Source organism: Cytobacillus stercorigallinarum (assembly GCF_014836495.1).
In the GTDB taxonomy this organism is placed as follows: Bacteria; Bacillota; Bacilli; order Bacillales; family Cytobacillaceae; genus Cytobacillus; species Cytobacillus stercorigallinarum.
Window position 1 is genome coordinate 1 of record NZ_JACSQT010000014.1, and the last position, 54,480, is coordinate 54,480.

At 38.6% G+C, this 54,480-nt stretch carries 54 protein-coding genes and 1 riboswitch; of the genes, 16 read left to right on the forward strand and 38 right to left on the reverse strand.

All coding sequences use genetic code 11. The features are described 5' to 3' along the window. Positions 1-110 precede the first annotated feature (110 nt). Both H9655_RS19585 and H9655_RS19590 read right to left on the reverse strand, forming a co-directional pair. Positions 111-1,100 carry an ornithine cyclodeaminase family protein gene (locus H9655_RS19585; protein ID WP_191816923.1) on the reverse strand — a complete coding sequence of 330 codons (990 nt, stop codon included), beginning with the start codon at positions 1,098-1,100 and terminating at the stop codon, positions 111-113. An 85-nt stretch (positions 1,101-1,185) separates the two neighbouring features. Then, complete coding sequence (locus H9655_RS19590; RefSeq protein WP_191816924.1) at positions 1,186-2,475, reverse strand: MFS transporter; 1,290 nt, start codon at positions 2,473-2,475, stop codon at positions 1,186-1,188. 339 nt (positions 2,476-2,814) lie between these two features. On the opposite strand from H9655_RS19590, the gene H9655_RS19595 reads away from it, so the two are divergent. Further along, positions 2,815-3,984, forward strand: coding sequence for an MFS transporter (locus H9655_RS19595; RefSeq protein WP_191816987.1), 1,170 nt, complete (start codon positions 2,815-2,817; stop codon positions 3,982-3,984). Between the two features lie 27 nt (positions 3,985-4,011). Here H9655_RS19595 and H9655_RS19600 read toward each other — a convergent pair whose 3' ends face one another. From H9655_RS19600 to H9655_RS19660, 13 genes are all read right to left on the reverse strand, one after another. Further along, positions 4,012-4,851 carry an ABC transporter permease subunit gene (locus H9655_RS19600; protein WP_191816925.1) on the reverse strand — a complete coding sequence of 280 codons (840 nt, stop codon included), beginning with the start codon at positions 4,849-4,851 and terminating at the stop codon, positions 4,012-4,014. Next, positions 4,851-5,654 (reverse strand): phosphonate ABC transporter, permease protein PhnE, encoded by an 804-nt coding sequence (gene phnE / locus H9655_RS19605; protein WP_225230769.1) that lies wholly within the window; start codon positions 5,652-5,654, stop codon positions 4,851-4,853. The genes H9655_RS19600 and phnE overlap by 1 nt, the downstream gene beginning before the upstream one ends. Continuing rightward, a complete protein-coding gene (phnC, locus tag H9655_RS19610) occupies positions 5,651-6,412 on the reverse strand; it encodes a phosphonate ABC transporter ATP-binding protein (protein WP_191816926.1) in 762 nt (253 codons plus the stop codon). Before phnC ends, phnE begins: the two co-directional genes overlap by 4 nt. A gap of 21 nt (positions 6,413-6,433) precedes the next feature. Next, complete coding sequence (locus tag H9655_RS19615) at positions 6,434-7,459, reverse strand: PhnD/SsuA/transferrin family substrate-binding protein (RefSeq protein WP_191816927.1); 1,026 nt, start codon at positions 7,457-7,459, stop codon at positions 6,434-6,436. Between the two features lie 118 nt (positions 7,460-7,577). Next, positions 7,578-8,411 carry a PHP domain-containing protein gene (locus H9655_RS19620; RefSeq protein WP_191816928.1) on the reverse strand — a complete coding sequence of 278 codons (834 nt, stop codon included), beginning with the start codon at positions 8,409-8,411 and terminating at the stop codon, positions 7,578-7,580. Further along, a complete protein-coding gene (locus H9655_RS19625; RefSeq protein ID WP_191816929.1) occupies positions 8,408-9,118 on the reverse strand; it encodes a phosphonate C-P lyase system protein PhnL in 711 nt (236 codons plus the stop codon). The genes H9655_RS19620 and H9655_RS19625 overlap by 4 nt, the downstream gene beginning before the upstream one ends. Then, positions 9,115-10,320 carry a phosphonate metabolism protein PhnM gene (gene phnM / locus H9655_RS19630; RefSeq protein ID WP_191816930.1) on the reverse strand — a complete coding sequence of 402 codons (1,206 nt, stop codon included), beginning with the start codon at positions 10,318-10,320 and terminating at the stop codon, positions 9,115-9,117. Before phnM ends, H9655_RS19625 begins: the two co-directional genes overlap by 4 nt. Before the next feature lie 15 nt (positions 10,321-10,335). Next, complete coding sequence (locus H9655_RS19635; protein WP_191816931.1) at positions 10,336-11,175, reverse strand: ATP-binding cassette domain-containing protein; 840 nt, start codon at positions 11,173-11,175, stop codon at positions 10,336-10,338. After that, positions 11,168-12,034, reverse strand: coding sequence for an alpha-D-ribose 1-methylphosphonate 5-phosphate C-P-lyase PhnJ (locus tag H9655_RS19640; RefSeq protein ID WP_191816932.1), 867 nt, complete (start codon positions 12,032-12,034; stop codon positions 11,168-11,170). The genes H9655_RS19635 and H9655_RS19640 overlap by 8 nt, the downstream gene beginning before the upstream one ends. 2 nt (positions 12,035-12,036) lie before the next feature. Continuing rightward, a complete protein-coding gene (locus H9655_RS19645) occupies positions 12,037-13,131 on the reverse strand; it encodes a carbon-phosphorus lyase complex subunit PhnI (protein ID WP_191816933.1) in 1,095 nt (364 codons plus the stop codon). Further along, entirely contained in the window at positions 13,131-13,721 is a 591-nt protein-coding gene (phnH, locus tag H9655_RS19650; protein ID WP_191816934.1) for a phosphonate C-P lyase system protein PhnH, read from the reverse strand. Before phnH ends, H9655_RS19645 begins: the two co-directional genes overlap by 1 nt. A gap of 13 nt (positions 13,722-13,734) precedes the next feature. After that, on the reverse strand, positions 13,735-14,157 hold the full coding sequence (gene phnG / locus H9655_RS19655) for a phosphonate C-P lyase system protein PhnG (protein ID WP_191816935.1): 423 nt from the start codon (positions 14,155-14,157) through the stop codon (positions 13,735-13,737). 376 nt (positions 14,158-14,533) lie between these two features. Continuing rightward, positions 14,534-15,208: a GntR family transcriptional regulator gene (locus H9655_RS19660; protein ID WP_191816936.1), complete on the reverse strand. Its 675-nt coding sequence runs from the start codon at positions 15,206-15,208 to the stop codon at positions 14,534-14,536. A gap of 105 nt (positions 15,209-15,313) precedes the next feature. Here H9655_RS19660 and H9655_RS19665 point away from each other — a divergent pair, with 105 nt between their 5' ends. The 5 genes from H9655_RS19665 to H9655_RS19685 all read left to right on the forward strand — a co-directional run bounded on the left by H9655_RS19665 (position 15,314) and on the right by H9655_RS19685 (position 20,261). Then, complete coding sequence (locus tag H9655_RS19665) at positions 15,314-15,649, forward strand: heme oxygenase (RefSeq protein ID WP_191816937.1); 336 nt, start codon at positions 15,314-15,316, stop codon at positions 15,647-15,649. A gap of 102 nt (positions 15,650-15,751) precedes the next feature. Beyond that, positions 15,752-16,438, forward strand: coding sequence for a response regulator transcription factor (locus H9655_RS19670; protein ID WP_191816938.1), 687 nt, complete (start codon positions 15,752-15,754; stop codon positions 16,436-16,438). Position 16,439: 1 nt separating this feature from the next. Next, positions 16,440-17,450: a sensor histidine kinase gene (locus H9655_RS19675; RefSeq protein ID WP_191816939.1), complete on the forward strand. Its 1,011-nt coding sequence runs from the start codon at positions 16,440-16,442 to the stop codon at positions 17,448-17,450. Positions 17,451-17,551: 101 nt separating this feature from the next. After that, complete coding sequence (locus H9655_RS19680; RefSeq protein WP_191816940.1) at positions 17,552-18,313, forward strand: ABC transporter ATP-binding protein; 762 nt, start codon at positions 17,552-17,554, stop codon at positions 18,311-18,313. Continuing rightward, complete coding sequence (locus H9655_RS19685; protein ID WP_191816941.1) at positions 18,303-20,261, forward strand: ABC transporter permease; 1,959 nt, start codon at positions 18,303-18,305, stop codon at positions 20,259-20,261. The genes H9655_RS19680 and H9655_RS19685 overlap by 11 nt, the downstream gene beginning before the upstream one ends. Before the next feature lie 67 nt (positions 20,262-20,328). On the opposite strand, the gene H9655_RS19690 is transcribed toward H9655_RS19685, so the two are convergent. The 4 genes from H9655_RS19690 to H9655_RS19705 form a co-directional block, all read right to left on the reverse strand. Beyond that, positions 20,329-20,649, reverse strand: coding sequence for a thioredoxin family protein (locus H9655_RS19690; protein WP_191816942.1), 321 nt, complete (start codon positions 20,647-20,649; stop codon positions 20,329-20,331). Positions 20,650-20,676: 27 nt separating this feature from the next. Further along, complete coding sequence (locus tag H9655_RS19695) at positions 20,677-21,900, reverse strand: hemolysin family protein (protein WP_191816943.1); 1,224 nt, start codon at positions 21,898-21,900, stop codon at positions 20,677-20,679. Positions 21,901-22,084: 184 nt separating this feature from the next. Continuing rightward, positions 22,085-22,645 carry a nitroreductase family protein gene (locus H9655_RS19700; protein WP_191816944.1) on the reverse strand — a complete coding sequence of 187 codons (561 nt, stop codon included), beginning with the start codon at positions 22,643-22,645 and terminating at the stop codon, positions 22,085-22,087. Positions 22,646-22,689: 44 nt separating this feature from the next. Next, complete coding sequence (locus H9655_RS19705) at positions 22,690-23,166, reverse strand: methylated-DNA--[protein]-cysteine S-methyltransferase (protein WP_191816945.1); 477 nt, start codon at positions 23,164-23,166, stop codon at positions 22,690-22,692. Positions 23,167-23,300: 134 nt separating this feature from the next. On the opposite strand from H9655_RS19705, the gene H9655_RS19710 reads away from it, so the two are divergent. Next, a complete protein-coding gene (locus H9655_RS19710; protein ID WP_191816946.1) occupies positions 23,301-24,509 on the forward strand; it encodes an iron-containing alcohol dehydrogenase family protein in 1,209 nt (402 codons plus the stop codon). A 133-nt stretch (positions 24,510-24,642) separates the two neighbouring features. Here H9655_RS19710 and H9655_RS19715 read toward each other — a convergent pair whose 3' ends face one another. The 4 genes from H9655_RS19715 to H9655_RS19730 all read right to left on the reverse strand — a co-directional run bounded on the left by H9655_RS19715 (position 24,643) and on the right by H9655_RS19730 (position 29,158). Beyond that, positions 24,643-25,377 carry an amino acid ABC transporter ATP-binding protein gene (locus H9655_RS19715; protein WP_191816947.1) on the reverse strand — a complete coding sequence of 245 codons (735 nt, stop codon included), beginning with the start codon at positions 25,375-25,377 and terminating at the stop codon, positions 24,643-24,645. A 24-nt stretch (positions 25,378-25,401) separates the two neighbouring features. Beyond that, a complete protein-coding gene (locus tag H9655_RS19720) occupies positions 25,402-26,160 on the reverse strand; it encodes an amino acid ABC transporter permease (RefSeq protein ID WP_191816948.1) in 759 nt (252 codons plus the stop codon). 221 nt (positions 26,161-26,381) lie between these two features. Further along, positions 26,382-27,227: a transporter substrate-binding domain-containing protein gene (locus H9655_RS19725; protein ID WP_191816949.1), complete on the reverse strand. Its 846-nt coding sequence runs from the start codon at positions 27,225-27,227 to the stop codon at positions 26,382-26,384. A gap of 128 nt (positions 27,228-27,355) precedes the next feature. Beyond that, a riboswitch (Lysine riboswitch) is annotated at positions 27,356-27,540 on the reverse strand. A gap of 130 nt (positions 27,541-27,670) precedes the next feature. Then, the gene (locus tag H9655_RS19730; protein WP_225230770.1) at positions 27,671-29,158 is read right to left on the reverse strand and encodes a methyl-accepting chemotaxis protein; all 1,488 of its coding nucleotides are present in this window, start codon (positions 29,156-29,158) and stop codon (positions 27,671-27,673) included. Between the two features lie 139 nt (positions 29,159-29,297). Between H9655_RS19730 and H9655_RS19735 the strand changes: the two genes are divergently transcribed. Further along, positions 29,298-30,344: a ketopantoate reductase family protein gene (locus tag H9655_RS19735; RefSeq protein WP_191816950.1), complete on the forward strand. Its 1,047-nt coding sequence runs from the start codon at positions 29,298-29,300 to the stop codon at positions 30,342-30,344. A gap of 78 nt (positions 30,345-30,422) precedes the next feature. On the opposite strand, the gene H9655_RS19740 is transcribed toward H9655_RS19735, so the two are convergent. From H9655_RS19740 to H9655_RS19750, 3 genes are all read right to left on the reverse strand, one after another. Beyond that, entirely contained in the window at positions 30,423-31,139 is a 717-nt protein-coding gene (locus tag H9655_RS19740; protein WP_225230771.1) for a sulfite exporter TauE/SafE family protein, read from the reverse strand. A gap of 193 nt (positions 31,140-31,332) precedes the next feature. Then, the gene (locus H9655_RS19745; RefSeq protein ID WP_191816951.1) at positions 31,333-31,890 is read right to left on the reverse strand and encodes a class I SAM-dependent methyltransferase; all 558 of its coding nucleotides are present in this window, start codon (positions 31,888-31,890) and stop codon (positions 31,333-31,335) included. Positions 31,891-32,014: 124 nt separating this feature from the next. Beyond that, positions 32,015-32,644, reverse strand: coding sequence for a LysE family translocator (locus H9655_RS19750; protein ID WP_191816952.1), 630 nt, complete (start codon positions 32,642-32,644; stop codon positions 32,015-32,017). Between the two features lie 406 nt (positions 32,645-33,050). Between H9655_RS19750 and H9655_RS19755 the strand changes: the two genes are divergently transcribed. The 3 genes from H9655_RS19755 to H9655_RS19765 all read left to right on the forward strand — a co-directional run bounded on the left by H9655_RS19755 (position 33,051) and on the right by H9655_RS19765 (position 35,821). Then, on the forward strand, positions 33,051-33,740 hold the full coding sequence (locus tag H9655_RS19755) for a response regulator transcription factor (protein ID WP_191816953.1): 690 nt from the start codon (positions 33,051-33,053) through the stop codon (positions 33,738-33,740). Beyond that, positions 33,733-34,842: a HAMP domain-containing sensor histidine kinase gene (locus H9655_RS19760; protein ID WP_191816954.1), complete on the forward strand. Its 1,110-nt coding sequence runs from the start codon at positions 33,733-33,735 to the stop codon at positions 34,840-34,842. The genes H9655_RS19755 and H9655_RS19760 overlap by 8 nt, the downstream gene beginning before the upstream one ends. Before the next feature lie 94 nt (positions 34,843-34,936). Continuing rightward, a complete protein-coding gene (locus H9655_RS19765) occupies positions 34,937-35,821 on the forward strand; it encodes a M15 family metallopeptidase (protein WP_191816955.1) in 885 nt (294 codons plus the stop codon). 119 nt (positions 35,822-35,940) lie between these two features. Here the strand turns inward: H9655_RS19765 and H9655_RS19770 are convergent, their stop codons facing one another. The 7 genes from H9655_RS19770 to H9655_RS19800 all read right to left on the reverse strand — a co-directional run bounded on the left by H9655_RS19770 (position 35,941) and on the right by H9655_RS19800 (position 41,847). Beyond that, entirely contained in the window at positions 35,941-36,621 is a 681-nt protein-coding gene (locus tag H9655_RS19770; protein WP_191816956.1) for a DUF3885 domain-containing protein, read from the reverse strand. Positions 36,622-36,633: 12 nt separating this feature from the next. Then, complete coding sequence (locus tag H9655_RS19775; protein ID WP_095371426.1) at positions 36,634-37,422, reverse strand: putative hydro-lyase; 789 nt, start codon at positions 37,420-37,422, stop codon at positions 36,634-36,636. Between the two features lie 23 nt (positions 37,423-37,445). Continuing rightward, positions 37,446-38,636: an NRAMP family divalent metal transporter gene (locus tag H9655_RS19780; RefSeq protein WP_191816958.1), complete on the reverse strand. Its 1,191-nt coding sequence runs from the start codon at positions 38,634-38,636 to the stop codon at positions 37,446-37,448. Beyond that, positions 38,633-39,400, reverse strand: a complete 768-nt coding sequence (locus H9655_RS19785) for a LamB/YcsF family protein (RefSeq protein WP_191816959.1) — start codon at positions 39,398-39,400, stop codon at positions 38,633-38,635. Before H9655_RS19785 ends, H9655_RS19780 begins: the two co-directional genes overlap by 4 nt. 11 nt (positions 39,401-39,411) lie before the next feature. Continuing rightward, on the reverse strand, positions 39,412-40,401 hold the full coding sequence (locus tag H9655_RS19790) for a 5-oxoprolinase subunit C family protein (RefSeq protein WP_191816960.1): 990 nt from the start codon (positions 40,399-40,401) through the stop codon (positions 39,412-39,414). Continuing rightward, positions 40,398-41,111, reverse strand: coding sequence for a 5-oxoprolinase subunit PxpB (gene pxpB / locus H9655_RS19795; RefSeq protein ID WP_191816961.1), 714 nt, complete (start codon positions 41,109-41,111; stop codon positions 40,398-40,400). Before pxpB ends, H9655_RS19790 begins: the two co-directional genes overlap by 4 nt. 190 nt (positions 41,112-41,301) lie before the next feature. After that, entirely contained in the window at positions 41,302-41,847 is a 546-nt protein-coding gene (locus H9655_RS19800; RefSeq protein ID WP_191816962.1) for a TetR/AcrR family transcriptional regulator, read from the reverse strand. Positions 41,848-42,073: 226 nt separating this feature from the next. Between H9655_RS19800 and H9655_RS19805 the strand changes: the two genes are divergently transcribed. After that, positions 42,074-42,970: a LysR family transcriptional regulator gene (locus tag H9655_RS19805; protein WP_191816963.1), complete on the forward strand. Its 897-nt coding sequence runs from the start codon at positions 42,074-42,076 to the stop codon at positions 42,968-42,970. Between the two features lie 331 nt (positions 42,971-43,301). Here H9655_RS19805 and H9655_RS19810 read toward each other — a convergent pair whose 3' ends face one another. Then, positions 43,302-44,648 (reverse strand): GntP family permease, encoded by a 1,347-nt coding sequence (locus H9655_RS19810; protein ID WP_191816964.1) that lies wholly within the window; start codon positions 44,646-44,648, stop codon positions 43,302-43,304. A 25-nt stretch (positions 44,649-44,673) separates the two neighbouring features. Next, on the reverse strand, positions 44,674-45,810 hold the full coding sequence (locus tag H9655_RS19815; protein WP_191816965.1) for a glycerate kinase: 1,137 nt from the start codon (positions 45,808-45,810) through the stop codon (positions 44,674-44,676). Between the two features lie 186 nt (positions 45,811-45,996). Here H9655_RS19815 and H9655_RS19820 point away from each other — a divergent pair, with 186 nt between their 5' ends. Continuing rightward, positions 45,997-47,085 carry a CdaR family transcriptional regulator gene (locus H9655_RS19820; protein WP_191816966.1) on the forward strand — a complete coding sequence of 363 codons (1,089 nt, stop codon included), beginning with the start codon at positions 45,997-45,999 and terminating at the stop codon, positions 47,083-47,085. A 184-nt stretch (positions 47,086-47,269) separates the two neighbouring features. Here H9655_RS19820 and H9655_RS19825 read toward each other — a convergent pair whose 3' ends face one another. Then, positions 47,270-48,637, reverse strand: coding sequence for an alanine/glycine:cation symporter family protein (locus H9655_RS19825; RefSeq protein ID WP_191816967.1), 1,368 nt, complete (start codon positions 48,635-48,637; stop codon positions 47,270-47,272). Positions 48,638-49,276: 639 nt separating this feature from the next. Beyond that, complete coding sequence (locus tag H9655_RS19830) at positions 49,277-49,549, reverse strand: GNAT family N-acetyltransferase (RefSeq protein WP_191816968.1); 273 nt, start codon at positions 49,547-49,549, stop codon at positions 49,277-49,279. 560 nt (positions 49,550-50,109) lie between these two features. Between H9655_RS19830 and H9655_RS19835 the strand changes: the two genes are divergently transcribed. The 3 genes from H9655_RS19835 to H9655_RS19845 are packed head-to-tail and all read left to right on the forward strand — an operon-like array spanning position 50,110 to position 53,741. Further along, positions 50,110-50,835: a GntR family transcriptional regulator gene (locus H9655_RS19835; protein WP_191816969.1), complete on the forward strand. Its 726-nt coding sequence runs from the start codon at positions 50,110-50,112 to the stop codon at positions 50,833-50,835. Beyond that, complete coding sequence (gntK, locus tag H9655_RS19840; protein ID WP_191816970.1) at positions 50,832-52,379, forward strand: gluconokinase; 1,548 nt, start codon at positions 50,832-50,834, stop codon at positions 52,377-52,379. Before H9655_RS19835 ends, gntK begins: the two co-directional genes overlap by 4 nt. A gap of 15 nt (positions 52,380-52,394) precedes the next feature. After that, entirely contained in the window at positions 52,395-53,741 is a 1,347-nt protein-coding gene (locus H9655_RS19845; RefSeq protein ID WP_191816971.1) for a GntP family permease, read from the forward strand. Positions 53,742-53,901: 160 nt separating this feature from the next. On the opposite strand, the gene H9655_RS19850 is transcribed toward H9655_RS19845, so the two are convergent. Further along, positions 53,902-54,450 (reverse strand): hypothetical protein, encoded by a 549-nt coding sequence (locus tag H9655_RS19850; RefSeq protein WP_225230772.1) that lies wholly within the window; start codon positions 54,448-54,450, stop codon positions 53,902-53,904. Positions 54,451-54,480 lie beyond the last annotated feature (30 nt).

The following is a 54,480-nucleotide window of genomic DNA, read 5'->3' on the forward strand; positions in this document are numbered from 1 at the left end:
ATAAAATTGATTCCATTCAATTATACAAAAAAACTTGTAGACTTGGTCTAATTCTTAGACTTTGTCTACAAGCTGAGATGAACCTATACGACGGTTCATCTTTTTTTCGTTTAAACCTCTACTTCTGTACCTATTCCTTGTTTTTTCGCTTTATCATATACAGCTGCTGCCGCTGCTAGGTCAAAATAAGCAGCTCCTACGGATTTGAAGAAAGTAATTTCTTCGTCTGATTCTCTTCCCTTAATGGTATGTGCTGCTAACTCTGTAAGCTCTCCATGTAGCTCATCAAAATGCCAATCACCTTTTTCATTAGGAATAATAAAGTCTCCCGCTTCTTCTTTTACACCTTCTATCGTATCAGCAACCACTTTACTCGCTCGTTTTAATGTTTCTACATCCACTTCACGCATATTAGGTAAATAAGATCCAATGCCATTGATATGTGCTCCTTGTTGCAAACTAGACCCTTTGAAGATTGGCTCTACTGCACGTGTACTACAATTGACAATATCAGACTGTTTCACAGCATCATCAGGATCTGCTACAACTTCCACTTTCCCTTTATAATTTGGCAGGATCTCTCTCATTCGTTTAGCAAAGCGCTCGGCTCTTTCCCTCGTACGGTTATTTAAATAGATATGATCAATATTTCTAACTTCGCATACAGCTTGTAGTTGCTCTTCTGCCATTGCACCACAACCAAGCACAGCCACAGACCTTGCCTCTTTTTTTGCTAAGTATTTTGTTGCGACGCCACTAAGCGCTCCCGTTCTTAATCTGGTTAAATAAGATGCATTCAGACAAGCCACGTGTGTACCGTTTTCTGTATCTGATAACAAGATCACACCTTGAGTTGTTTTTAACCCTTCTTTAGGATTCTCAGGAAAGATTGTGACTATTTTTACTGCAGCTTTCTTCATTGTCTCCATCGCACTAGGCATATATAATGCCGATGCTTTTTTTTCAGGGATATCTAAAACAGTCCTTTGAGGACTCGTTATTTTCCCTTGATGATAAGCAACAAGTGCTGTTTCCATATCTTCAATCGCATCTTTCATGACATATAATGTTTTTATTTCTTTCTCTGATAAAACAAGCATAAACACATCTCCCTTACAACTATTGACCACATCTCATAAAGCTCGATACGGATAACGTACCGAGCTTTTTAAAATAAACAATCTCCTACATGGCGACATCTTGATCTAATTCTTGTTTACTCTTTTCACGTACAGCGATCATTGCAATGAGAGAAATCGCAGCACATAATATAATATACAAAGCCACTGGTACATAAGAACCATCAAAGTAGGCCAGTAGTGCAGTAGCGATTAATGGCGCTGTTCCACCTGCTACTGCAGCACCAATTTGATAACCTAAGGTAATACCTGTATAACGGACATTTGATTTAAAGATTTCTGAGAACATTGTTCCTAACACGGCTGTAATCGGTGCCCAGACAATCCCTAATCCTAATACAGTTGCAATGACAAGCCACGTTACCGTTCCTTGCTGTAACATCCAAAAATAAGGGAAAGCAAAAACAGCCATTGCTAGTGTACCACCAATATAAAGTTTCTTCCTACCAATCTTATCAGAAAGACTCCCCATGATAGGAATAAGAATCGTTGTAACAATTGTTCCAACTGTCACGGCATTTAGGGTCGCTGTCCTTGAAAACCCTAATTCGCTAGTAGCGTATGAAACGATAAACGTACCGAAAATATAAAATGGTGCGGTTTCTACTACTTTTGCGCCTACAGAAATAAGTACTTCTCTCCAAGATGTTTTAAATGTTTCAACGATTGGTATTTTAGCAATTTCTCCACTTTCTTGTGCCTTTTTAAACGATGGTGTTTCATCGATTCCTTTACGAATCCAAAGACCAAAGAAGACAAGTAATGCACTCATGATAAAAGGAACACGCCAACCCCATGATAGAAAGTGCTCTTCAGGTAATAATGTCATAATAGACAGCGCGATAGTTCCAAGGAGCATACCAATCGTTACTCCCATTTGTGGGACACTACCGAATAATCCACGTTTTTCCTTTGGCGCATATTCTACAGCTAATAACACCGCTCCACCCCACTCTCCTCCAAGTCCAATTCCTTGGATAAGGCGAAGAATAATCAAGAGGATAGGTGCCATGACACCAATAGTTTCATACGTTGGCAAGAAGCCCATTAAGACAGTAGATCCACCCATAATGGTTAATGTTAATACTAATGTTTTCTTTCTACCTACCCTATCACCAATATGGCTGAAGATTACACCACCTAGTGGACGAATAAAAAATGCTAACGCAAATGAAGCGTATGCTAACAATAAGCCGACGGTTGGGTTATCACTATGGAAGAAATATTCATTAAATACAAGAGCAGCAACCGTACCATAGAGAAAATAATCAAACCATTCAATCGAGCTTCCCACAAGGCTAGCAATTAATACTTTTCTATTTTGCGCTTTACTCATTCTAGCACCTCCTAATTATAAGAAATATCTAAATATTGCATTTTCAATATAATAGTATATTTATGCAAAAAAAGCTATAGTTTTCTAAAAAAAGTTTTCCTGTCTTTATAAACAGTTCATTGAAGATGATTGTTCTAAAAGTTATGCTAGTAAAAGATTTCCCTGCCAAATCACTTTATAAGAATAATAAACAAAAGATACTTCTTATAATCTGCACTAAATCCTTCATAACTGGACATAATAGGGTATAGGACTTTGTTTTCTACAGCCCTTTCTTTTTCTCTGCCCTTATGATATTTATGTTATAGAGTTGTTATCAGTATTGGAGTGACTTTTGTGATCGAAAAGAAAAAAGCTTTACCTATCCTGTTTGCTGTAATGTTTCTCGTTATGTCCGGATTTGGTGTCATTATTCCGGTTATACCATTCTATGCAGAAGAAATTGGGGCAACCCCTTCGCAATTAGGTTTATTAATGGCCGTTTATTCACTTATGCAATTTATTTTCGCACCCTTATGGGGACGTGTATCTGACCGTTATGGCCGGAAACCAGTGATGCTCATCGGCATATTAGGTCTCTCACTTTCGTTCTTCCTAATGGCTTTATCTAGTGAATTATGGATGTTATTTGTCGCCCGTATCATTGGAGGAACGCTGTCTGCAGCGAATATGCCAACAGCAATGGCTTATGTTGCAGATATCACGACAGAGGAAGATCGTGCGAAAGGAATGGGGATGATTGGCGCTGCAACAGGTTTAGGCTTTATATTTGGCCCAGCAATAGGGGGGATATTTTCTCAAGCAAGTTTAAGTACTCCCTTTTATGTAGCAGGTTCTCTCTCACTCATTACAAGTCTTTTCGTCCTTTTTGTTTTAAAAGAATCGTTACCTGCCACAGGTCCAGGCGAAAGCAGAGAGCGTCCTCCTTTTTGGGAAGCGTTTAAAGGCACGACCTCCATTTTATTTATCTTGAATCTGTTTGTATCCCTATCTCTTGCAGGATTAGAGGCTACCTTTGCTTATTTTGCTTCACAAAAAGCAGGGCTACAACCAACAGAATTAGGTATCATTTTTATGATTATGGGCTTCGGCTCTGCTCTTGTTCAAGGCGGATTAGTCGGGAAGCTTTCTAAGAAATATGGAGGAGGAGCAGTTATTCAAGGGGGCATAATCGTCAGTGTGATTGGTATGGGGCTTATTTTAACATTAGATAATTTCTTAACCGCAGCAATCTTCCTTACGATTTTCGGAATGGGCAATGGCGCAATAAGGCCTGCAGTGTCAAGTCTATTAACAAAATCAGCAAAAGGAGCGCATGGCAATGTAACAGGGCTTTTATCCTCTTTTGATTCTTTAGGACGTATACTCGGACCTCCTCTCGGCGGGTTATTATTTACTGTTTCGATTGGATTCCCTTATATTTCAGGAATCATTCTTTCCATTTGTGCATTATTATTATTTCAAGTTTACCGTATGAAAGCACCAGGTAAAAAAAGCTTTGAAGCGTAAGAAAGGCTGTCTATGTAAGGCAGCCTTTTACTGTTGACTTGGGAAATAGCGTTTTTTGAGTTGTGTCGAAGCAACCTCTAAAATAATTGCAACAAGGAGAATACAATAAGTAATAAAACCAACTTCTCTTAAATCAAAGTAGAACCCCGATGCCATAAAGAGTTCAAAACCAATGCCGCCTGCCCCTGCGGCCGCCCCCATTGCAACAGCGACTGAAAAATTGATTTCAAAACGTAGAAATGTCCATGATAAAAGATAAGTCATTGTAGATGGTAAAACAGCATGAACAACAGTTTGCCACCAGCCGGCGCCTGTCGACCGTAACGCTTCGAGCACCCCTTTATCCACTTCCTCAAATGATTCAGAGAAAGCTTTTACCAAATAGGCTACGGAGTGGAACAACATCCCTAAAACAGCTGCCGTACTTCCTAAACCGGCTGCAATAGCAAAAATCAAAACCCATAAAACCGTTGGAACCGCACGTATGAAAGCGACATATGTTTTGATAACTTTAGCTACAGCTTGATTGGATAAGTTTTCCGCTGATAATAAAGCAAGGAAAAAGGCAATTACTGCTCCAATGACTGTCGAGAGAACGGCTAATGCTAAAGTAACACCCACTTGATAAAACGCTTCACTCCAAGAAAAGTGAGTCAAAGCCGGCGTAAGGAACATCGTCTGTAAATTAGCCACTGTTTCCTTTAATGCGGACGTTAAATGAAAGCCGGTATAGTCAAAAACAAGGAAAGCGGCAACAGTTACAATGCCGAGAAACCATATAATCGCTTTTAATGTATAGTCAACCTTATTGCCAATTTTTATATTAATTCGACCCGTTTTACTGCGTTTTATATAGGCTACTCCCATCATAAGATCACCTTTCTGATACGGTTAGATGTGAGTTCTATGACGATGACTGTAAGGATAATTAATAATGTCACCAGCGCAACCGCTTCATAATTTAATGTCTTATAATACAGATCAAATGTATAGCCAATACCTGTACCTGTCAGTATACCAACTAAAGTTGCGCTTCTTATATTCGTTTCGATCATAAACAACACCCAACTCAACATTTGTGGTAATGCTTGTGGAATAACAGCTTTAAAGATCACTTGAAAATATGTGGCTCCCGTCGCCGTTAATGCTTCAAAAGACTTCAAGCCAACTTCATCAATCGATTCCATAAACGCTCTCGTCAAGAAGCCAACAGTACCGACAAATAGAGCAAGAAATCCGGTTAATGAGTTTTGTCCAAATGAGAGTAGGAGAATTAACGCCCATGCAACGACAGGTATATTTCTCGCAACAGAAGCTATTCCTCTGGATAAACCCGCCATTAAACCATTACGCCTCGTCGTTGTTGACCCCGCTATTCCGAGGAAAAAAGAAATGAATGCCGCTATCGTTGTCGCAGCTACTGACATGAGAATGGTTTCAACCAACTTCAACATAATGTCAGGAAACTCACGCCAAGTTTCCGCTGTAATCCATAAATTTTCAATCATCCATAAACCTGCTGTTGGAATAGATAACAAGCTTTGATAAAAGTCAAATTGCACCATCTCAATCGCTATCCAAGTGAAGCAACAAACGATGATTAGCAAGAAGATATGTTGCCATTTTCTACTTAATCGTGTTTGATCTGCTAACATATTCGCCTTCTTCATACCGTTATAAGCTCTCTTGTATCCATACCATAGACTTCTCCAATGTAATGGGAGTCCAATTGTCTATTTGGCCCATTAAAAACTAAATGTCCTTTATTTAAACCAATAATTCTATTCGAATAGGATTGTGCTACCTCAACTTGATGAAGGTTAACGATACAAGTGATACCCAATTCTTCTGTAATAGACTTCAAATAATCCATTATTACCTTGGAAGAATGAGGATCTAATGACGCAATAGGTTCGTCACATAAAATGAGCTTCGGATCTTGGATGAGTGCGCGGCATATCCCGACTCTTTGCTGTTGTCCCCCACTTAGTTGGTCACAGCGTTTATACGCATGTTCAACGATTCCCAGCTTCTCTAGGAGGTAGAAAGCTCTTTCTTTTTCTTCTTCACTAAAAACACCGAGCATCCCTTGTAAAGTCGACTTATATCCGAAGCGCCCATGAAGTACATTTTCGATAACTGTTAAACGTGGGACAAGATTATAATGTTGAAAGACCATCCCGATATTGGCTCTTTCTTTTCTCAATGACTTTCTGCCAAGTTTAAGAATGTTTTCCCCATTAAAAATGATTTCGCCACTATCCGCTTCCACCAAGCGATTGATGCAGCGCAGTAACGTTGATTTTCCGGCTCCTGATGGACCAATAACCGATAAAAATTCGCCTGTTTCAACAGTAAAATCGATATTTGTTAGTACATGCTGGCTTTGATAGGATTTATTTAGTGCCTTAATTTCTAATAATGCCAAAGGACTCCGCCTCCTCTTAGATTACTTAGATAGCTCTCTTATCGGGTTAAACCATTCATCATCCACTGGCGCCAATCTTTCTTTCCCAGACTTAAAGAATAAAGCAGATTGATCTGAATCCTCTGGAACAAAGATTTTCTCATTGTTTGCTACTTCGTCACTTGATAAGTAGTCTTGTAGCTTTTTGAAGACCTCTTCACCTAAAAGCTCGATATTGCCAACAAATGGTGCGTTTAAGACCGGTGTTACACTGATTAGCACGAATTCCTTACCTTTTACAAGACTAAATGGCTCAGCGGCATTATCTTTTACGCGGTAAATCGACCCCGGACGATTCGCTTCACCTTCTACAAGTTCAACATAATTTTCTACACATGTATCACAAAAAGCTGCTACATCCGCACTTCCCTTTAACAAATTAACCGCTGAGCCTTGATGTGAATTCCCGAATAATACTTGTGAAAATAATGGACCACCTTCCATTAAATCTTCTTCTGTTAAACTTTTATCGTTAAAATGGGCAATCAAATCAGAGGCAGGTACTTTAAATCCCGATGTGGAACTATTTGATACAAACGACATTTTTTTATCGGCAATTGTATCTAAAGAAAACTCTCCATTTTCTTTATAGTCTTCTACATCATCAACGTTGACAGCTAACCAGCTATGGTAAACAGCATCGTCCAACGTACCTGATTCTCCTGTCGAAACGACTAATGGTTGAATAGCTTCATTACGCTCTTTTGCTTCTATATAACCTTGTGCACCCATAAATGCGAGCTCCGCATTGTTATTTACCATTGTCTCAATAGAGATCGCATAATCCGTTGTTAAATGGTGCTTCACTTCACGACCTGTTGCCTCAGCAATCAACTCACCAATGTCATCTCTTGATGATTTCATATCTGAGCCTGATTCACTTGGATACCAAACAATATCGACAACATCATCACTTGCAGAAGCCTCGCTATTTCCTTCTTCTGAGCAAGCACCAAGTAACAGAGCCAATAATACAAGCAGCAACCAACCATATGATTTTTTACCCATTCTCATTCACTCCCCTTAAAATACGATTTAGCTTATTTCACTTTTATTTAAGCACAATCCCTTACACAAAAGACTGAATTTACTGTCTTTTTACACGAAATATACTGGCTTTCACTTATCATTTACAAACCAAATAATCAGTTAACAATCGGTTCATAGGCGAATCAAAGTCTCCCATACGCACAGATGAACCAAATGCACCGTGATAATCGGAGCCACCTGTCATGAAAAGGTCGTATCTTTCCATAAGGGTGTCAATTCTTTGGTGATCCACTTCACTATGATCAGGATGAATACGCTCCACACCATCCAATCCGACCTGACTATCTACAAGCTCTGTAATCAGATCATAGGAATCAAGTTGACCGGGATGAGCAATCACAGCAAACCCACCATCTGCTTTAATCGCTCGAATGGCATCATATACGTCCGCATAGGCAATATCGAAAGCAGCTACTCCCCCTCCTTTAAACAGTGAACGATATAACTTTCTATATGCTTCTGATTCGTAAGGTTCTGACGTAATGGCCGCCATAATATGTTGCTTATAAATCGTCTCGCTTGGTGAGGCGATATGGGATATTTCTTTTACAGACAAAGGGATGCCTTGCTTTTTTATTTGCCCAATTTGCCAAATGGAATGGGCTTGTCTGCGCTTCAGTACTTTATTACACAATGCCACAATATGCCCTTTATTCGAATTAAAATGGTAGCCTAGTACATGTACTTTTCGATTTCTTTTAAAATCAAATGCGGAAATTTCAATCCCAGGAATAAGCTGAATCTGATAGGTTTGAGCCCATTTTAAGGCTTCCTCTTGCCCTTTTACCGTATCATGGTCGACGATGCTCAAATGTGTGATACCGGCCGCTGCTGCTTTTTCCATAACCATTTGAATGGAATCTGCACCATCTGAAAAATGACTATGAACATGTAAGTCCGCCTTACTCATAAAGCAGCCCCTGCCCTTTTGAAAGATTGCTGGCTCATTTCAAAAATATGATCACATAATTCATCCATAAATTCGATATCATGAAAAACCCCTAGCAATGTCGTCCCACTTTCCTTTAACTTTTGAATCACTTCTTTCACCTTTTGCTTGGACTGTTGATCAAGACTTGCTGTTGGTTCATCTAAAAGCAGTAGCCTTGGCTTTTTAACGGCTGCGATGGCAATGTTTACCCTTAACTTTTCCCCACCTGAGAACGTATTTGGGTACGTATCCCATAGTTTGCGATCAAGTTCAAAATGAGAGAGCACTTTCTCTGCTTCTTTTTGTGCTTCAATTAATGACCGCCCCGTCGCTAAAACAGATTGCTCTACTAATTGGCGGGCGGTTGTTCGTGGCATCACATTCAAGAATTGTGACACATACCCAATTTCATATTTTCGTAAATAGATAATCTCCCTTTCTGATGCTTTTTGCAGATCCAGCCATCCATATTTCTCTGAGTCAAAATAAATCCGCCCTGCCTCAGGTAAATATGTGCGATAAATGCTTTTTAATATCGTTGATTTCCCACTGCCACTTTTGCCCGTTATCCCGACAAATTCACCTTGTTCCATTGAAAAGTCCAACTGTTGCACGGCATGAATCGTCTGATTTAAATGCACAATTTGAAAGTTCTTCTTCAGACCTTCAATTTTTAAAAATGTCATCGTACTACCTCCGCCATCGCCTTGTTTTTTCGGTAATTCGTTGTCGTGATCACAACACCGTTAACCATTGTTAGCGTAACTGTTGGAAAACCATCATCCAATTTCTCAATGATAAGTAAATCCGCTTTATAGCCAGGTTTGATAGAACCAATTTCATGATCAAGGTTTACTGCCTTCGCTGGCTTTGAAGTGACCATTTGGAACATATCTAGTAAGTTCTGACCATACTTTTCATGAAGTGTAAAGATAGAATGGAGTAAAGCCGATGGATAATAATCACTGCATAAAATATCTGCACATTGATGACGAATCGCTTCTGCTGCGGATAAATTGCCTGAGTGCGAGCCACCTAAAAGGATATTAGGCGCCCCAACGATTGTATATAGACCGCTCTGCTTCGCCTTTTTAGCAACCTCTAATGTAATGGGGAATTCACTGATTGTTGTCCCAATAGATTGGACGAGGTCAATCTTACTTTTATGGTCATCATCATGTGAAGCAACGCTAACCCCTTGTCTGATCGCTATTTCAGCAATCTCTTTCATCATGTCAATCGTCATCACTTTTGAAGATAGGCGGTCTTGGATAATACGATTTAATTCTTTTTCTGTTAAATCACGATAACCACGCATCGTTTCACGAAAAACTTCTAAATTGCGATACTGACCTTGGCCTGGTGTATGATCCATAAAAGATAGCAGGTGAATTTTACCTGAACGAAGATTCTCTACTAAACAATCGATGCCATCAAGATTATCGATTTCAAATCGAGCATGTAGACGATGGCGAATCAGATGTTGCTGCTCAGATGTTTCCGTAATCGCTTCGACTAATTTCTGTACATTTTGTGGTAAGCGCATCGGCTTATGGGTGAAAATATCCTCCCGGTAGAAAGAAAGTGAATGAAACATCGTTGTAATCCCGTGGCCAATCAGAATCTTCTCTGCTTCACGTAGGCCCATTTGGACATTCATCATACTTGTCGGTCGCGGCGAGATAATCGACTCAATATAATCAGAGTGAATATCTATAAACCCTGGAGAAATATAACCGCCATTTGCATCAATTCTTTCAACACTCGTAAAAGAAGTGAGTTCATCTTCTTTTACAATCGCCTTAATCCGGTCGTCTTCTACTAATACTGCATGTTTTTCTAGCATTCTATCTTCAAGGACAATCACACCGTTATGAATGATATACATATGCACCCTCCTCTTTTATAACAACGAATAAACAAGCTGTTGCGTGTATGCGTCTTGAGGATCTTCAAGTACTTGATCCGTTAGCCCTGCTTCAATTACTTCTCCGTTTAACATCACCATTGTCCGATCAGCTAGCATTCGAATGACGGCTAAGTCATGCGATACCACAATCATGCTGATACCCATTTCACGTTGAATCGTTTTAATTAAATCAAGAACACTGGCTTGCACGGATAAGTCTAACCCTGTTGTTACTTCATCTAAGAAAAGAATGGGAGGATAGTTAGAAAGGGCTTTTGCAATTTGTACACGCTGCTGCATCCCCCCTGAAAACCGCTTTGGTTCTTCCTTCATTCTAAAAAGGGGAATATGGACTTTGTCGAGCAATTCCATTCCGACACGCTCCATCTCACCTACATGGCGATTGCCTGCAGCAATAAGTTTCTCAGCAATATTTCCAATAGAGGAAAAGTTCATTTTCAACCCTTTTGTTGGATTTTGATAAACCATACCTAGGATATGATTGCGCACATTTCTTTTTTGCTGATTAGAAAGAGCAAAAATGTTTTTCCCCTTAAAATCTTCATGATTGATAAACATTTCTCCACCTGTCGCAGTCTCATCAAAATACAAACATTGCATAAGTGTAGATTTCCCACTCCCACTTTCGCCAACAATCCCTAAAATTTCCCCAGGAAATAATTCAAACGATATATTTCGACAAGCATACACTGTTCCACAATAAGGGCAAAAATTCTTTTCTAACTGTCTCGTATCTTCATGCTGACAATGACTACAACCTCTGCCAAATACTTTTTCTAATCGCTGGATTTTTAAGATGGGTTCATCATGCATAGCTTATATCCCCTTTTCCTTCAATCACTCCATTGACTCGTTCTAAACAATGATGAGAATCATTACATTGGTAATACACTTTATCCTTGTCTGCATCTATGATCTCATCCAAATACGTATCCGTTGCCCCGCATAAATGACAAGCTTCTGTTGCGAAAGATTCGACAGTAAATGGGTAATCTTCAAATGCTAATGAACGGACATCTGTATAAGGTGGAACCGCATAGATTTTCTTTTCTCGCCCTGCTCCCAATAAAATAAGTGCCTCTGAATGATTCATTTTATGATTATCAAATCGCGGGATAGGGCTTGGTGCCATCACATAACGGCCCGCTACATATACAGGATGGTCCGCACCTGTGTTTGTCTGGCCATATTTCATAATTTGTTCAAATAACTGTAGCCAAGCACCGCTATATTCTTCCTCTGCATGAAGAATTTTTGTTTGTCTTTCACTCTTTTCCACTGACCGTAATGGTTCTGGCGCAGGTACCTGTAAGACGAGGACTTGACCTTCTGTTAAAGTCTGCTCAGGGATGCGGTGTCTTGATTGAATAATGGTCGCTTCTGCTGTTTTTTCTGTGATAGTAACGCCCGTCGTTTTTTCAACTAGTTTTTTGATATTAACAGCATTAACCGATTCATCTGACCCTTGATCAATCACCTTTAATACATCCTCTTGGCCAATAATGGCTAGCGTCACCTGTAAACCACCTGTACCCCATCCTCTAGCGATAGGCATCTCTCTAGAAGAAAAAGGGACTTGGTAACCTGGAATGCTAATCGCTTTTAAAATCGTTCTTCTAATCTCTTTTTTCGAGCCTTCATCAAAGAAAGCAAACTGATGGAGTCTTGTCATAGTTATTCCTCTCCCTTCTGTCCTTTTCTTGCCCGATCGAGCTTTGATTGGAAAGTCACATAATGAGGAAGTTTCAAATGGGAAATGAACCCTGTCGATTCAACAGAATCAATATGCAATAAGACAAACTCCTCGTCATGTGTGGGAAAATCAGATGATGGGTGCTGTAAGCATTGATCTAAAATACTCATCGCTATCGCCTTTGTTTCGTTTTGGCCATAGCACATCCCATAGCCAATTTCAAAGTCGAGGGCTTCTTCACTTTCCTCACTCACGCCCTTTACCGGCACGAATGATTCAACTTCTGTCACTTCAATGGCACCTATATAATATTGCTCTTCCTCACTTTCATTTTGAGATGAAAGGTGAATAGGCATCATACCAACCCTCAGCTCCCCTACATTGGGATGCACTTGACCATACCCCCGCATAGAAGCATAACCCAGGGAAGTAACTGCACCTGTCTGTCCTCTTGTTAATGTCTGCAATCTTGCACTTCGATCGGTAGGAAATTGCAAGCTCTTCTTGGTCACATCAAAAGGCTCGCGATTATCATCTACATACGTTTGCACAAGACCGTTTTTCCTTAAATACTCCACCACTTTAGGAAAAACTTGTGATGATGGCTGTTCTCCCAACTGAGCGATTTTTTCCTTATAATGCTGCAACCATTGTTTCTCTTCTTGTTGATTCTCTATTAATAAATCAAAATCTAACAATCTATGGGTATAATCCGTCGTCGCTCCTAATATTTGACCACCAGGGATATCTTTAAAACTAGAAGAAATTCGTCTTGAAATGCGCATATCTCCCGTCTCGATTGCTTCGCTATAATACAGGCGTGGTAATGTCGAACGATGGGCACGCAGCGTAAATACAGCCTCCTCCACATTCCCTTCCGATTGTTTAATGGCCAGCGCAGCTAACATAGGCGCATACAGACTAGCTTCAGACATCACCTGATCTACTAAGCCTTTCATAGTGGCAAGAATTGTTTCAATTTCTATATGTCTTTCGCCTTTCAGCCGGTTATATCGAAGGCGTTCGATGGAGGCTTCGATAGCCTCTGTCCCTCCTTTAACGGCAACATATCCCATTATTTACTCACCTCACTAATTACAGTTGTCCTTGGTAAACAAATAACCTTTCCTACTTGGTCCGTTATCACGAGATCGATTCCTAGCGGAAATTCTTTATTTTTTTCCTCTCGCGCTTGGTTGATTCGCTGAGAATAAGCAAGCTTTACACGCTTTTCCTTTTTGATTCCTGGACCTGATAATAGCCATTCTTGTCCTGATGACAACTCTGAGGTCTCGATAATGATGGTGGCTGAAAGTTGAGGGTCAATTAAACTACCTTTTTTCGCCGATTGGATAGCGTCTATTAGACTCGCTTGTGGTAAATCAGCTGTAATGATGATAAAATCGGCTTCACTTTCCTCTACATGCTTGGCTAATGTCAATTGGGCTATTCTTTGGACGAGTGACGTATGGTTCCCTTTAATATGAAAAGTCGCCTCGCTATCGAGTAATGTCATCATCGTTAAAAAGGTAGAATGGTAACAATCGATTGGAAAGTCGATTTGGCACATTTGCTTTGCTAAACTATTCGTTTTACCAGGTTGGGCCATGCAATCCATTACCTTGCGAAAAACAGCTTGTGTGTCATGGACATAATCAAGTGGCATGATTTTCACTCCCTTAAATTGACATCGTTTCAAAGGACACTTTTGTTTCCATTAATTGTGTCTGCTCTTTATTTTCCTGTTTGATGATTGCTTCTTCTTTCGCTTGGAGAAGCTGATTCCATCTCGCAATGATCGGCAATTTTGCGTTATAAGCAGCATCAATGATGGCCAGGTCACGAGACCACTCTTCTTCTAGTCCGATGACCATTCCCTTGCCTATGATGCCCTCTATTTCTACCATCGTCTCTGTCATTAATACTTCCCCCAGATAAAATAGGGAACGCTTTGCTGTTTCTCTTACCTTCACCATCGTTAAACCGTTTCTCGGCGCGACTATTTCTTTTACCTCGTGATTTTCGGTAACTTCTCTTGCCATTTCCTGAGCCAACGTGGTTCCGGCCTTCATTAAAATCGTCGTTCTTCTTTTTCGATTCATCTCCCTACCTCCTCTCGCAAGTTCATCGTAACTTGGCGCCAAGCTGTTGTGTTTTAATTTATTTTTAATATTGTGTAAATAAAGATTTACATCGGGCACACATTTGGAATGTCGCCGCATGCAAACCGCCCTTACCTATTGCGGTAAGGGCGGTTTTGCACAGTTAGTATAGTAGTTTAGGAGTAGTGCGCCTTTGTTGATGGTGAGTTTGTTAAGTTGGTCAGTGAAATTAGTGGTTGGTTCTATCTTAGTGGTTTCTCTTCATAGGATGGGGGTCTCTTTTGCCTTCCAGGGAGTTCCGCTGAGTGCGGTGATCCTCTCTTTTCCACCGCCCTCATTCGTTCTATCCCCTCTCTAAATAGCAATCGGCCCCATTTCAACGGAGCCGATACTTAAATTTATCGCTTCTATAAAGGATGCATGTTCGTTCTAGTATTTTTTTGGTTTCTTCGCATACCGTTTGACTTTCTAGACAAATGAGTGGGAGGATATTATTGCATTTTAGCAACTCTTGCTCATCGGTCGAGGGGAATTGCACGCTTAATACTGCTCCGTTATTTGTAAAGTGATGAAAGCCATGTGCTCGGTAATAGGCAAACATGGATGTAATTGTAGGTGCATCATTTTGAATAGTAGGGAAAACCTCTACATTGACATACGATTGATGAATGGCGATGGGCTCCTCATTAATATAGCGAAGTCTTGCCAACATATATGTTTGATTTTCTTGATTAATTTCAATATCTGGGGAAAATAAATTCACCGTTTTCAAATCATAGCCCGATGCAAGCATTTTATCGGTAAAACTTTCTCCACCTGATAAGTGTAAATGAATCGATTCTGACTCGGGCTTCAGATAACGCCCTTTTCCGCGGACTGAGTAAAGATATCCTCGTCCTTCTAAATGCTGCAATGCTTTTCGTACCGTTATTCTTGGCAACTGAAACTCTTCTGCTAATCGATTTTCAGATGGGAATTTTTCATTGAGCTGATACTCCCCTGCAGTGATTCTTTTCAATAATTCATCAATTAATAACGCTTCACTAGACATCCCACTCACCTCTCCTTTTATTTTAGCAAATGAAGGGCTTTAATTTCAGAATTGAGGAAAGTAAGTTTATAATAAAATTATAGTCAATAAAAAGGAGGAATCATAATGTATGTCGTAACGAATCGCATTAAAATGAAAAAAGGGTTTGCTGAAAAATTAGCGCCTAACTTCACGAAACCAGGTCCTCTACAAGAAATGAAAGGTTTCGTTAAAGTGGAAACCGTTATTACACAAAACTTAGAAGAACATGATGAATTGAATGTGAATATGTATTGGGAAGATCTTGATAGCTTCCAAGCTTGGAAGGAAAGCGATATATTCAAACAAGCACATAAACGCCCTGAACCAAAACAAGGGGAAGAGCCTAAGGAATCTCCGATGCTTGGTAGCCAACTCGTTATCGGGAAAGTAGCAACAACAGTAGAAGCTATCGAAAAATAAGTTAAGTAGAAGATCGTCGCTGTACGGTCTTCTTTTTTTCATAAAGTTGTTCTCCCTTAGTGATTCTTATACAATATAAGGAAAAATAAGCGTGGTGAAAAGATGTTTACTCTCTTACTAATAGAAGATGATGAAAGCCTATATCGCGAAATCAGAGAAAGATTAGAACAATGGTCATTTAACGTAAATGGCATTGATGATTTTTCAAAAGTAATGGAACGGTTTACAGAGATTAAGCCTGATCTCGTCATTATTGATATTCAACTGCCAAAATACGATGGCTTCCATTGGTGCCGAATGATTCGTAACCATTCGACCGTACCGATTATTTTCTTATCGTCTCGTGATCATCCGACAGATATGGTCATGTCGATGCAACTTGGGGCCGATGATTTCGTGCAAAAGCCTTTTCATTTCGACGTACTTGTGGCGAAAATCCAAGCTTTATTAAGAAGGGCCTATAACTATACGGCCGATTTTCAGACACTGCAAACATGGTACGGAGCCAAGATTGACTATGAGAAGTATACCGTTACGAACGACCATGGTCAGATTACATTGACGAAGAATGAAATGTTTATTCTCAAGCAATTACTTCAACATAAAAATAAAACATTAAGCCGCGATGAACTCATTAAAGCGCTTTGGGATGACGAGCGCTTTATTAGTGACAACACATTAACCGTTAATGTGAATCGGCTAAGAAAGCGACTCGAGGAAATCGACTTAGGCAAACATATCCATACAAAGGTAGGACAAGGTTATATGGCAATGGAAGAGGATTATTAATATGTTGATCACTTTTTTAAAAGAACGGATAAGTTGGATCCTCCTCTTCCTCTTCTCCCTCATGCTTATCATTGTATTTGCTTATATTGATCCTGGATTATCCATGTATTCGACCCTTTATATGGTTGCAATCCTACTGGTTATATTCATTATCTTTCTATTCCTGCGGTTCATTAAAGAGGTCTCATACTATCGCCGCTTAAAAAATTGGGCACCTGGACTTGATCTTCACTATTTAGAAGAGGGTCGCTCACCTTTTGAAAAAATCATTGAAGCTAGTCTTAAGAAACAAACCCAGCAATTAGAGATGGAAAACCAACAAATCAACTTAGAAATTGAACAAGAGAAAGATGAATTAATGGGTTGGATCCATGAGGTAAAGACCCCTTTAACGGCAATGAAACTCATCATTGACCGCCTTGAGCATCCAAGTTCGAAATCAGCATTAGCTAGCGAATGGCTACGCATTCATTTACTGCTTGATCAGCAGCTTCACCATAAACGTATGCCAACTTTAGAAAATGATCTCTATATCGAGAAGGTTTCGCTTGAAGAAATTTTATTTAGGGAAATACGAGACTTGCAATCTTGGTGCATGCAAAAAGGGATTGGTTTTGAACTCGACCTCGCCGTGAAAGAAGTGACAAGTGATGGCAAATGGCTCGGTTTTATCATTAGGCAAATTTTATCTAATGCAGTCAAGTACAGTCACTCTACCGATATTATCATTGAATCGGAGGCACTTGGTGACATTAAAGTTCTCACCATTTCAGATAAAGGGAAAGGCATTTCTCAGAAAGATTTACCTCGTATATTCGACAAAGGCTTCACTTCAACCGCTGATCATATAGGACATGCAGCCACAGGAATGGGTCTTTATTTAGCTAAAAAAGCAGCTAATACATTAAAAATAAACATTCAAGTTAACTCAACCATGAATGAAGGGACAACCGTAACACTTGTTTTCCCTAAAACGAATGATTTCGTTAATATAAGAATGCCAACGAAGTGACAATAATGTCACACTTCATGATATTTTGTTCGTTGAATCGAAGGAGAAAGTCTCTTCATCCCTTTACAATGTAGGTAAGCTTAGAAAAAAGGAGCATGTATATGAATATATTAGAAGCACATAAAATTCATAAAACCTACGGAAGTAGAGGGAATAAACAAGAAGTATTAAAAGGATTGGACCTGCAAATAAAGCAAGGTGAATTCGTAAGTATAATGGGCGCATCCGGTTCAGGGAAGACAACCTTGCTCAATATTCTTTCGACGATTGATCACTTAAGTTCTGGATCAATTAGCATTGAAGGCAAAGAAATGACGAAAATGAAAGAAAGACAACTTGCGGAATTCCGTAAGCATTATCTTGGCTTCATTTTTCAAGATTATAATTTACTTGATACGTTGACCGTGAAAGAAAACATCTTACTGCCATTATCAATCAAAAAAGTATCAAAGAATGAAGCCAATAAACGCTTTTCTGATATCGCCTCTGAATTAGGGATTGAAGACTTAGCGAACAAGTACCCTAGTGAAATCTCAGGGGGGCAAAAACAACGAACATCAGCAGCACGTGCCTTCATTCATGAGCCAAGTATTATCTTTGCTGACGAACCAACTGGTGCCTTAGATTCAAAATCCGCTTCAGATTTACTCAATAAATTAACGAGGCTGAATGAAACAAGGAAATCAACCATTGTCATGGTCACACATGACCCAGTTGCAGCTAGTTACTGCAGTCGCGTGATTTTTATTAAAGATGGACAAATTTACACGCAATTGAACAAAGGTGATGAAAAGAGGCAAGACTTCTTTAAAGATATTATGAAGACGCAAGCCATTCTGGGCGGTGTACAAAATGAACATTAATTTGCTCATTTGGCGCAATTTAAAGAAGAACATCAAGAATTATTATCTCTATGTGTTTGCACTTGCGTTTAGTTCCAGTCTTTATTTCGCTTTCGTCACATTACAATTTGACCCTGCATTAGATGAGGCCAGTGGTACGGTGAAAGGGGCGGCAGCTATTCGGGCAGCTTCTGTTTTACTCATTGTCATCGTTGCTGTATTTCTCTTATTTGCTAACAATCTTTTTATAAAAAGACGTGGGCAAGAAATCGGGCTCTTCCAACTAATCGGTATGACGAAAGGGCAAATCTTCCGTCTACTTACAGTTGAAAATTTCTTATTATATTTCGGTTCTTTAATGATTGGTATTTTCCTTGGTTTTCTTAGCTCAAGGTTTGTGCTAATGATTCTGTTTAAATTAATATCGATCGATGAATTAGCGGAATTACAGTTTTCATCTCAGGCGTTAGTACAGACGTTGATTGTTTTTGCTGTGATTTATTTGCTCATTATGGCAAATAACCTTTTCTTTATTCACCGTCAGAGCATACTATCACTGTTCAAAGTAAAAGCAACTACAGAAGGAACTGTAAAACGTGTCACGGTTGTAGAAATTGTAATTGGTATATTAGGACTTTGCTTTATTGCAACAGGTTATTATGTATCATCCCAACTTTTCAGCGGTGATTTTACATCAGTAAATGAATTATTTCTCGCCATGATTTTCATCCTTGGGAGTGTCATTATCGGCACTTACCTTTTCTTCCGCGGGTCGATTACTTTCATTGGTAATGTCATTCGTAAAGGAAAAGGTGGCTATCTAAACATAACAGATGTCCTCTCTTTGTCATCGATTATGTTTCGTATGAAATCTAATGCCTTATTATTAACGGTAATCACAACCGTATCGGCATTAGCTATCGGTTTACTCTCTTTATCCTATATTCAGTTCTATTCAGCAGAGAAAAGCGCATTTGAACGTGTACAAGCAGATTTTTCTACGAATAGTGAAAAAGAAGCAAACATGCTAACAGAGGCATTCACTGATCATAATATAGCTTATACAGAAGAAACAATGGAAATCGTAGTTGCTACCTTTAATATGGCAGACATGATTCACCTATCTGTGGATCCTGAATCAGCAGGAGTCGATGTACAGAAGATGGAATCGACCGTAGTTAGTGATAAAGATGTGGACGGTTTAGACGTTAAGCCTAATGAAGTATTTTTTACTGGTTGGCCTGCTATGTATGATCCCATCATGGATGTAAACGAAAATAGCTCTATTGTGATGCATACAACAGCAAATGAATATAAATTAGACCTTGTTGGTTTAAATGATGAACCCATCATTCCATTTTATTTCACATTTGGCGGCTCTCCTACTGCTGTCGTCGATGACACCGTATATAAGCAATTGCAAAACGCATTGAACGATGATTTACAAACAATTTTTAAAGACCAAGGCAACCGTTTTTATAAAATCAACCTCGAAAATCAGGACGATTTAGTAAGAGCAAATGACCTATACGATACGCTGGATTTCGAACGAAATACTTGGTCCCTGCAATTAGAATTTCAAGGTGTGAAAGAATTTATCGGTTTGACGTTATTTATTACCGGCTTCTTAGGGCTAACATTCTTAATCACTTCAGGCTGTATTATTTACTTTAAGCAAATGGATGAAGGGGAAGAAGAAAAGAATGGCTATACGATTTTACGTAAGCTTGGCTATACTCAGAACGATCTCCTTAAAGGCATTTGCGTAAAACAATTTTTCACTTTCGGTATCCCGCTTATTCTCAGCCTTTTTCATAGTTACTTCGCAGTTAAATCGGGCTGGTTCTTTTTCGGAACAGAAATGATGACACCAACTATTATTGTCATGGTTATCTATACTGTGCTTTTTTCCATCTTTGGATTATTAGCAGTTTTACATTATAAGAAAGTGATTAAAGAAGCTTTATAATTAATGAAGAGCACCGTTCATTTTTTAGAATGGTGCTCTTTTTAAAGCATTTTTAACATCATAAAAGTTAAATAAAAGGCTTTAATTGTTTTTTAAACTCCTGTACTCTCATAAATCTCCCTTCTCTTAAGTACTCTTTCCCTTCTTTAAAGAGGATGACTGTCGGTACGGAAAAAACCAAAAACTCACCGGCTATTTCGCTTACATCCTGATAGTTAACTTTTCCTAGTTTTACCTTTTGAAACTCCATTAAACTCTCGGATAATTTAGGATACAATGCATGACATACGCTACAATGGTCACTCCAAATATAAAGTAGGGCAAAGTTATTTTCTTTAATAAATGCTCTAACCTCATTAATTGACTTTAAAACTGACGGATTATTCACTTTTTCAAACTCCTTAAAAACACAGCATCATTTTTTAGTAATTTTTATTTTTGTCAGTGCTCTCCCTTTTATTTCTAATATTTCGAAAGTAAGGTTGTTTTGTACAATGACTTCACCTACAGCCGGAAAGTGGTCTATTTGCTTTTGTATGTAACCTGCAAGTACATCATCTTCCTCGGGTATATCTGTCTTAAATACAGAATTGAGTTGATATAATGTTATTTTTCCATTACAGATCATTTCTGTGTCAGTCAGTTTATGAATATGCCTTTCAGTATCAAGATCCATTTCATCTTCAATTTCTAACCCGATCATGGCTTCAATAATGTCTTCGTGAGTAACAATTCCTTCTGTTCCACCATATTCATCCAAGACAATTGCTAGATGTTTTTTCTCCACCGTCATTTGGCGAAAAACACGCTCAAGAGAAGAAAATTCATAAATAACTAAGGGATCTGTATCACAGTAATCCTCTAGTGTTTTGTGTGGTTCCGCAGCCCAAGATAATAAGTACTTTGAATGAAAAACTGCGACAATACTATCAATATCCTCGCGATAGACAGGATACCTTGTATACGGATGCTGAATCACAATATCCCTTACTTCTTCAAATGTAGTCGTAATAGGGAGCGCAATAAGGTCTATTCTTGGAGTTTTCAACACATCTTTTACATTTAAATTGTGAAAATTAAGCACACCCTTAATACGATGAGACTCCTCTTTTTTAAAAATCCCTTCCGTATCAGCGATTTCTACCATTGTCCGTAGCTCTTCCTTAGAAATCGATGATTCTTGTTTCTGCCCCTTTGATAATATACCGGTAATGAAACCAGTTAAGCCATTTAAAATGACTGTCACTGGTTTTAGAATAAAAATTACGGTCCGAATCACAGGATATACAAGATACGCTATACGATCAGGGAAAGCTGCTGCAATGGATTTCGGAATGACTTCCGAAAATATAATAATAACTACTGTCAAAATAGCCGAAGCGAGCGCAACATTAAAGCCATATTGAATAGCAAGGGTTGTTACAAGTGTCGGTAGTAAGATATTAGCAATGTTATTACCAATTAGAATCGAAGTAATAAATTCACTTGGCTTTGAGACGATATTAAGAATCTTTTCTGCCTTTTTGTCATGGTTTTTCGCTTTGGTGCGCAATCTCATCTTATTTGTTGCAGTTAATGCGGTTTCACTCCCTGAAAAAAAGAATGAAACAAATAAGAGAAAAATAATAGCAATAATCAAATCTAGACCCCCTAACAAATGGACAGCATTTAATCATTATTAATTTATATACCCATAGTATACCTAACTACTCCTTCCAAAAAACCTACTTGATCGACTTTAAAAGAATGATACATTCTAGGCAATAAAAAAAGGCTAGGAACTGCTTTTCGCGCATCCCCTAGCCTTTCATCGTCACCTTATTTTACGCTTTAATAATTTGCAGCTTTTCTTTAATACTTGTTCGCGGCTTTGCTTCAGGTATATGATCAGCATAACCAATCATTAAAGTAGCTACTACTTTCTCCCCTGGTTTGACACCAATCGCCTCACGGAAGACAGGATTGTAAATCCAATCATTGGTCCGCCAAATCATACCGATGCCTCTTTCCCATGCAGCTAATTGGAAGTTTTGAATCATTGCACTCACTGCCCCGTAGTCTTCATCCCATGTTTTCTGACGAGGGTCCTCAGGCATAACAACGACAAGATGCAATGGAATAGAGCGGAAGTAAGCTGATTTATTCTGTGCTTTTTCAGGAATCCTACCATCTTTTGCTTTTTGCGATTGACAATAAGCATCAATAAACTTCTCTTTTCCTTCTTCAGCAAAAAGTAATAAGCGCCATGGTTCCGTCATTTTATGATTCGGTGCCCATTTTGCCACCTCTAGTAGCTCTACAATTTCATCTATACTTACAGGATCTTGTTTAAACTTTTTAATCGAACGGCGATCCTTAATAATCTCATCTATCTTTCTTTCCATTTCAAGTCACCTTCTTCTAACAATTTGCTTACCTGCCTATTATACTATTTTCTGAACTTTCTTTCATGCGCAAGCAACCATCCTTTTCTTTCCATGCCACCTGCATAGCCAGTTAATGTCCCATTTGTGCCAATAATTCGATGGCAAGGAATAATGATGCTGATTTTATTTTTACCATTCGCGCTACCGACCGCGCGCACAGCTTTTTCATTCCCGATAATGACAGCAATGTCTTTATAAGAAGCCGTTTCACCGAAGGGAATCGTTGTTAATGCTTGCCATACATTCGTTTGAAAGGTTGTCCCATTTAACTCATAAGTGAGATCAAAAACCTCTCTCTTCCCTTGAAAATATTCCTCTAATTGCCGTACGCATGCCTTCATTACATCTGGAGAGTCATCCCTCAATGGTTCTTTAATTTCCGTTCCATCAAGAAATTGAACAGCTGTGATGGCTTTTTCTGTTCCTTCGATGGCTAGCACACCAACAGGAGAATTTATTTGAACAAGCGTTTTCGCCATAACGATCCCACTCCCTCTTTTTTACTTGTATTCTATCATTCTTTCTAAAATTTAGTTAGAGAAAGGAGGAAATTACCTTGTAAGCGCTTAACTATTTATAAGTAAATAATTATTGAAAAGGAGAGGATCAACGAATGAGTTTATTGAACGCATCATTTCACTTAAATCTACAAACAGATTTAAAATTTGGGTATGAGGTCGTTCAACAAGAGCTTGCAGACAAAGTGAAATCGACAGGAAAGAAAAAAGTCTTTATTTGTACAGATAAAGGCTTGATATCATCAGGTGTCGTAGAAAAGGTTACTCAAGTATTAGAGGCTGCATCGATTGAATACGCTGTTTATGCCGATATCGAACCCAATCCGACTGCCCATTCTGTTATGGAAGGCGTGAAGAGTTTCCAGCTAGAAGGTGCCGACTTGATCATTGCCCTTGGTGGCGGTAGCTCCATGGACTTTGCCAAAGGGCTCGCTGTCGCAGTCACGCATCCAGGACATGTGCTGGAATACTCGCTTGGTGGTAAGAAAATAGAAGATAAGTTGCCACTACTTTTCGCGATTCCGACAACAGTCGGAACGGGTTCTGAAGTCACCATAGCAAGTGTCATTACCGATAGCGATGGCGGTAGAAAACTTGTGCTTGGCTCCCCGTTTCTTGTTCCGAAAGTCGTGTTTGTGGACCCCGCCCTTACGCTCGGATTACCGCGTAAGCAAGTCGCGGCAACAGGTGCTGATGCACTTGTCCACGCCATTGAATCTTATGTTTCTCTACCTGCTAATCCGTTTACAGACGCTCTTGCCCTACAAGCCATTCGCATGATCTGGTCCTATTTACCACAAACCTACGCACATGCAGATAATTTAGAAGCGCGAGGCCAAGTCCATCTTGCTAGCACACTAGCAGGCATGTCATTTAGCCTTGGCGGACTAGGAATTGTTCATTCCTTATCACATCCGATGTCTGCGCGGTACGGTGTGCCTCATGGTATTGCCAATGCCGTTATTCTGCCAAAAGTCATTGCCTACAACCTTCCTGCCTCTACAGAAAGATATGCGACCATTGCTCGTATGATTGATCCGTCGTTACACGCCGTTGGTTTACAACAAGCAGGCAAATCACTGATTCCACTAGTAGAAGATTTATTACAGTCTATTGATATTCCAAAAGATTTCACACATCTCGACCACAACTTCACAGATGGAGATATCTCCCAACTTGCAGAAGATGCTATGAATGACCATGGAACCATCCATTACAATCCGAGAAAAGCGGTGAAAGAGGATATGGAAGCTATTTATAAAGAAGTCCTACCGGTGAATGTCGACCAAAAGGTTTATCATTGATTAGCTAGTTTTCTACCGAGGATAAAGATAATAGGGTTTATCTCATCGTCTTCGTCAAAAAAGCCTGCACAAACACAAGACGCCTTAATTCGTGTTTGTACAGGCTTTTATTAAGCAAGAACTGATATTTGCTTTATTTTCTTGTACGCTGTAAAAATTCCTTCGTTCTGTCTTTCTGAGGGGCATTAAAGATTTGCTCTGGTGTGCCTTCCTCAGCAATGACGCCTTTATCCATGAAGACGACGCGGTCCGATACTTCACGGGCGAATTCCATTTCGTGCGTTACGATGAGCATGGTAAGTCCCGTTCCCGCTAGCTCTTTCATGACTTTTAACACTTCACCAACCATTTCCGGATCAAGTGCTGATGTTGGTTCGTCAAACAGCATGACATCGGGCTCCATAGATAATGCTCTTGCAATGGCTACACGTTGTTTTTGACCACCGGATAGTTGCCTCGGTTTTGCTTCTACATACGCATCCATACCAACGACATGGAGATATTTTTTAGCGACTTTTTCGGCCTCTTCTTTTGAACGCTTTAATACTTTTATTTGACCAACAACACAGTTCCCTAACACATTGTGATTATTGAATAAGTTAAAAGATTGAAATACCATGCCAAGATTTTTGCGATATTGATGGACATTATGTTTATCATCTAGAATATTTTCACCGTTATAAATAATTTGTCCACCGCTTGGCTTTTCCAGTAGATTCACACATCGGAGTAATGTTGATTTTCCCGATCCTGATGACCCGATGATTGTGACAACTTCTCCTTTATTTACTGAGAAGTTAATATCCTTTAGTACTTCATGACTCCCGAAAGACTTACTTAACCCTTGAATGTCAACGACCGTACTCATTTTCTCATCTCTCCTTTCCGCCACTTAAGCTCCTGTTGTCTTTCTTTTGATATCCTCTGCCGTGTCCATTTCACCTGCAATGACATAGTTTGCTGGTCCATCCATTCTTCTTTCGATATAGCGCAAAATTAATGTCACAGTATAAGTCATAATGAAATAAATAATACAAACAACAAAGAATGATTCAAAATAGCGGAAATTATTACCGGCAATCGAATTCGTTTGGAAAAACAATTCGGATATCGAGATGACACTTAGTACAGCGGTATCTTTAATATTAATAATGAACTGGTTTCCTGTTGCGGGAAGAATGTTGCGAATGACCTGTGGTAAAACAACATTCATCATTGTCTGTACGTGGTTCATACCGATTGCTTGTGCTGCCTCATATTGACCTTGATCGACAGAGATAATTCCTCCGCGAACGATTTCTGCCATATAAGCACCTGTGTTAATGGAAACAATGACAATACCTGCAATTAACGGATCCATCTGATAACCAAAAGCCATCGCTGCACCGTAAAAAATAACCATTGCCTGTACAATCATTGGCGTACCTCTAAAAAATTCAATATAAGCTGATAATATAAGATTAACGACCTTCAATAATAATCGTTTTGACCCTTTTTCTGGCATTGGGATCGTCCGTAAAACCCCTGATAATAGACCAATTAACGCACCGAAAACGGTACCAATTAGGGCAATTAATAATGTTACACCTGCGCCGCGTAGGAACATTGGCCAATACTCGACTACGATGCGAATAATCCATTCAATACTCATTGATATTATCTCCTTTTCTCTCATAATGATTGGCCCTTTTTTACCAATCATTCTGCTAAGGATACATGGTCATGAAGAAACTCGACTGTGGAATAGGCTCTTTTTTATTAAAAGTCTCACCTGCTCCACTATGGTATTAAAAAGACAAGTCTCAACTGCAAAATGGTATTTCCTTATCTCGAAACAAAACCGGCTACATCTCATGCAGCCGGCTCATTTAGTTATTCTGCCGCTGGCTGATTCTCAATCGCAGCATCCATCAATTTTTTCTGCTCTTCTTCAGAAATATCTGCAAGGATTTCATTGATTTTATCTGTTAATTCGCTATCTTTTTTCAACCCTACTGCAATGGCAGTATCTTCTTCACTTGTCTCAAATCCTTCAGTAAATTCAACCATCGCAAAATTATCATTAGCAGCTGAAGCACTTACACCTTCTGGGCGTTCAGAAACATAACCGTCAATAATTCCGGACTCTAACGCAACACGCATAGCAGGGAAGCTCTCCATCGCTGTTTGCTGTTGTACGCCGTCAATTTGATTAATCACTGAATAATGAAATGTATTTAATTGGGCAGTAACTTTTGCTCCACTGAAGTCTTGAATCGATGTAGCATTTTCGTAATCGCCACCTTTTTTCACAACCATCACTAAATCAGATTCGTAATAGTTATCGGAAAAATCAATTGTTTCTTTTCGTTCTGCTGTTGGTGACATCCCAGCGATAATGGCATCAATCTTATCTGAGTTAAGAGAAGGGACTAAGCCATCCCATTTTGTTTTCACAATCACTAGTTCTTTCCCTAAGCCTTCTGCTATTTTCTTAGCAATCTCAACATCGTACCCGCCTGCAAACTCTGAATTACCTTCAATTGCTACTGCGCCGTTACTATCATCCATTTGCGTCCAGTTAAATGGCGCATAACCAGCCTCTAGTCCTACACGAAAAACGTCTTTATCTTCTCCACCTGAACCCGTGTTACCTTCTGCTTCGTCACCTGAACCACAAGCAGCTAGAAACATACTCAGTACTAAAGCCATAGCTAGTAAAGCAAATCTCTTTTTCATTTCTATTCCCCCTAATATATTTTTCTATTAATTAAACTATTCCGAATTAAGAAAAAGAATAACAAAAAAGACCTGAGATGAACTCAGGTCCTTGTTATTCTTCCGCCTAAATCCTCTACTTTTCCCATTTTAGAGATAGTGCACCTTAATAAACCGGGTAAGCTTATTAAGACAGTCCTGCAATTATTCACTGCAGACCCAACATGCTATACAATCGGATATAGCACATTTCGGCGATATTTCCTTCTCTTTAGTCTCATCATGCCTTATCACTCTACTAAAGACTGTTAAATACCGCGCCTCTACCCCACCAGAAAAAGTGAGGTTTATTCAATTTGATATCTATTAGGCTACAATAGTTTAATAGCGTCTGTCAATATAAACTCTATGGAAAATTGGTCCTTTTTTCGCACATCCTTTTGATTAGAGGACAATGATCAATATTAAACTTGTTTACTTGAAGCTAGCTCTTTTAGCTGGACACTCAACCGGTTAATATCGGCTACCGAATGATTTACGTTTGATACCATTGCATGTTCATCTTCTATGATGGCAACGATTTCTTCTGTAGCTGCGGCATTTTCCTCTGAAATATTCGCCATATTTTCAATCTGTTCTTGAATTTGTTCAAACTTTTCGGTTGCCGCGGAAACCTCGTTTACTCCTCTCACTAACTCTAAGTTGTTTTCTTGTAATGATGTTTGTATTTCGTTGAAAAAGGCAGATATCTCTGTTAACAGTGCTTGTCCCTGCTTTACAGCACCCTCCCCTTCAATAGAGCTTTTACGTGCTTCAAGAGACTGATTGAAAAGGGTATTCGTCACTTCAGAGATCGCCACCGTAATTTCAGCACTTTGCTCAGCTAACTTCCTTACTTCATCTGCAACGACCGCAAAGCCTCGCCCATGCTCTCCCGCTCTTGCTGATTCAATCGCTGCATTTAATGCAAGTAAATTTGTTTGTTCTGCTATTTGTTTAATGCCTGCCAATAATTTATTCACTTGTTCCATACTTGAATGAACATCTGATACCGTCGATGCTGTCACACTAATCGTTGTATTTACAGTATTCATATGTGTTGTAACATCGACAATCTTAGTTAAACCGTCTTGTACTTTTTCATTCATATTCTTCGATTTTTCTACGACGTCCTCTGAAATGGCAACTGACTCTTTTGTGTTTTGTAAAGACTGACTCATAGAATCATTGACAATATTCAAACTGTTCGCTTCTTCTTGAATACTTGTTGCCATCTGTTGAGCAGCTTCTAATACTTGTTGGCTTGACTCATGTATCGTTTCAATATTTTGCTTAAAGAGCCCAATATGATTTTCTAGCGTCACTGTACCTTTATCAATTGAACCAAAAGTGTCTTGCAACTGCATAAGGAGGTCTTTTGACTCTAATTCTTTTTGCTCTGCTTGGTCAATTAATTCCCTCCCCCAACTAGCTAATAAATAAAATAAATACAAAATCCCGTTGCTGACAAGAATAATAGTTACAATACTCCGGACACTATTACTTTCACCCAATAACTGATGGCCGATGATCAAGTAGGTTGCAATAAAACTAACATTATAGAATACCGAAAAAGCAACAATCATTTCTTTTTTAAAATATAGTACCACCATTGCAATCGTTAAGAATAAAATATAATGCTTATTCAAAGCATACCCGTCAATAAAAAAGAGTGCCATCACAATAAGGTTTGGTGTAGCAGCATACAAAAAACCCTTTACGTAATCATTGATACGCAAAAAGTACAGAACAATTGCCATGACAATGACAAACATCCCAGCACTCATAATGACAATTGAATCGCTTATACCCCGGTCAATAACAATGGGGAAGACTAATAAGACAGCTAATATCATTAATCCCCACATATTCACTTTATGAACTCTTAATAATTCATTCTTTTGCGTATCCAATTGTTTCTCCTCCTAATTTCATCCAAAAAGGACTTTCAGCCTATTATTTGGGTTTTTTTTCTTTTATTTCTAGTATTTATTTCGGTATGATTAACTATAATGTTAGTTCTTTACAACTAAATATTTTAGGAGGATACATATGAGAATTGCTATTATGGGAACAGGATCTTTAGGAACGATTATTGGGGCACACTTATCAAAAGGGGTGCATCAAGTGGAATGCATCGATGTAAATACCGATCATATCCATGCATTAAACAGAAACGGTGCAACAGTTGTGGGGACTGTTAACCTAAAGGCCTCTGTGAAAGCCATCACGCCAAATGAAATGACTGACATTTATGACCTTGTCTTACTTTTAACTAAGCAAGTATACAATAAATCAGTACTCCTACAACTTCAAGCGCATATGAACGAAGCAAGTATATTACTCTCTCTTCAAAATGGTGTTCCAGAAGAAAGTTTAATAGAATCACTTGGTGCAGATCGTATAATCGGTGGCTCTGTAGAGTTTGGTGCTACTTGGGTAAAACCAGGTGTCTCACAATTAACATCAGACAAACATGCATTCTCTGCGCACGCTTTTCAAATTGGTGAGTTAGACGGACAGATGACTGATCGTGTGAATCAAGTAAAAACCGTTCTTGAAGATGTTGGTGGCACCATCGTGTCAAATAATCTAATCGGTACAAAATGGTCCAAGCTTCTTGTCAATGTAGCGATGAGCGGTATGTCTGCCGCACTAGGTTGTACATATGGGGATATACTGAATAATGAGGCCGCTGTCACAAGTGCTGTGATGTTGGCTGATGAAACATTGAAGGTTGGTTACGCGAATAACATTCAATTTAGCGAACTGGCTGGTGTAAATGTAGGTATTTTCTCTATTAACGAAGACAAGAGCAATCTACCAAGGGTCATCCAAATTGCTAAACAAGCATTTGGTCCTCAAGCACTGCTCAAAGCTAGTATGCTACAAGATTTAGAAAAAGGATTACAAACAGAAGTCGACTATATTAACGGTTACATCTCAACAAAAGGGACCGCCCTACAAGTTCCTACACCAGTAAATGATCTTGTCACTAGCTTAATCAAACAAGCGGAAGAAACAAAACAACTGCCGGAGTTTGATAAGAATATTAAAGCTTTTGAATCCCTATTAAACAAAGAAATGGCTGTTCATTAATCCATAATTGAAAGACTGGTGAGACGTTCTAAATCGAACATCTCACCAGTCTTTTTTTCTTCTAATTCGCATGCGGGTTTAGAGAAATAATTGGTTGATACATAAGTATAATCCAGTAAATAAAAGGATTAAGTAAGAAATAATTGAGAAAAACCTTTGGCTCATGACTTTAAATAATAACTGCCCTAAAAATATGCCAATTAGTGCAACAGGAGCCCCGGCCAAACTAGCGAGCCAAACTGTTTGTGTAGTGCCAGCAACAACCATTTGGATAGCCAGACTAATCACATAGATATATAAATAAAAAGCAATTGTCGTCCCTCTCAGACTTTCCATCTTCGTTTTTGTGCCCGAAAAATACAATAATAACGGCGGACCTGGCATACCAATACTTGTCGTTAACATACCAGATAACCCACCAGCACCATAATCTCTATTTTTCGTTTGCTTCATCTTCAATTGAGCAATCATCAACACTGTCAAAACCAAAATTAAAACGCCTATACCTATTTTTAACCAATTGAGTGGTAACCAAAGAAAAATGACCATCCCTAAAGGCAACCCACAAATACTACCGATGGTAAGTCGTTTTAACACTTTTTGATCCACGTCAACCTTGACTTTCCCTATCATGACAATCGAAATAAACAAAGATAAAATTAAGTTGATTTGAATGGCTTCCATCGGCTCAAAAAACAGTAGTAAAAATGGCGTCGCTAGAATAGAAAAGCCATACCCCGTACTCGCCTGTAATATAGAAGCAATTAAAATAAGTAGTATATATAAAATGAGCAATTGAGCAAACCACCTTCACTATTCCAGAGACTTTTTCTCCTTCCTCTATTTTACCATTTTAGCTAACAAAACCCTCATAAGATGAGACTTTTTGTTTCACGTGGAACGAGGACTTATCAGCTTAAGATAAAAAAGTGCCTTTTAGTTAAAGTGGTTCAGGCTTTCTTAAATACAAATATAACTATTACCTTTATTACTTCTTTTCTGCCCTAATGATATAAACCGGCTCATTTCCTAACTTCCTCTGAGAGACCATCATTTCTATATGGTCAAAACCTGCATTTTCCATTGCCTTCATCATATCCCCCGATGAGACTCTCGGTCCTCTGCCATCTGCGGTTTTTTCAATATCAATACATAAGAACGTACCTCGAGCTTTTAAGGTGCGATTGATTTCTTCGAGTACGGTGGATAATGGATTTACCTCATGTAGCGAGATGGAAGCAATCGCAATATCTACTTGTTCATCTGCTAATGGGATCTCTTTAAAATTTGCTGTTACGGGCTGAATGTTTGTGATTCCTCTATTCTCAGCTGTAGACTGCAAATAGTTTAAGATTTCCTCATCTAAATCAAGCGCATAAACTGTATCTACCCTTTCTGCAATAGGTAGTGCCACGTACCCTGCACCAGCTCCTATATCTAATACGACATCACTATGGTTGAGGGGGAGATATTGAAATAATTCCTCAGCAGGAGAACGACCAATATGTTCAAGGTTACTAATTTTTCTTTTTACTTTTTCATTCATAAAAAAACCCCTTTTCAATTACAGATATAAAGACTCCCTAATAACTATAATTTATTTACTCTTCTTTGTAAATGGTTAATTTTGTAGTGGAAGAAAAAACGGAGCAGCGTTTTTCTGCTCCTTATTAGGATGCCTTTGTTTGGAGAAGCTTAATGCCTAAGCCGACAAAGATCATGCCTGTTACCTTATTAAGGATAAATTCTGCTTTAGGATTATTTCTAAGTTTTTTCGTCGTTGTAGAGGCAAACAGAGCGACAATCGAACACCAAATGGTCCCTGTTACAACATAGGTCATACCAAGTATGATAAAAGGAAGTGGGCCATATCCATTGTCTACAGAAATGAATTGAGGAAGAAATGAAATATAGAAAAGCGCCACTTTTGGATTGGTTAAATTCGTTAGTAAACCTTGAGCAAACACTTTCTTTGCAGTTAAAGGTTTCGTCTTTTTGACCTCAAATTGAGAGGATTTTTGAATGACCATACGTGCGCCTAGATAAATTAAATACGCCGCACCAATCACCTTTATAATAGTAAATAAAATGGCTGATGTCGTTAAAATAAGGGATAGTCCAATAGCAGCTAAAAATGTATGCACCATCGCACCTGTAGATATACCAAGAACAGAGTATATCCCTGCCTTCTTTCCTTGCGAGACACTCCGTGAGACAATATACATCGTATCTGTCCCTGGGGTAATATTCATAATAATCGCGGCGGCTAAAAACACCGTAAAACTTGTGATGCCAAACATTTAATCTGCCCCCCTCAAGTAATAAATTCACTCCTATTGTACTCCTCTCGCGAGAAAATAAATAGAATATTTCAAAAGTTATTTCTGAACGAAGATAGCCATTTCTCACTTCTATCAGAATAAGGCTCTCCTGCCACATGACTATACTCATTAATCACTTTAACTCCAACAGTCAAAATTCATCATCAATATTTTTTATTATAAGAGATTTCCAAGTAAGGATTGACAGGCCACAATCCCCCATGATTATTCGTGGACCATTTTGTTTAAAATCTCCTCATACATAAAAAATGCCTCCTGATCGATAGAGCGTTCAAGGAAGGTAACGATTATTCTCTTGCTGGATGAATAAATGGTTAACGGCTATACTATAAGAGATTCTTACTGAAAATTAGAGGTGTACAACGTGAAGCATGTAAATATTTTGATTGCCGATGATGAGGCGGAAATTGCTGACCTTGTTGGGCTCCATTTGGAAAAAGAAGGCTTTCATATTTTCAAGGTAAATGATGGAGAAGAAGCAGTAAAAATTGTACAATCACACCCCATTGATTTGGCTGTCTTAGATATTATGATGCCCCGTCTAGACGGGCATGAAGTCACTAGAATGATTCGCGAACAAAACTATCTTTTTCCGATCATCTTTTTAAGTGCTAAAACATCAGATTTTGACCGTATCACTGGGCTTGTCATTGGTGCGGATGATTATATGACCAAACCGTTTAATCCTATGGAATTAGTGGCACGCGTCAAATCACAATTACGGCGGACAATGCTGTATAATCAATCAGCTTCAAAAGAAAATATATTAGAGTTTCGAGGACTTACAATTGATCCTGATCAACATAAAGTAACAAAATATGATACGGTCCTCTCTCTCACCCCGAAGGAATTTGATATTCTCCTCTTACTCGCTAACCATCCGAATAAGGTTTTTAGTGCAGAGCATATTTTTCAAACTGTGTGGGGAGATGCTTATTATGACAACCAAAATACAGTGATGGTTCATATTCGCACATTAAGAAAGAAACTTGGTGAAGACAAGAACGAGTTCATTAAAACCGTCTGGGGAGTAGGTTATGCCTTTCATGGTTAATTATAAAATCAGCTTTCAAACGAAACTATTACTACTCGTCTTCGTTAGCATGATAGTAGCTGGCGTAATCACATATGCACTTTTTGCATTTATGCAATATTATTATCATCAGTTTGTATTAATCGGTGATCCTTTAGCTCAAATCAGGTTGGCATTAGGAAATACAGGGCTAATTATTACTTTTGCGATTCTATATATTCTATTTACACTCGTATTATTCAAATTACTTACAAGGAGAATTTCATCGTATTTCAGTCACATTTCACACGGTTTAAAGCAATTAGCTAACAGTGATTTTCAATACGAAACAAAAATCTCTACTAATGATGAATTTAGCCAGATAGCAATTGATTTAAATACAGCTAGTCTCAAGCTAAAAGAGGCGATTGAGCGTGGAGATTTCGCTGAGTCAAGCCGTGATCAGTTAATTGTCAATCTCGCCCATGACTTGCGGACACCACTCACATCCGTTATTGGCTATTTAGATATTATCAAAAAAGACACTAGCTTAAACGAGGAACAAAAAAAGCATTATACAAACATTGTCTATAAGAAGGCTGGACGGTTAGAAGAATTAATTGATCACCTTTTTGATATTACAAAATTAAATTATGGGAAGCTCTCTATTACGAGAAGTGAAATTAATTTAAGTGAGTTATTATTACAACTCTGTGAGGAAATGTATCCTGTCCTTAAGAAGAACCACTTAGAGGCAAGATTACAATTGCAACCCGCCTTAATGATTGAAGCAGATGGGAGACAATTAGCACGTGTCTTTGAAAACCTCCTCAATAACGCCATACGCTATGGTGTGGATGGTCAATTTATCGATATTCACTCTTCATTAGATGAAGAAGTAGCGGTTGTGCAGATGATTAACTATGGTGATGATATCAGAGAAGAGGACCTGCCTTATATTTTCGATTCCTTTTACACATCCGACCCTTCTCGCGCCCATCAAGAAGGGGGAACAGGGCTAGGGCTATTTATTGCCAAAAATATTGTGGAACAACATGGCGGTCGTATTACTGTCGATAGTACTGTCATACAAACTAAATTTGAGATTAGACTTCCCGTTCATCCATCTACTTTGGATGATTAAGGGAAAATTTAAGAAAAACTTTAGATTTACCCCTACTTTTTTTTAAGTTTCATTCTTTATCTTTAATTCTATGAATTGAAGGAGGAATAGACGTATGAAGAAGTGGGGATTTTTTTTAGCCATTATTTTATTTTTATTAATAGCCGTCAATCAATATCTTACTTCCAATAAAGTCAATTTATTAAAGGATGATATTGAATACGCCAATGAGGAGAACGAAAATAATGATTTCAAGCCCATACCTTCTAATCGAAATTTAACTTTGGAAGAAGATATGATACACGATGGTCAGTTATTACTTGTTAATGAAGACCATCCATTGAAGAAAAATACGATACTAGACGATGTTGTCAACGTATTTGAATATGATGAAATGAATAAAGAATTTGGCCTTATCGATGCTAATATTGAATTATCGATAGATTTATTAAAACGATTTAATGACATGATACATGCAGCTAACAAAGAAGGGGATTATCAATTTTTACTAACGAGTGGTTATCGAGGCTGGGACACACAACAAGCGCTGTATCAGGAAAAAGGTTCAGATTACGCTCTACCTGCTGGCTATAGTGAGCATAATTTCGGGCTTGCCCTTGATGTTGGATCTCAGACAACAACGATGTATAAAGCAAAGGAAGCCGAATGGTTAGAAGAAAAGGCGTGGATGTATGGTTTTATTTTACGATACCCTGAGAATAAAAGTGATATTACCGGTATTTCATATGAGCCATGGCATATTCGCTATGTTGGCTTGCCACATAGTGCAGTAATGCATGAGAAAAATCTTGTATTAGAGGAATATTTAAGACTGCTAGAAACAGAGAAGACAATTGACTTTACATTAGGTGATGTAACTTATCATATTCAATATTACCCGGTCCATGATAGCAAAACTATTACCTTACCGGATGACGATTACTATCAAATTTCTGGTGATAATAAAGAAGGTGTGATAGTCACTACTTACTCTATTTAAAAAAATAACAGAGCTTTGACCATACTAAAACATGAGAAACAAGAAAATTACCCGAGTGATGTGCACAATTCAGCATGCACACCACTCGAGTATAATTAAGCAGGACTTCATAACCGTTGTTATAATACATCTTTCTCCATACCCAATCTTTGAACCACATCTGCTCGATCGACTTCATCAATCCAGTTACCATACTTTTCATATAGCTGCCTCAGTATCTGAACATTGCGGGCAATGACTTCACAGCCGCGATCATCGTATATGAAAAAAATGACATCTCTCGTTAAATTAATCAAGAAAACATCTGGATAATTGACATGATAACCACCAAAACGTGGTTTTAAAGGAAAGTCTTCATGAGCAGCTGCTTTTATAAGTGATTCTATTTGTATGTCTCGGCACTGACATAATAAAGAGAATTGCTTTAATTGGTATACGTCTGCATCCTCCGCTTCAAAAGGGTAAGGCATGGTTTCCACCTGAAGTTGATACAACTTTTTACATTGCTTCAAATGAGATTGGTAAACCTTTAATTTTCTCGTTCTCTTTTCTTTTTCAACCATTTTATACATATTAGTCACTAGCATCACTTCATCCTCGCTAGCAAATAACTCATTAAAAAGGGTTGTTGCCTGTTCATAAACAAGCTCAAATCTATCCATATTTAACTGACCTTGTTCGTTAAATTGGTAGATTTCTTTAGCGAACGTGAAAGGAATACCGATATTCCATTGCTGATAAATACTTGGCATTAGTTTTAATCCTGGAAAATGAGACTGCAAATAGTTTGATAACTCCATAGAAGCCCTTTCTTACATGATTGCATATTGTTCATTTAACACATCTGTAATAAACATATGACCAGGTGCATGCGTAATCATAATCTCTGGTTTTGCCCGCATCGCCACCGCTTGTGGGGTCACGCCACATGCCCAAAATACAGGAACTTCTCCATCTTTAATGGTCACCGCATCTCCGAACTCAGGCTTGTTAATATCTTTAATCCCTATTTTTTCAGGATTTCCTAAATGTACCGGGGCACCGTGGACTGAAGGAAAACGACTCGTTACTTGAATAGCCCTTATCGCATCCGCTTCTTTCATTGGTCTCATACTTACCACCATCGGGCCTTCAAACATACCAGATTTTACACATTCAATATTAGTTTCATACATAGGCACATTGCAGTTTTCTTCAATATGCCTGATTGGAATATGATTATTTAACAGCGCTTCTTCAAAAGTAAAGCTACATCCAATTAGGAAGCCAACCATATCTGTGCGCCAATAACCGGTTGCATCCTGCACCTCATCCACAAGTTCTCCATGCTTATATATACGGTACTTAGGGATATCTGTCATAATATTGCCGTTTGGTGCGGCTAACTTTGGGATAACTGATCCGACCTCTGTTACATCTATAATCGGACAAGGCTTTTGGTTTCTTTGACAAAATAATAAAAAGTCAAAGGCAAGTTCTTTTGGTAATACAGCTAAATTCGCTTGGATAAAGCCATTAGCAATGCCAGCAGTGGGCTGCTTCCAATGACCATCCCTAATCTGCTTACGTGCTTCTTCAGGACTTACTGTTGTTAAATTCAATCTCATTCACACCTTTCAGGCTCTTATTCAAACAATTGTGGAATACCATTAATTAAAGAGTAACCGCCCATTAATGCCATAACAATGACAATTAGTAGTCCAAAAAGGGTTAACCATAAAGGATGTTTATAGTCACCGACAATCTTCGCCTTATGTGCAGCAATTAACATCACACCTAGAGCGATAGGCAAAATGAGTCCATTTAATGAACCAACTAATACGAGAATCTTTACCGGTTGTCCAATCAAGACAAATACTAAGGTTGATATGGCGATAAAACCGACCGTAAACCACTTCGCATTTTTATCAATAAAATGGGTGAATGTCCGTATAAATGAGACAGATGTATAAGCTGCACCAACAACAGATGTCACCGCTGCTGCCCACATAATCACACCAAATATTTTATAGCCAACATTGCCGGCAGCATGTTGAAACACAGATGCAGCTGGATTATCAGGATTTAATGGTAACCCTTGAGAAACAATCCCTAAAGCAGCTAAGAAAAGGAAAATTCTCATAAGTGAGGCAATTCCGATGGCACTCACTGCACTTCTTGTGACTTGAGGTAAAGCTTCTTTCCCTTTAATACCAGCATCTAATAAACGATGGCCACCAGCAAAGGTAATATAACCACCAACTGTTCCACCTACTAGAGTAACAATAGCTAAAACATCGATAGTCTCAGGTACAAAAGTGCGTACTACAGCTTCACCAACTGGCGGAGAAGAAACAAACATAACATAGACCATTAGACCAATCATAATAAAGCCCATTAATTGGGCAAAACGGTCCATCATCTTTCCTGCCTCACGAACAACAAAGATAGCAATGGCAATTAAACCACTCAATAACGCACCTAATTCTGGAGAAACACCAAATAATACATTCGTTCCGAGTCCTGCTCCGGCAATATTTCCGATATTAAATGCGAGTCCCCCCATCACAATGAGTATAGCTAAAAAATATCCTAAGCCCGGTAAAACCTGATTAGCGATATCTTGAGCTTTCTTTTCTGAGACGGCTAGAATTCGCCAAATATTCAATTGCGCACCAATATCAATGATAATAGAAATTAATATGACAAAACCAAAACTTGCAACGAGTTTTTCTGTAAAAACAGTAGTTTGTGTTAAAAAGCCTGGCCCTATGGCTGAGGTAGCCATTAGGAAGGCTGCACCCAAAATAATACTTCTTGTAGACTGTGTTTTCATTCGCTTTCTCCTATTCTTTTCACTTGGATACTCTCTTTTTGAAGTGTTGCATGAATAAGTTTGGCAAATGCTAGTGCATGTTTACCATCTCCATGAATACAAACGGTATCCGCTAAGATCTCAACATCCTTTCCACTTACCGATGCTACTTTCCCTTCCTTTACCATACGTACTACCTGTGCGACCGCTACCTCTTGATCGGTAATTAATGCATTTGATTCTCTCCTTGAAGTCAAGGAACCATCATCCTGATACGTACGATCAGAAAATACTTCACTAGCAGTTTTTAAGCCGATTTTCTTACCCGCTTTTACTAGCTCACTACCGGCTAAGCCAAATAAAATTAATTCTGGATCGATTTTGTACACAGCTTCTGCAATAGCTTCAGACAATTGGGCATCTTTTGCTGCCATATTGAAAAGGGCTCCGTGTGGTTTGACATGTTGCAACTTTCCGCCCTCAGACTGTACAAAAGCGGACAATGCGCCAATTTGGTAGACAACAATATCGTACGCTTCTTGAGGGGAGATATTCATTTCCCTTCTGCCAAAGCCCACTAAGTCTTGTGTTCCTGGATGAGCGCCAATACCCACTTTTTTCTCTAATGCCAGTTTCACTGTTTTACGCATCGTTGTCGCATCACCTGCATGGAAGCCACAAGCAATATTTGCACTGGTCACATAATTTAATATTTCCTCATCATTACCAATTGTGTAGTTCCCGAAACTTTCACCCAAATCACAGTTTAAATCAATCTTTGTCATCGTTATCCTCCTTATCGATATTTTATTTGGATGCTCTTTTTATACTCATAAAGTCTTTGCTCCTTTTGAATATAGAGCCTTTGAGCTGCTGCAAAAGATATCTTTTCAAAATACACTTCTTCTCCAGGCTTTGTCTGAGCCAAAACATGTAAATCGATGGATGCCACTTGCCCAATCTTCGGATAGCCTCCAGTCGTTTGCCTATCAGCCATTAAGATGATCGGTTGCCCATCAGGTGGTACTTGAATGGTACCCATAGTAACCGCCTCTGAGATCATTTCTTTCTCTTCTGATAATGCGAGTGCGCTCCCACTCAGGCGATAACCCATGCGGTCAGACTGTGATGCCACTTTATATGGGTGACTGAATAAAGCGATTTTGCTGTCTTTATTAAAAAGAGAGAATTGTTTCCCTTCAATCACTCTAATTCTTTGATTAGACGGTCTCCTTGTTTGAATCGGTATACTCCACTGCGCTTCAACAAACGGCTTGTCTGGTTGTTTTAAAGAATCCATGATTTTTCCCGATAACCTACTCTTCTCTTTCAAAGATAATTGATCGCCTTTTTGAAGAGCACGCCCTTTATGACCACCTATATGAGCTCGTAAGTAAGTAGCATAACTATCCATAACCACCTCGACATCAAATCCACCTGCAATGGCTAGATAAGTCCTACATCCCTCTTTATATGAACCAAATGTTAATTCACTTTTCGCCTTTACCCATATAGGACGCCACAACCTCACCTTTTGACCATTGATTTGCGGGCCAATATCTCCTCCACAAAGACTAATCAAACAATCTTCATGAAAGACAATCCGTGGGCCGATTAATGTCATTTCTAATGTAGGTTGTTCTTCGTTGTTCCCAACAAGCATATTCGCAATCTTATGTGCATCTTGATCCATGACACCACTAGCGATTACACCATACTTCTGGAAACCTGTTCGCCCAAGATCTTGTACGGTCGTTAATAAACCTGGTTTCTTAATCTCTATCATGACTGTTCAGCCTCCAATTGCTTGTACTCCTCAAAGCTAATTGGCTTAAATTGAATGCGATCCCCAGCTCTTAGCAATGTTGGCATTTCTCCCTCTGGAGTAAATAATTCGATTGGTGTCCTTCCGATCAATTGCCAACCCCCAGGTGTTTCAATAGGATATACACCTGTTTGCATCCCTGCAATCCCAACAGTCCGAGCTGGAATTTGTAGCCTTGGTGATTTCCTTCTGGGTGCCGCAATCTTTTCAGACATCCCACCGATAAATGGAAATCCGGGGGCAAAACCAATCATATGGACCAAATAATCACCAGCTGCATGAATCGTAATTACTTCATCGGGTGTTAGGTGATTTAACCGGGCAACTTCATCTAAATCGGGCCCAAACTCCCCACCATAACAGACAGGAATGTCAATTTTCCTGGAAGATAGATGAGTTTGTATATCCACAGATTTTAATAATTCATGCAGTTCTGCACAGACAAATTCATAAGGCAGTTGGTCTTTACCGCATAATTGACTAACCTTCCAAATATCATAAAAAACTGCAATATTCGTATAAGCAGGAATACATTCCTTCAGCCACGGTAAGCGTTGACCCTCGAGAAAATGCGAGAACATTTGAATATGTTGTTGAGTTTCAGATGAAATCTGATCCCCTAATTCTATGAGCAAAGCTTGATCTCCCAACGGACAAAAGCGCCATTTCAATTTACACCCCTCCTTTATATAGGTTGTTCAGTTTATTTATAAAAAACCAAATTATACTAATAATCTATTTTTACAGATTATTTTATTTAAATAATACAATAAAGTATTTAAAATAAAAAGCAACTCTAACGATATTTACTATTTTTCATAAAAAAAGGTTGTTAGCATTGCTGTATTGAAGACATGCTTTTTAGTTTTTTGTATTTAATGGATACTGCTTCATCAAGTTCGTGATTTGATTACAAAAATGAGTAGCGTTTTTCTCACAATCCTCTTTTACCCAGTTTAGTATAATTTTAGTGAAACCGCCGATTTGAAATTGAATTAAGTATTCTGCAATATCAACGTCAGTGAATACTTCCTCTAGCCCTTCTTCTATCATTTCAATGAATTCTTCCATAACTAAGTATTCCAAATCATGCGCAAATAGTTTTCTCAACACTGGCTTTTGTAGTTCTGTAATCATAAATATCATATGGATCATTTGTCCTATAGTTAGGTTGTCTTGTCTCTTCCTCATATTGAATAAATCTCGATACAATTGACGTAAATAGATGCGAATAATATCTTCTTTTGTTCCAAAGTTTCTATAAAAAGTTACTCGTGCAATCCCTGCTTGTTTCGTAATTGCCGATATTTTTATTTCACGAAATTGGCATTGATTCATCAAATCCATTAAAGCATTGCACACAATCTCTCGTGTTTTGGTTACTTGCTTATTCGTTGCATCATTCAATTGTCTACTCCTTTTAAGGATATTATTTACTATCTCTCTATAAACACAATTGTTCTAACCTAGTTCTAAATGCTCAACAAACCTAACGAAATACATTCTTTTTACCTATATCGTATTTATTTTAACATAAAACACGCTAGAAAAAACCTGCTCAAAAATATATAGATAGAATCGACGAATTAACAGTATACTAATTTTTGAATCCAAGAAAAATAGGTGATAGTAAATGACCTTTGATCAACTAAAACATTTTTCAACTGTGGCAAAAACACAATCATTCACTGTAGCAGCTCATGAACTTTTCCTTTCGATATCGGCATTAAGCCAATCCATCAGTAGTTTAGAGACTGAGCTAGGGCTGACGTTATTTAAACGCTCGCGTTCTGGTGCCCATTTAACTGCTGAAGGCGCTCTGTTAATTGAAAAGGCAGAGGAAATCATGAAGATGGCGGAAGAATTTCAAACGATCGCACAAGCGCAAACAGAAAAACTCCAAGGACATCTTCGTATTTCTACGATTCCAGGTCCTTCAAACGCCCTACTTGCAGCCGTATTTTCTTTTAAAAAAGAACACCCAAATGTCTCAATAGAGCTTCAAGAGTTAGGACCAAAGGAAATAACCGAAAAACTAATCAATGAAGAAATAGACGTGGGTATGCTTGTTGTTGGGCCATCTTCTGAAGTAAATGAAGATAAATTCCACTTTGAACCTCTACTAGAAGGCTATATGGTTGCTGGTGTGCAGGCCCATTCCACCCTTGCTAAAAAGCCTTTTATTTCAAAAAAGGATTTATCAAGATATCCGATTATTTTATATCAAGATGCTTATCTTAGTCAGACAATCAAACAGCTTCTTGATCACAATAGCGAAAGAAATTTAGTTGTAAAAACCAATCATACAAATGCGATTACCCAATGGGTATCGAGTGGTAATGCGATAACGATTGGACTTGATTATTCATTTCAACATATTGATGGGATTACAGGGGTAAAAATACAAGAATTAAAAGAGGAAAAAGTTCACTACGGCTGGGTTCATTTAAAGAAAAAACATATAAACCGACTGACAGATATTTTCCTTGAAACATTAAATCAGGAAATAAACAAACTTCTTGCACAATAAGAAGCAACCTAAAATAGTACTTAATATTGTAATAGTGGAACGAAAAATGGGACGTTTACAAATAAAGTAGCGTTCATTACAGTAGTTCTGGCAATTGATATGGCTATAGAAAGGTAATGAATATTAATGTAAAAGGGGTTTCCCTTGGTTTACAATATATGCTACCAATTATGCTTGTAAATGGATTCAGTCTTTTCATCAAATTGCTCTTCCGTTGCTGGTTGAATGGTCACGCCAGGACAACCGCCGTATGGGCAGCATTTCATAGTTGCTGGTGGTAAAGGTGCATAATAAAAAGAGGATGCCTTTATATGGCACCCTCCTTTTTATATTAAACTAATATTAACCAAAGAATCATTGTTGTAATGAGGGTAACAATCCCCTGTAATAAGGTTGCCATTGTCTGTGCTTTATAAGCATCTGTCACTTGCATCCCTGTGAACTGTGTTACAACCCAGAAATAGCTATCATTTACATGACTTACTGCCATTGCTCCTGCACCAAGCGCCATGACCACGAGTGCTAATGGGACAGCTCCTTCAATTCCAACTACTGGAAGCATTGGAGCTATTAGCGATGACGTTAACACAAGAGAAGTCGTTGACGATCCTTGCGCTGTCTTTAAGGCCGCTCCGATAATAAATGGGATAAGTAGGAATAACACCCCTGTAAAGACATCAGAAATATCCCACCCTTGAATGATATCTGCAATGCCTGAATTTTTAATCATTGTTCCAAATGAACCACCGACACCAGTAATTAATAGGATCGGTGCAGCATCTAATAATCCTTTACCTACCCAACCGGTTAAAGTTTCTTCATCTAATTTCGGTAATAACGGCAATGCAACAACTATACCTAGTAATAAAGCCATCACTGGATTACCTAAGAAGATAAAAAATTGAGCAAAGCCACCATCAAAGTTTAACAATGAAATAACCGAGCCCAGAGCAATTAATAGAATCGGAAAGATTATTGGCAAGAATGCTTGAAAGGTTGAAGGCATTTTACCAAAAGAGGCCACTACCTTATCGTAATCAAATTCTTCTGAACTATTATCTTCTGGTACTTCAATTTTTGTTGCTACTTTGACAGACCAAAAGTACCCAACTGCTGCAGCTGGTATTGCAACGATAAAACCAATCAGAATAACTGTACCTAAATATACATCTGCACCAATGTTCCCTGCAGCTGCAATGGGTCCTGGTGTAGGAGGTACGAGGGTATGAGTAGCATAAAGCCCTGTTGCTAATGCAACTGACATAGAAGCCATAGCTACTTTAGCTCTCTTAGCTAGCGCTTGTCTTAAACTATTCAAAATAATAAAACCAGAATCACAAAAAACAGGAATAGAGACGATAAAACCAATAATGCTCATAGCTAATTGTGGTCTTTTCGGACCAACAATTCGTAAGACAACTTCCGCCATTCGATAAGCAGCGCCGGCCTTTTCTAGAATCACACCAATAATCGTACCAAATACGATGACTAGACCAATACTAGTCATTACACCACCAAAGCCTGTATTGATGCTCTCTATAATTAACTCAAAAGGCATTCCCGATGCAAAACCTACGAATAAAGCACCAATAAGTAAGGACATAAATGGGTGGATTTTGAATTTAGCTGTAGCCAAAACTATAATTAACACACCAATAGCAATAATTAAAAACAACATTGTATTACCCTCCTAACAAGCTATTTTATATATTGTAAGCAAGATACGTTCTTATCACTCGTTCTGCCGCTGACTCGAGTAACTCTTCTGTTCGGGCCATCGCTTCTTCTAAATCCATAGGGCCTGTTGTTAAACTATGCACACTTGTGATTCCGTACTGATACAACTCATCGATCCCTTTACCTATCGATCCAGCTAATACGAAAACAGGTGCTCCCTCAACCTTTGCTGCCTCAGCTACACCCATAGGTGTTTTCCCTGAAGCTGTTTGGTAATCACACTGCCCTTCGCCAGTAAACACACAAGTTGCTCCCTTTAATTTCTCTCGCAACCCTGTATACTCAATAACAATATCAATACCTCTTTTCATTTCAGCAGGGAAAAAGGCTTGAAAAGCGCCCCCAATACCACCAGCTGCACCTGCACCCGGCCGATCATGTAAGCGAACTTTAGTCGCTTGTTCAATCACATTTGCCCAGTTAACCATATAACGATCTAACATCTCGACCACTTCAGGACTTGCCCCTTTTTGAGGACCAAAAACATGAGAAGCGCCATTAGGACCAACAAACGGATTCTGTACATCAGAAGCGATTAGAAATTGACAATCCTTAATCCGCGAATCAAGAGAGTCTAATTGAACAGTCGTAACCTTGCCTAACGCTTCGCCACCAAGACCAATTTCTTCTCCGGCATCGTTCATCATTTTTAGCCCTAGAGCTTGTAACATACCAGCTCCGCCATCATTGGTAGCGCTTCCACCAACTGCTAAAATAAAATGGCGATATCCATCATCTAACGCTTTCTTAATTAATTCCCCTGTGCCAAAAGTTGTAGCAATCAATGGATTACGTACACTTTTATCTATCAGCTCTAAACCGGAGGCACTTGCCATTTCAATGACACATGTTTTTTCATCGCCGAGTACACCATACTCCGCCTCGACCTTTTTGTGTAATGGACCCATTACACTAACTTTTACCTTCTGTCCCCCCGTTGCGGATACAAGACTATCCATTGTTCCTTCTCCACCATCCGCTACAGGAACAGAAATAACTTCACACGAGGGAAGCGCTTTCTTAACACCTCTAGCAATTGCTTCTGCAGCAGAAACACTTGATAAGCTACCTTTATATGAATCAGGTGCAATAACTACTTTCATAAAATCGCCCACCTAACATCTATTGTGTTATCCTTATTATAATTATGTGTTATACTATTTGTCATCGGTATGGTTGAACAAAAAAACAGATTATTTTGGATTAATTTTTATCTATTATAAACAGATTGTGATATTATTTTACTGATATATAACAAACGAAATGAAGAGAATAAGGATGGGCCATATATGTTAACACGTGAAATTGCCGCAGAAATTGTTAAGCAAACCATGGTTAGACTGGATAGGAATATAAACATTATGGATGATAGAGGCAAAATTATTGCATCTGGTAATCCCGATCGAATCAATACGATTCATGAAGGAGCAACCGAAGTTTTACGTACTGGTAGAGCTGTCACCATTAGTGATAAGGATATTCAGTGGAAAAATTCATATCCCGGTGTTAACCTACCTATTCATTTTCAAAAAAAAATCATCGGTGTGATTGGCATTACTGGTGACCCAGAGGAAATTTTCGAATTTGGTGAGTTAGTAAAAATGATTACAGAGATGATGATTCAACAATCTTTTAGTTTAGATCAGTTAGAATGGCAACAAAAAGCGAAGGATCATTTATTCGATGATTTATTACAGGACTCCATCGAATATCCATCAATTGAACAACGATTTAAATTATTTGAGATTCAACTTTTGCCCCCCTTTCAAGTGTCAGTCATTAAAACAGATATGCCTAAATTGAAAAAAAATGACTTTATCCAATGGGTGGAGAGATTTTTTCCTAAAGAGAATACATTGATTGGTTTCCTAGGGATAAATCAACAATTTATTCTTCATACAGGCTTAACAGAGATACAAATCATGAATCGCTACCAAAATTTCATTTCATTTATAGAAGAAAAACAACTCACTGCGAGAATTGGATTGGGTGCGAATGTAAATACTGTCAATGACATTCATCATTCCTATCAGCAGTCGATTTCAGCTTTAACGTTAAGTGATGAGTCTTCTATTTTTTCCACTTTTAAAGAAATTGAAGCACAAGCATTACTGAATGAACTGAGTGAAGCATCTAAAACCTACTATTATACAAGAGTACTGAATGGACTTTCGGAGAAACTCATTGAAACACTTGAAAGCTTGTTTGCAAACAATTTAAACCTTGGAGAGTGTGCAAAAAGTTTATTTATCCATAGAAACTCACTCATTTATCGGTTAAAGAAAATCAAAGAAATAACCGGATATAACCCACAGCATACTCTCGATGCGATTACACTGCAACTTGCGATTTGGCTTAGGAAAATGCATAAAGAGTAAAACACCTTCCTTACTTAATGGATGGTCCCCTTCTCTAGTGTTCCAGCCAAAAAAAGCTCGCCATCTGGTGAGCTTTTCTCATCTATATTGCCTTAAAATTAAAAAATGCAACGCTAAACGATAGCCGTTGCATTTTTATTTTTGTGAAAATCAAATAGACTGCTACTTTAATGAGCACATTCACCTAACCTACCACTGATTGATTCTTCGCTTCTTGCTTCTCCTTTTGCCTGATCGCTTTAAATTTTTTCGTCTCAGATACAATCACTGGAGACAAGAATAAGAGTGCTATTAAGTTAGGCAGAGCCATCAACGCATTGAATATATCTGCAATTCCCCAAACTAACTCTAATTCAAGACCTGCTCCTACCATAACAACAGCAACGAAAACAATTTTATAAATCCATGTGTTTTTATCACCGAATAAATAACCAAAACACTTCTCTCCATAATAAGACCAACCAATAATTGTTGAATAAGCAAATAGTATAATACCGAAAATAACAATATAATTACCTACATGTGGAAGGAAGAATTCAAATGCTTCTCCAGTTAGAGAAGAGGCATCGCCATGTCCAACATATATGCCGCTCATTACAATCGCAAGACCTGTTACAGTACATACAATCAATGTATCAATAAATGTGCCCGTCATTGATACGAGTGCTTGTCTTCCTGGATAATCCGTTTTCGCAGCCGCTGCTGCAATCGGTGCAGATCCTAAACCAGCCTCATTGGAAAATACCCCACGAGCAACACCGTATCGAATAGCCATCCCAATTGCACCACCGGCTGCAGCAGAAGGGTTAAACGCTTCTTTAAATATAAGGGCAAAAGCTGCAGGAACCTCTGTTATATTTAAAATAATTATAAGCAGTCCACCAGCTAAATAGAACAAGGCCATGAATGGAACGAAAATTCCGGTAATTCTCCCGATACCTTTAATTCCACCTAATAAAACAAGACCTGTTAACACCATTAGAACAAAGCCTGTTAGCCAAGGATTAATATTAAAATTTGCTTGAAGTGAACCCGCTACTGTATTTGCCTGCGTCATATTACCAATGCCAAAGGAAGCTAAAAAACCAAACAAGGCGAATAAAACAGCTAACCACTTCCACCCAAGCCCTTTTTCAATATAATACATTGGTCCACCTGATATTTCTCCTTTGTGGTTCGTCACACGATATTTAACAGCCAATATCGCCTCTCCATACTTGGTGGCCATTCCAAAAAAGGCTGCTACCCACATCCAAAATAGAGCACCGACACCCCCCATTAAAATAGCCGTTGCTACACCCGTCATATTCCCAATTCCAAGGGTAGCTGCCATTGCAGTCATTAGCGATTGGAAGTGAGAAATATCTCCATTATCTTTCTTGCTATTCTCACTTTTACTAAAAGCAAGCTTCAATGCATAAGGTAAGTCTCGAACTTGTAAAAGCCCTAACCTAATAGTAAGAAAAATACCTGTCCCAACAATTAGAATAAGGGTGATTGGGCCCCATACAAAGTTCCCTATCATTTTAACTATTTCATGAAACAACTCCATCCATTCTCCTCCTTTTTTTATCTTTTGATGTAAATAATTCAACATTAAATGAATGATAGTATGATCAAAGTGCTTGAAGGATCTGTTAAAACGTTACTACATTACTCAACTAAATGAATTCTAAATTTTTATTCTAATATGAATATTATATCTAATATTCATCCTTTTCGACAGACTTTTATGATATTTTTCTATCTTAGTCAATATTCGAGTAGATTTTCAAAATTAGTAACTGAGGTGACAAAATGCAAATGTAATGAAGAAAAGAAACTATATTAAAATCCGATTCTTTACCTTTATAACGGAGAAATTATTGCGTATGGAATCAAGGAGTGGAACCTATAAAAGAGACTATAGACCCATTCCGATCAAGGCTGGTAGTATCAGCACAACAAGCGGGCAAAACGCCAAAGAGTATGTCTCGTAAAGTGACCCGCGCAGACAACACTTTGCAAGCAATGTATTATGGTGAAGGAACTAGTAAGCTATGGAGATTTAAAAAGGCGAATGGTAAAATATATCTACGAACGTTCAAAAGAAAAATTGGCTGGAATGAGCCCTGTTGAATACCAAACTCACTCCAGCCAATCAGCTCCATAATAAAAAAGTAGGCAATCACCGTCACCTACTTTTTTTGTTTTAAGCTTGCACTTCCCGATATTCTGCCTTCTTCTTAAATAAGGCAGCGACAAAGGGACAAGCTGGGATAATTTTTTTATTTTGACTTTTCACCTCTTGCACAACCGAATCCACTAGTTGTTCAGCAAGACCTGTCCCTCGTGCTTCTTCCCCTACATATGTATGTTCAATAACAATGGTGTGATCGTCTCTTTCTGCAAAAGTAACTTCTCCTTGTTCCTTCCCACTATCATCAATACCATAATGACGATTACTTGCTTTTTTAATTTCCATGTCTCACACCTCCTTCATTCATTTTCTTTTTTCAAACACGACCGTACATACATTTGAGCACTATACATTTTTAATTATAGTATGTCCAAACCCATAATGGGATATGTGGTTGTTTTTTCTTCACCCGAATAAACGCTATTGGGTTCGTTGTATGGATATGGCCTACATGGGCACATCTAGGGTTCGTTTTCTAGAGCCGTTATTGCAGTTGACGAAGGGGCTTTTGATGCATTAATTCTTGAACCTGCGAAGCATAAGTGGTTTGAGGCTTACGACAATCTAAAGCATGTATCCATTGACTATCTCATAACTTTGAATGGGTATCATTTCACCCTTCTCTTCATTGATATGTGACATAGTGACGAATGATTTATTTTAAATAGTGAATAATAATTTAAACCCTTATATTTACTAAAAATACCTTTCTAAGAGGATTCACCCGCCTCCTTTTCTCCATTTCCTCCTTAGCGAAAAAAAACAATTCTTACTAACGCCTTGAATAATCGAGAATTCGAGATATAATACTTGTATACAAGTATACTAAATGAGAAGGTGTCATGATGAACGAACCAATGGAATTTCTCTACCCTTCCAAATGGCTCACGAAAGCTTCGACAGGTGAGCGCGTTGTAAGTGAATTAAGGATGCAAATTCTCTCAGGACGTATTGAAAGCGGTACCATTCTTTCAGAAAATAAATTAGCTGCAGAATTTTCAGTAAGTCGATCACCAATAAGAGAAGCATTAAAGATTCTTTCTGCTGAAAATATTATTCGTCAAGAACGAATGGGTGCAGTCGTCATTGGTTTATCCGAGAAAGAAATAGAAGAAATATATGATGTGCGCATTCTTATTGAAACGTTTATCTATCAACGGCTTGTACGTTCAGATATTACTGACCTTGTAAAGGAACTCAATAAGATTTTAGAAATGATGAAAGTCTCTATTAAATATAATGATGCAGATGAATTCTCACTTCAGGATTTACAATTTCATGAAACAATTATTAGAGCCGCTAATCACTCTTATATATTAATGATCTGGAATAATTTAAAACCGGTCATGGAGGGGATGATTCTTTTGTCCATGCGCAAGCGTTTTAAAGAAAACCATCAGGATTTCGAGCGAATTTTCACAAACCACGCACTCTATATTGAAGCAATTGAGAAAAAAGATAAAACATTAATGATTCAATCTCTCCATCAAAATTTTGATGATGTGCAAGGACGAGTTGAAGATATGTGGAAATCCCAAGAGATACTTGCAGAAGGGGGCGGAACAAAATGACCACCTATATGTTAGGTGTAGATATTGGAACAACCAGCACAAAGGCTGTTCTTTTTACAAAAGACGGGAAAGTCATTCAAAAAGAAAATATCGGCTACCCATTGCATACACCGGATATGTCTACAGCTGAGCAAGACCCTGAAGAAATTTATCAAGCGGTCAAGCAGGCGATAACGAACATTATGAAAAAAAATAGCGAAATGATGCCAGCATTTATTTCCTTTAGTAGTGCCATGCATAGCTTAATTGCTATCGATGAAAATGATCAACCATTGACCCCATGTATTACATGGGCCGATAATCGTAGTGAATCATGGGCACATAAAATTAAAGATGAATGGGGTGGCCATGAGATTTATAAGCGAACAGGGACCCCTATTCATCCAATGTCCCCATTAAGTAAAATAACATGGATCACAAACGAACGCCCAGAAATAGCCAATAGAGCGAAAAAATACATTGGTATAAAAGAGTATATTTTCAAGAAGTTTTTTAACCAATATGTTGTTGATTATTCTATCGCATCAGCAATGGGGATGATGAATCTTACTGAATTAACATGGGACAAAGAAGCTTTAAAGATAGCGGGCATTCGCGAGGACCAGCTATCCACCCTGGTTCCCACAACTCAGATATTCACACAATGTGACAGTGAGCTTGCCTTACAAATGGGACTTGATCCCCATACCCCTTTTGTTATCGGTGCAAGTGATGGTGTTCTCTCTAACCTTGGTGTCAATGCAATTGGTAAAGGGGAAATTGCCGTCACCATCGGAACTAGTGGAGCGATTCGTACGATTATTGATCGTCCGCAAACAGACGAAAAAGGGCGGATTTTCTGTTATGCCCTAACGGAAGATCATTGGGTCATTGGTGGCCCTGTTAATAATGGAGGGATTGTCCTCCGTTGGATTCGTGACGAGTTTGCCTCATCTGAGGTAGAGACTGCCAAACGTTTAGGACTCGATCCATATGAAGTGTTAACGAAAATTGCTGAACGTGTGAGACCGGGCGCAAACGGGCTTATTTTCCACCCTTTCCTTGCAGGTGAAAGAGCACCTGTATGGAATCCAGATGTTCGGGGATCATTCTTTGGTTTAACCCTTTCACATAAAAAAGAACATATGATTCGCGCTGCATTAGAAGGTGTCATTTTTAACTTATACACTGTTTTTCTCGCTCTTATGGAGTGTATGGACGAACCTGTTACGCGTATTCAAGCGACAGGCGGATTTGCCCGCTCTGCCGTTTGGCGCCAAATGATGGCGGATATTTTTGACTCTGAAGTGGTCGTACCTGAAAGCTATGAAAGTTCCTGCTTAGGTGCATGTATCCTTGGGTTATACGCTACTGGTGAAATTGATAGTTTTGCAGTGGCTTCTGACATGATTGGTAGTACACATAAACATACACCAGATGAAGATGCAGCCAATGAGTATCGTCAACTAATGCCTAGCTTTATCAACCTGACAAGAGTATTAACAGAGGAATATACAAAAATCGCCAACTATCAAAGAGGCTTGATAGGGAAAGATAGCGAATAAAAAGGAGAGAGAACTATGCCATTATTTATTGTTGCCTTAGGTATCATCGCCCTATTGCTCCTCATCATGGGACTTAAACTCAACACATTTGTCTCACTGATTATCGTTTCATTTGGTGTTGCCTTAGCTCTTGGCATGCCAACATCCGAAATTGTTGGCACAATTGAAAGCGGTCTTGGCGGAACACTTGGACATATCGCTTTAATCTTTGGTCTAGGTGCGATGCTTGGAAAATTAATCGCTGACGCTGGTGGCGCACAAAGAATTGCAATGACCCTTGTCAATAAGTTTGGAGAGAAAAATATCCAATGGGCAGTTGTCCTATCATCCTTTATCATTGGGATTGCCCTATTCTTTGAAGTAGGTCTTGTATTACTTATTCCTATCGTATTTGCGATTTCAAGAGAATTAAAAGTATCGATTCTCTATCTGGGTATCCCGATGGCAGCAGCATTATCAGTTACACATGGATTCCTACCACCTCACCCTGGACCAACTGTTATTGCTGGGGAGTACGGTGCAAATATCGGTGAAGTTCTATTATATGGGATGATTATTGCCATCCCAACAGTGATTATTGCTGGTCCAGTTTTCACTAAAATTGCGAAGAAAATCGTACCAAACTCATTCACAAAGAGCGGAAATATTGCTTCGTTAGGTGAGCAAAAACAATTTAAACTTGAGGAAACACCAGGATTTGGTATCAGTGTATTTACAGCGATGTTACCAGTCATCCTTATGTCGATTGCAACAGTTATTACATTGCTTCAAGAAACAATGGGCTTTAGCGATAACCTATTCATTGTTGTGATTAAGTTCATTGGTGATGCGTCAATCGCGATTTTGATTTCCCTTCTTGTTGCTATTTACACAATGGGCATTGGCCGCAATATTCCTATCAAACAAGTAATGGATTCTTGCACAACAGCCATCACACAAATTGGAATGATGCTACTGATCATAGGTGGTGGTGGTGCTTTTAAGCAAGTATTGATTGACGGTGGGGTTGGTGATTACGTAGCCCAATTATTCGAAGGCACGACCCTTTCACCTATTTTGTTAGCCTGGACCATCGCAGCTATCCTGAGAATTTCCTTAGGTTCTGCGACAGTTGCAGCACTAACAACAGCAGGACTTGTAATCCCATTACTCGGCCAAACAGATGTCAACCTTGCGCTCGTTGTACTCGCAACAGGTGCAGGTAGCTTAATCGCATCACACGTCAATGACGCAGGTTTCTGGATGTTTAAAGAGTATTTTGGTTTATCAATGAAAGAAACATTTGCTACATGGACATTATTAGAAACAATCATTGCTATTTCTGGCTTAGTATTTACTTTATTATTGAGCTTGATTGTATAAGTTAGTTTCGGGGTTGAGTGGGTTTTGATAACTCACTCGACTTTTTTGTTGTATGGGGGGACTTGGGGTTAAGGGGGATGGATTGTTGGGGTGTGGTTGGTTTTGGGTGGATGGGTGGATTGATTGGGCGGAGTGGATAAGGCGGAGTGGATCCATTATCCTATTTTATGTATTTGAAGCTGTCGGAGATTTCCCCTTGGAAGCGATGAATCCCTACCTGGAGTAGATTAGGACTGACACACTTTAATTGGCAATTCCCCTTTACTCGAGTTTTCGCATCATTTATGTGGCTTATATCCTTTGTAGATTCTCTATTTGCTTTGTTTCTCCTTTTTACGTTGCTTATATCCATTGCGGATTCTCTATTTGCCCCGTTTCTCCTTTTTACGTTGCTTATACCCATTGCGGATTCTCTATTTGCTTTGTTTCTCCCTTTTACGTTGCTTATACCCCTTGCGGATTCCCCATTTGCTTTGTTTCTCCTTTTTACGTTGCTTATATCCATTGCTGGTTCCCTATTTGCTTTATTTCTTTCTTTTGCATAGCTTATATCCTTTGTAGATTCCCTATTTGCTTTGTTTCTCCTTTTTACGTTGCTTATTTCCATTGCTGATTCTCTATTTGTCCCGTTTCTCCTTTTTACGTTGCTTATATCCATTGCTGATTCCCTATTTGCTTTGTTTCTCCTTTTTACGTTGCTTATTTCCATTGCTGATTCTCTATTTGTCCCGTTTCTCCT

What these genes read in the sequence shown, in the direction of transcription:
- H9655_RS19705 (WP_191816945.1), bottom strand. Translation starts at nt 23,166, where the DNA reads ATGGCGAAAACGCTTGTTCAAATAAATTCTCCTGTTGGTGTGCTAGCC.
- phnE (WP_225230769.1), bottom strand. Translation starts at nt 5,654, where the DNA reads ATGAAGAAGGCGAATATGTTAGCAGATCAAACACGATTAAGTAGAAAA.
- H9655_RS19710 (WP_191816946.1), top strand. Translation starts at nt 23,301, where the DNA reads ATGAGTTTATTGAACGCATCATTTCACTTAAATCTACAAACAGATTTA.
- phnM (WP_191816930.1), bottom strand. Translation starts at nt 10,320, where the DNA reads ATGTATATCATTCATAACGGTGTGATTGTCCTTGAAGATAGAATGCTA.
- H9655_RS19745 (WP_191816951.1), bottom strand. Translation starts at nt 31,890, where the DNA reads ATGAATGAAAAAGTAAAAAGAAAAATTAGTAACCTTGAACATATTGGT.
- H9655_RS19725 (WP_191816949.1), bottom strand. Translation starts at nt 27,227, where the DNA reads ATGAAAAAGAGATTTGCTTTACTAGCTATGGCTTTAGTACTGAGTATG.
- H9655_RS19850 (WP_225230772.1), bottom strand. Translation starts at nt 54,450, where the DNA reads ATGGAAATAAGCAACGTAAAAAGGAGAAACAAAGCAAATAGGGAATCA.
- phnG (WP_191816935.1), bottom strand. Translation starts at nt 14,157, where the DNA reads ATGAATCGAAAAAGAAGAACGACGATTTTAATGAAGGCCGGAACCACG.
- H9655_RS19660 (WP_191816936.1), bottom strand. Translation starts at nt 15,208, where the DNA reads ATGTCTAGTGAAGCGTTATTAATTGATGAATTATTGAAAAGAATCACT.
- H9655_RS19750 (WP_191816952.1), bottom strand. Translation starts at nt 32,644, where the DNA reads ATGTTTGGCATCACAAGTTTTACGGTGTTTTTAGCCGCCGCGATTATT.
- H9655_RS19760 (WP_191816954.1), top strand. Translation starts at nt 33,733, where the DNA reads ATGGTTAATTATAAAATCAGCTTTCAAACGAAACTATTACTACTCGTC.
- H9655_RS19685 (WP_191816941.1), top strand. Translation starts at nt 18,303, where the DNA reads ATGAACATTAATTTGCTCATTTGGCGCAATTTAAAGAAGAACATCAAG.
- H9655_RS19600 (WP_191816925.1), bottom strand. Translation starts at nt 4,851, where the DNA reads ATGGGAGTAGCCTATATAAAACGCAGTAAAACGGGTCGAATTAATATA.
- H9655_RS19805 (WP_191816963.1), top strand. Translation starts at nt 42,074, where the DNA reads ATGACCTTTGATCAACTAAAACATTTTTCAACTGTGGCAAAAACACAA.
- H9655_RS19825 (WP_191816967.1), bottom strand. Translation starts at nt 48,637, where the DNA reads ATGGAGTTGTTTCATGAAATAGTTAAAATGATAGGGAACTTTGTATGG.
- H9655_RS19635 (WP_191816931.1), bottom strand. Translation starts at nt 11,175, where the DNA reads ATGCATGATGAACCCATCTTAAAAATCCAGCGATTAGAAAAAGTATTT.
- phnH (WP_191816934.1), bottom strand. Translation starts at nt 13,721, where the DNA reads ATGCCACTTGATTATGTCCATGACACACAAGCTGTTTTTCGCAAGGTA.
- H9655_RS19830 (WP_191816968.1), bottom strand. Translation starts at nt 49,549, where the DNA reads ATGGAAATTAAAAAAGCAAGTAATCGTCATTATGGTATTGATGATAGT.
- H9655_RS19820 (WP_191816966.1), top strand. Translation starts at nt 45,997, where the DNA reads ATGTTAACACGTGAAATTGCCGCAGAAATTGTTAAGCAAACCATGGTT.
- H9655_RS19810 (WP_191816964.1), bottom strand. Translation starts at nt 44,648, where the DNA reads ATGTTGTTTTTAATTATTGCTATTGGTGTGTTAATTATAGTTTTGGCT.
- H9655_RS19680 (WP_191816940.1), top strand. Translation starts at nt 17,552, where the DNA reads ATGAATATATTAGAAGCACATAAAATTCATAAAACCTACGGAAGTAGA.
- H9655_RS19615 (WP_191816927.1), bottom strand. Translation starts at nt 7,459, where the DNA reads ATGGGTAAAAAATCATATGGTTGGTTGCTGCTTGTATTATTGGCTCTG.
- H9655_RS19590 (WP_191816924.1), bottom strand. Translation starts at nt 2,475, where the DNA reads ATGAGTAAAGCGCAAAATAGAAAAGTATTAATTGCTAGCCTTGTGGGA.
- H9655_RS19780 (WP_191816958.1), bottom strand. Translation starts at nt 38,636, where the DNA reads ATGAAAACACAGTCTACAAGAAGTATTATTTTGGGTGCAGCCTTCCTA.
- H9655_RS19735 (WP_191816950.1), top strand. Translation starts at nt 29,298, where the DNA reads ATGAGAATTGCTATTATGGGAACAGGATCTTTAGGAACGATTATTGGG.
- H9655_RS19670 (WP_191816938.1), top strand. Translation starts at nt 15,752, where the DNA reads ATGTTTACTCTCTTACTAATAGAAGATGATGAAAGCCTATATCGCGAA.
- H9655_RS19645 (WP_191816933.1), bottom strand. Translation starts at nt 13,131, where the DNA reads ATGGGATATGTTGCCGTTAAAGGAGGGACAGAGGCTATCGAAGCCTCC.
- H9655_RS19790 (WP_191816960.1), bottom strand. Translation starts at nt 40,401, where the DNA reads ATGATAGAGATTAAGAAACCAGGTTTATTAACGACCGTACAAGATCTT.
- H9655_RS19815 (WP_191816965.1), bottom strand. Translation starts at nt 45,810, where the DNA reads ATGAAAGTAGTTATTGCACCTGATTCATATAAAGGTAGCTTATCAAGT.
- H9655_RS19845 (WP_191816971.1), top strand. Translation starts at nt 52,395, where the DNA reads ATGCCATTATTTATTGTTGCCTTAGGTATCATCGCCCTATTGCTCCTC.
- H9655_RS19675 (WP_191816939.1), top strand. Translation starts at nt 16,440, where the DNA reads ATGTTGATCACTTTTTTAAAAGAACGGATAAGTTGGATCCTCCTCTTC.
- H9655_RS19835 (WP_191816969.1), top strand. Translation starts at nt 50,110, where the DNA reads ATGAACGAACCAATGGAATTTCTCTACCCTTCCAAATGGCTCACGAAA.
- H9655_RS19640 (WP_191816932.1), bottom strand. Translation starts at nt 12,034, where the DNA reads ATGACAAGACTCCATCAGTTTGCTTTCTTTGATGAAGGCTCGAAAAAA.
- H9655_RS19715 (WP_191816947.1), bottom strand. Translation starts at nt 25,377, where the DNA reads ATGAGTACGGTCGTTGACATTCAAGGGTTAAGTAAGTCTTTCGGGAGT.
- H9655_RS19620 (WP_191816928.1), bottom strand. Translation starts at nt 8,411, where the DNA reads ATGAGTAAGGCGGACTTACATGTTCATAGTCATTTTTCAGATGGTGCA.
- H9655_RS19720 (WP_191816948.1), bottom strand. Translation starts at nt 26,160, where the DNA reads ATGAGTATTGAATGGATTATTCGCATCGTAGTCGAGTATTGGCCAATG.
- H9655_RS19770 (WP_191816956.1), bottom strand. Translation starts at nt 36,621, where the DNA reads ATGGAGTTATCAAACTATTTGCAGTCTCATTTTCCAGGATTAAAACTA.
- gntK (WP_191816970.1), top strand. Translation starts at nt 50,832, where the DNA reads ATGACCACCTATATGTTAGGTGTAGATATTGGAACAACCAGCACAAAG.
- H9655_RS19625 (WP_191816929.1), bottom strand. Translation starts at nt 9,118, where the DNA reads ATGACATTTTTAAAAATTGAAGGTCTGAAGAAGAACTTTCAAATTGTG.
- H9655_RS19665 (WP_191816937.1), top strand. Translation starts at nt 15,314, where the DNA reads ATGTATGTCGTAACGAATCGCATTAAAATGAAAAAAGGGTTTGCTGAA.
- H9655_RS19700 (WP_191816944.1), bottom strand. Translation starts at nt 22,645, where the DNA reads ATGGAAAGAAAGATAGATGAGATTATTAAGGATCGCCGTTCGATTAAA.
- H9655_RS19785 (WP_191816959.1), bottom strand. Translation starts at nt 39,400, where the DNA reads ATGACAAAGATTGATTTAAACTGTGATTTGGGTGAAAGTTTCGGGAAC.
- H9655_RS19765 (WP_191816955.1), top strand. Translation starts at nt 34,937, where the DNA reads ATGAAGAAGTGGGGATTTTTTTTAGCCATTATTTTATTTTTATTAATA.
- H9655_RS19585 (WP_191816923.1), bottom strand. Translation starts at nt 1,100, where the DNA reads ATGCTTGTTTTATCAGAGAAAGAAATAAAAACATTATATGTCATGAAA.